42 protein-coding genes (1 of these 42 running past the window's edge) are annotated in these 57,671 nt (G+C 48.1%); 21 read left to right on the top strand and 21 right to left on the bottom strand.

Annotation, left to right across the window (positions count from 1 at the left end):
• Window positions 1-68: 68 nt before the first annotated feature.
• From F0P94_RS04905 to F0P94_RS04895, 3 genes are all read right to left on the bottom strand, one after another.
• A complete protein-coding gene (locus F0P94_RS04905; protein ID WP_150902697.1) occupies window positions 69-506 on the bottom strand; it encodes a response regulator in 438 nt (145 codons plus the stop codon).
• 25 nt (window positions 507-531) lie between these two features.
• The gene (locus F0P94_RS04900; RefSeq protein WP_150902696.1) at window positions 532-2,043 is read right to left on the bottom strand and encodes a sensor histidine kinase; all 1,512 of its coding nucleotides are present in this window, start codon (window positions 2,041-2,043) and stop codon (window positions 532-534) included.
• 111 nt (window positions 2,044-2,154) lie between these two features.
• On the bottom strand, window positions 2,155-2,748 hold the full coding sequence (locus F0P94_RS04895) for a TetR/AcrR family transcriptional regulator (RefSeq protein ID WP_191906921.1): 594 nt from the start codon (window positions 2,746-2,748) through the stop codon (window positions 2,155-2,157).
• A 490-nt stretch (window positions 2,749-3,238) separates the two neighbouring features.
• Here F0P94_RS04895 and gcvT point away from each other — a divergent pair, with 490 nt between their 5' ends.
• From gcvT to F0P94_RS19590, 4 genes are all read left to right on the top strand, one after another.
• Complete coding sequence (gcvT, locus tag F0P94_RS04890; RefSeq protein ID WP_150902694.1) at window positions 3,239-4,330, top strand: glycine cleavage system aminomethyltransferase GcvT; 1,092 nt, start codon at window positions 3,239-3,241, stop codon at window positions 4,328-4,330.
• 66 nt (window positions 4,331-4,396) lie between these two features.
• Window positions 4,397-5,119, top strand: a complete 723-nt coding sequence (locus tag F0P94_RS04885) for a 2-phosphosulfolactate phosphatase (RefSeq protein ID WP_150902693.1) — start codon at window positions 4,397-4,399, stop codon at window positions 5,117-5,119.
• 521 nt (window positions 5,120-5,640) lie between these two features.
• Window positions 5,641-8,910: a T9SS type B sorting domain-containing protein gene (locus F0P94_RS04880; RefSeq protein WP_150902692.1), complete on the top strand. Its 3,270-nt coding sequence runs from the start codon at window positions 5,641-5,643 to the stop codon at window positions 8,908-8,910.
• A 1,283-nt stretch (window positions 8,911-10,193) separates the two neighbouring features.
• Complete coding sequence (locus F0P94_RS19590) at window positions 10,194-11,585, top strand: T9SS type B sorting domain-containing protein (protein WP_191906920.1); 1,392 nt, start codon at window positions 10,194-10,196, stop codon at window positions 11,583-11,585.
• A 146-nt stretch (window positions 11,586-11,731) separates the two neighbouring features.
• Here the strand turns inward: F0P94_RS19590 and F0P94_RS04870 are convergent, their stop codons facing one another.
• Together F0P94_RS04870 and dtd are read right to left on the bottom strand one after the other, a co-directional pair.
• Complete coding sequence (locus tag F0P94_RS04870) at window positions 11,732-12,058, bottom strand: nucleotide pyrophosphohydrolase (protein WP_150902690.1); 327 nt, start codon at window positions 12,056-12,058, stop codon at window positions 11,732-11,734.
• Window positions 12,059-12,290: 232 nt separating this feature from the next.
• Window positions 12,291-12,743, bottom strand: coding sequence for a D-aminoacyl-tRNA deacylase (gene dtd / locus F0P94_RS04865; RefSeq protein WP_150902689.1), 453 nt, complete (start codon window positions 12,741-12,743; stop codon window positions 12,291-12,293).
• 54 nt (window positions 12,744-12,797) lie between these two features.
• Here dtd and F0P94_RS04860 point away from each other — a divergent pair, with 54 nt between their 5' ends.
• Window positions 12,798-14,273, top strand: coding sequence for a hypothetical protein (locus F0P94_RS04860; protein WP_150902688.1), 1,476 nt, complete (start codon window positions 12,798-12,800; stop codon window positions 14,271-14,273).
• A gap of 61 nt (window positions 14,274-14,334) precedes the next feature.
• Here F0P94_RS04860 and F0P94_RS04855 read toward each other — a convergent pair whose 3' ends face one another.
• The 4 genes from F0P94_RS04855 to F0P94_RS04840 form a co-directional block, all read right to left on the bottom strand.
• On the bottom strand, window positions 14,335-15,786 hold the full coding sequence (locus F0P94_RS04855) for a hypothetical protein (protein WP_150902687.1): 1,452 nt from the start codon (window positions 15,784-15,786) through the stop codon (window positions 14,335-14,337).
• Between the two features lie 9 nt (window positions 15,787-15,795).
• A complete protein-coding gene (locus tag F0P94_RS04850; RefSeq protein ID WP_150902686.1) occupies window positions 15,796-17,016 on the bottom strand; it encodes an OmpP1/FadL family transporter in 1,221 nt (406 codons plus the stop codon).
• A 337-nt stretch (window positions 17,017-17,353) separates the two neighbouring features.
• Window positions 17,354-17,836 carry a hypothetical protein gene (locus F0P94_RS04845; protein ID WP_191906919.1) on the bottom strand — a complete coding sequence of 161 codons (483 nt, stop codon included), beginning with the start codon at window positions 17,834-17,836 and terminating at the stop codon, window positions 17,354-17,356.
• A gap of 20 nt (window positions 17,837-17,856) precedes the next feature.
• A complete protein-coding gene (locus tag F0P94_RS04840; RefSeq protein ID WP_150902684.1) occupies window positions 17,857-18,423 on the bottom strand; it encodes a hypothetical protein in 567 nt (188 codons plus the stop codon).
• Between the two features lie 180 nt (window positions 18,424-18,603).
• Between F0P94_RS04840 and F0P94_RS04835 the strand changes: the two genes are divergently transcribed.
• Complete coding sequence (locus F0P94_RS04835) at window positions 18,604-21,330, top strand: PQQ-binding-like beta-propeller repeat protein (RefSeq protein ID WP_150902683.1); 2,727 nt, start codon at window positions 18,604-18,606, stop codon at window positions 21,328-21,330.
• A gap of 478 nt (window positions 21,331-21,808) precedes the next feature.
• Here F0P94_RS04835 and corA read toward each other — a convergent pair whose 3' ends face one another.
• Both corA and F0P94_RS04825 read right to left on the bottom strand, forming a co-directional pair.
• Window positions 21,809-22,975, bottom strand: coding sequence for a magnesium/cobalt transporter CorA (gene corA, locus F0P94_RS04830; RefSeq protein ID WP_150902682.1), 1,167 nt, complete (start codon window positions 22,973-22,975; stop codon window positions 21,809-21,811).
• Between the two features lie 46 nt (window positions 22,976-23,021).
• Complete coding sequence (locus tag F0P94_RS04825; RefSeq protein ID WP_394349663.1) at window positions 23,022-23,705, bottom strand: IMPACT family protein; 684 nt, start codon at window positions 23,703-23,705, stop codon at window positions 23,022-23,024.
• A gap of 79 nt (window positions 23,706-23,784) precedes the next feature.
• Here F0P94_RS04825 and F0P94_RS04820 point away from each other — a divergent pair, with 79 nt between their 5' ends.
• The 3 genes from F0P94_RS04820 to F0P94_RS04810 all read left to right on the top strand — a co-directional run bounded on the left by F0P94_RS04820 (window position 23,785) and on the right by F0P94_RS04810 (window position 27,187).
• Window positions 23,785-24,750 (top strand): GNAT family N-acetyltransferase, encoded by a 966-nt coding sequence (locus F0P94_RS04820; protein WP_191906918.1) that lies wholly within the window; start codon window positions 23,785-23,787, stop codon window positions 24,748-24,750.
• Window positions 24,751-24,983: 233 nt separating this feature from the next.
• The gene (locus tag F0P94_RS04815; protein ID WP_150902680.1) at window positions 24,984-26,237 is read left to right on the top strand and encodes an MATE family efflux transporter; all 1,254 of its coding nucleotides are present in this window, start codon (window positions 24,984-24,986) and stop codon (window positions 26,235-26,237) included.
• The gene (locus F0P94_RS04810; protein WP_150902679.1) at window positions 26,237-27,187 is read left to right on the top strand and encodes a glycosyltransferase; all 951 of its coding nucleotides are present in this window, start codon (window positions 26,237-26,239) and stop codon (window positions 27,185-27,187) included. Before F0P94_RS04815 ends, F0P94_RS04810 begins: the two co-directional genes overlap by 1 nt.
• Window positions 27,188-27,360: 173 nt before the next feature.
• Here the strand turns inward: F0P94_RS04810 and F0P94_RS04805 are convergent, their stop codons facing one another.
• Together F0P94_RS04805 and F0P94_RS04800 are read right to left on the bottom strand one after the other, a co-directional pair.
• The gene (locus F0P94_RS04805) at window positions 27,361-29,010 is read right to left on the bottom strand and encodes an ArnT family glycosyltransferase (RefSeq protein ID WP_150902678.1); all 1,650 of its coding nucleotides are present in this window, start codon (window positions 29,008-29,010) and stop codon (window positions 27,361-27,363) included.
• A 9-nt stretch (window positions 29,011-29,019) separates the two neighbouring features.
• Window positions 29,020-30,675 carry an ArnT family glycosyltransferase gene (locus tag F0P94_RS04800; RefSeq protein ID WP_150902677.1) on the bottom strand — a complete coding sequence of 552 codons (1,656 nt, stop codon included), beginning with the start codon at window positions 30,673-30,675 and terminating at the stop codon, window positions 29,020-29,022.
• 179 nt (window positions 30,676-30,854) lie between these two features.
• Between F0P94_RS04800 and F0P94_RS04795 the strand changes: the two genes are divergently transcribed.
• From F0P94_RS04795 to F0P94_RS04785, 3 genes are all read left to right on the top strand, one after another.
• The gene (locus F0P94_RS04795) at window positions 30,855-31,835 is read left to right on the top strand and encodes an acyl-ACP desaturase (RefSeq protein WP_150902676.1); all 981 of its coding nucleotides are present in this window, start codon (window positions 30,855-30,857) and stop codon (window positions 31,833-31,835) included.
• 670 nt (window positions 31,836-32,505) lie between these two features.
• Window positions 32,506-33,606, top strand: coding sequence for a vWA domain-containing protein (locus F0P94_RS04790; protein WP_150902675.1), 1,101 nt, complete (start codon window positions 32,506-32,508; stop codon window positions 33,604-33,606).
• A 251-nt stretch (window positions 33,607-33,857) separates the two neighbouring features.
• On the top strand, window positions 33,858-35,381 hold the full coding sequence (locus tag F0P94_RS04785) for a sigma 54-interacting transcriptional regulator (protein ID WP_150902674.1): 1,524 nt from the start codon (window positions 33,858-33,860) through the stop codon (window positions 35,379-35,381).
• A gap of 206 nt (window positions 35,382-35,587) precedes the next feature.
• Here the strand turns inward: F0P94_RS04785 and F0P94_RS04780 are convergent, their stop codons facing one another.
• On the bottom strand, window positions 35,588-35,944 hold the full coding sequence (locus F0P94_RS04780) for a SpoIIAA family protein (RefSeq protein ID WP_150902673.1): 357 nt from the start codon (window positions 35,942-35,944) through the stop codon (window positions 35,588-35,590).
• Between the two features lie 33 nt (window positions 35,945-35,977).
• Window positions 35,978-36,367 (bottom strand): DUF1622 domain-containing protein, encoded by a 390-nt coding sequence (locus tag F0P94_RS04775; protein ID WP_150902672.1) that lies wholly within the window; start codon window positions 36,365-36,367, stop codon window positions 35,978-35,980.
• A 300-nt stretch (window positions 36,368-36,667) separates the two neighbouring features.
• Between F0P94_RS04775 and F0P94_RS04770 the strand changes: the two genes are divergently transcribed.
• Both F0P94_RS04770 and ligD read left to right on the top strand, forming a co-directional pair.
• Entirely contained in the window at window positions 36,668-37,147 is a 480-nt protein-coding gene (locus tag F0P94_RS04770) for a hypothetical protein (RefSeq protein WP_150902671.1), read from the top strand.
• Window positions 37,148-37,203: 56 nt separating this feature from the next.
• Window positions 37,204-38,877, top strand: coding sequence for a non-homologous end-joining DNA ligase (gene ligD, locus F0P94_RS04765; protein ID WP_150902670.1), 1,674 nt, complete (start codon window positions 37,204-37,206; stop codon window positions 38,875-38,877).
• A gap of 21 nt (window positions 38,878-38,898) precedes the next feature.
• Here ligD and F0P94_RS04760 read toward each other — a convergent pair whose 3' ends face one another.
• A complete protein-coding gene (locus F0P94_RS04760; RefSeq protein ID WP_150902669.1) occupies window positions 38,899-39,705 on the bottom strand; it encodes an MOSC domain-containing protein in 807 nt (268 codons plus the stop codon).
• A 67-nt stretch (window positions 39,706-39,772) separates the two neighbouring features.
• The gene (locus F0P94_RS04755) at window positions 39,773-40,207 is read right to left on the bottom strand and encodes a hypothetical protein (RefSeq protein WP_150902668.1); all 435 of its coding nucleotides are present in this window, start codon (window positions 40,205-40,207) and stop codon (window positions 39,773-39,775) included.
• Window positions 40,208-40,489: 282 nt separating this feature from the next.
• Between F0P94_RS04755 and F0P94_RS04750 the strand changes: the two genes are divergently transcribed.
• The 4 genes from F0P94_RS04750 to F0P94_RS04735 all read left to right on the top strand — a co-directional run bounded on the left by F0P94_RS04750 (window position 40,490) and on the right by F0P94_RS04735 (window position 46,198).
• Window positions 40,490-41,896, top strand: coding sequence for an FAD binding domain-containing protein (locus tag F0P94_RS04750; RefSeq protein ID WP_150902667.1), 1,407 nt, complete (start codon window positions 40,490-40,492; stop codon window positions 41,894-41,896).
• Complete coding sequence (locus F0P94_RS04745) at window positions 41,893-44,193, top strand: xanthine dehydrogenase molybdopterin binding subunit (RefSeq protein WP_150902666.1); 2,301 nt, start codon at window positions 41,893-41,895, stop codon at window positions 44,191-44,193. The genes F0P94_RS04750 and F0P94_RS04745 overlap by 4 nt, the downstream gene beginning before the upstream one ends.
• 320 nt (window positions 44,194-44,513) lie before the next feature.
• Window positions 44,514-45,002, top strand: coding sequence for a hypothetical protein (locus F0P94_RS04740; protein WP_150902665.1), 489 nt, complete (start codon window positions 44,514-44,516; stop codon window positions 45,000-45,002).
• 215 nt (window positions 45,003-45,217) lie between these two features.
• Entirely contained in the window at window positions 45,218-46,198 is a 981-nt protein-coding gene (locus tag F0P94_RS04735; protein ID WP_150902664.1) for an XdhC family protein, read from the top strand.
• Between the two features lie 200 nt (window positions 46,199-46,398).
• On the opposite strand, the gene F0P94_RS04730 is transcribed toward F0P94_RS04735, so the two are convergent.
• The 4 genes from F0P94_RS04730 to F0P94_RS04715 form a co-directional block, all read right to left on the bottom strand.
• A complete protein-coding gene (locus tag F0P94_RS04730) occupies window positions 46,399-47,283 on the bottom strand; it encodes a DUF2911 domain-containing protein (protein ID WP_150902663.1) in 885 nt (294 codons plus the stop codon).
• A 161-nt stretch (window positions 47,284-47,444) separates the two neighbouring features.
• A complete protein-coding gene (locus F0P94_RS04725; RefSeq protein ID WP_150902662.1) occupies window positions 47,445-49,268 on the bottom strand; it encodes an ABC transporter ATP-binding protein in 1,824 nt (607 codons plus the stop codon).
• 426 nt (window positions 49,269-49,694) lie between these two features.
• Complete coding sequence (locus F0P94_RS04720) at window positions 49,695-51,260, bottom strand: hypothetical protein (RefSeq protein ID WP_150902661.1); 1,566 nt, start codon at window positions 51,258-51,260, stop codon at window positions 49,695-49,697.
• Window positions 51,248-51,922: a hypothetical protein gene (locus F0P94_RS04715; protein ID WP_150902660.1), complete on the bottom strand. Its 675-nt coding sequence runs from the start codon at window positions 51,920-51,922 to the stop codon at window positions 51,248-51,250. The genes F0P94_RS04720 and F0P94_RS04715 overlap by 13 nt, the downstream gene beginning before the upstream one ends.
• A gap of 236 nt (window positions 51,923-52,158) precedes the next feature.
• Here F0P94_RS04715 and F0P94_RS04710 point away from each other — a divergent pair, with 236 nt between their 5' ends.
• The 3 genes from F0P94_RS04710 to F0P94_RS04700 all read left to right on the top strand — a co-directional run.
• Window positions 52,159-55,347: a SusC/RagA family TonB-linked outer membrane protein gene (locus F0P94_RS04710; RefSeq protein ID WP_150902659.1), complete on the top strand. Its 3,189-nt coding sequence runs from the start codon at window positions 52,159-52,161 to the stop codon at window positions 55,345-55,347.
• A gap of 101 nt (window positions 55,348-55,448) precedes the next feature.
• A complete protein-coding gene (locus F0P94_RS04705) occupies window positions 55,449-56,888 on the top strand; it encodes a SusD/RagB family nutrient-binding outer membrane lipoprotein (RefSeq protein ID WP_150902658.1) in 1,440 nt (479 codons plus the stop codon).
• Window positions 56,889-57,196: 308 nt separating this feature from the next.
• Window positions 57,197-57,671 carry the beginning of a calcineurin-like phosphoesterase C-terminal domain-containing protein gene (locus F0P94_RS04700; RefSeq protein WP_150902657.1) on the top strand. Its footprint extends 1,058 nt past the window's final position, so the window shows 475 of its 1,533 coding nt (coding positions 1-475); its start codon is at window positions 57,197-57,199; its stop codon lies off the right edge, out of view.

Genomic DNA, 57,671 nt, shown 5'->3' with positions numbered 1-57,671 from the left:
CAGTTGCGAAGAGGGCAGGGGATAAAAAAATCCGGGCAGCAACCTGCCCGGATACCGCTAATAGCTTATTATTTGATCTTCAGCAGATCCAGCATCAGGTTGAAGCTGTCGAGCGTAGAGTCGGTGCCGCCGAATTTGTCGAAAGAAAGCGGTTTTACGATGTAGCCGGTTGCCCGGAGGTTTTGCGCGGCCAGGCGGTCGGTTTCTTCGTTGGAAGTGGTCATGATGAAAACGTTCAGGTGCATCAGCTCCGGGTCTTTCCGAACCGAATCCAGAAACTCGATCCCGTTCATTTTGGGCATGTTTATGTCGAGCAGCACCACGCTTGGCAGCGGTGTGATCTTAGGGGTGCCCGCTTCGCCACGCAACATATTTAAAGCCTCCCGGCCGTTACGGGCCACGTGGAGGGGTAAATTCACGTTAAGTTTTTTCAACTCGCGTTCCACGTTCATGATGTCTAAGTAGTCATCCTCCACGAGCAAAATATTAACTTGGTTGTTCGTCATATCGTTAAAAAACGGTTAATTTGAATTAATTACTCCCAATAAAAGAATTTGTTTCCTGAAGCGGAATTTTTGGCCAGTTAAAAGTAAACGTAGCGCCTTTTCCCGGTTCCGATTGTACGTTTATCGTGCCGCCCTGCCGCTCCAGAATTTTTTTCACAATGGCAAGCCCTACGCCGGTACTTTCCATGGCATCGCGTTCCTGTAAGGTCTGGAAAATCACGAAGATCCGGTCGTGGTACTCAGGGTCGATGCCCGGTCCGTTATCGCTGATGGAAAAGGTATAGTATTGCGTAGATTCAATGTAGCTGACCTTTATTAAGCCTTCCGGCTTGTCGTTGTATTTAATAGCATTGCTCAGCAGGTTCGAGAAAACCTGTTCCAGGTAAATGCGCACGGTGTAAATATGCGGCATTTCGGTTGGTATTTCGATCCGGAAATTAGAGGGAACGCTCAGCATATCAATGATTTCAACTACCAGTTGCCGTACGTCCACCAGCTCTTCCATTTTCTTTGTCCGGCCAATGCGCGCCAGATCCAGAATGCCGTTGATCAGGTTTTCCATCCGGTGTACGCGCACGCGCATCATCATCAGGTATTCCTGGATTCCGTGCGGCAGGTCGCGGCCCATGTCTTCCTCGATCCAGCGCGAAGCATTTTCGATGCCGCGGAGCGGGGCTTTTAAGTCGTGCGAAATAACGTAGGCATATTGGTCGAGCTCTTTGTTTTTACGTTCCAGTTCGGTAATGTTCCGGTCAATAGTGGAAGCCATTACGTTCAGGCTGGCCGAAAGCTTGCTGAGCTCATCGTGTTCGGGATCGGCGATCTGGGTTTTGTAATCGCCTTTGGAAATCTTATCGGCCAGTTTCACCATGGTGCTGATACGGCCGGAAATAAGCCGGGTAATGTACCACGCCCAGGCAAAGCCCAGCAGTACCGAAAAGATGGTTAAAGCCGTGGAAACGTTGCGGGTATAATTAATGGCCTGGTTCAGGCGTTCGGTGCGGGCATCCCGTACCCGGTATTCGTAATAATTGAATTCCTTGAACAGCACCCGTACCGAATCGGTAAGTTGCTTGCCAAATTTAGCCCGTAGTTTCCCGGCCGTTTTCAGGCCCGATAAGCCCGAATTCGGGTTTAGAGCCATGTCATTTCTTTTTTCCGCGATCAGCTGTTCGGCAAATTCATTCAGCCAGCGGTTATGCAACAGGTTTATTTTCTGAAGATAATCTACCTGCTCGGGAGAATTGGCCACCATTTTTTCCATAGACCGCATTAAAGGCGGAATCTGGTCTTTGGAGGCCGTGTAGGGCTCCAGAAATTCTTCCTGGCCGGTAAGCAGGTAGCCGCGCAAGCCATTCTCCATATCGGTAATGTTGCGTTGCAGGCTGCTGGAATTCCGCGTAATGATCTGGGACTGACCCACCCACGCGCTGCTTTCAAGTACATCCTGGGAGAGGTTGTAGTTGATAAAAGTTACCGCCATAAAGATAAAAGAGACGATGGTAAACCCGGCAAACAGCTTGGTTGATAACTTCATGGGGGTAAAACTAATCGAAACCGGTATACTTTACAAGCTAAAAACCGGTATCCGGTCCGGGCGTAAAATGTTTCCGGAAATAATACAGCAATAATTGAATTTTGAGTGGACTTAGACAAATTTTAAGGCAACATTCTCAGTGGTAGTTAATTCCTGAAGCAATTGCAGCCCTTTAGGGGTAAGCAGGCCGCTCAGGTAGAGTTCAAAAGCCATTTTAAAAACAGCATCGAAATTCTCATCAGGGTTTTGCAGCAAACCCGCTTCCACTACCGAATTGGTTTGGATCAGAAAGAGCTGGCTCAGCATTTTACCGTCGATGTCGGCTTTAAATAATTCCTGCTCTTTGCCCAGGTTAAAAAGTTCGGTTAAATAAGCCAGCATGTATTTGTCGGAGAACAGCTGCACTTTTGCCCAACTGGGTTGGTATTCGTTTTTCAGGTCGGGGAAAAAATCAGGATGATGGCCGGCCAGCGATTTTAAGTGTACTTTGGTTAATTCCATTACGGCTTCTACGGCATTGTCGGCTTCTTCTATAATGGCGGCAAGTTCTTCTTTGCGCCTTTCCAGCGTTTCTTCTATGCACAGGTCCAGTAATTCGGCTTTGGTGCGGGCAATTCCGGCCAGGGTTCCCTTCGAGATATCCAGGTGCGTCAGTATGGCTTCCATGCTCAGGTTACGGATGCCGTACTGCTGGAAAATATTCATGCCCTCCTGTAAAACTGTTTGCCTGAAGTTCATACGCAACCTGCCTTTTAAGCTTTCCTGTTACCCTGCCTGGCTGGTTTAGAGCCTGCCTGGTTAATTTTTGTTTGCCGGAAAAAGTATCTCCATTTAAAAATATATTTCGAATTATATATAACTAAAGTAATATTCGAAAGCGTTTTCTACGGGTGGTTTTACGGTATAATTTGCACCGGGGTTTAAAAGTTTCAGGAAATAAATTGTACTGTAAAAGGAAAGTTTAAAGTAAAAAGTTGTTTTTGGTTTTTGTTAGGCTGGTTTTTGAAAAATAAAAGTAGCACTTGTTTGGTCCGGCCGCGCTGCCGGTAATCACCCTGAATATACTTTTAAATTTGCAGGATAATTAGATAAAATACAGAATTCTGATTTCCTGTGAATTCGGGCGGAAGGAGGGTAGAAAACCAACGGAAAATCTGTAATTTTGCGGCACGAAAAAACGCTTAAATCCCTTACTATGGAATTAAAGAAAATTGCCCTGAACGATGTACACGAAGCCTTAGGCGCTAAAATGGTACCGTTTGCCGGTTACAACATGCCGGTACGCTACAGCTCCGACCTGGAAGAGCACCGCACGGTGCGCGAAGCGGTTGGTATTTTCGACGTATCGCACATGGGCGAATTCCTGGTGAAAGGGCCGGAAGCGCTTGACCTGATCCAGCGGGTTACTTCCAACGACGCCAGCAAACTGGTGCCGGGCAAAATTCAGTACTCCTGCCTGCCGAACGAAGAAGGCGGCATTGTAGACGACCTGCTGGTTTACTGCATGGCCGAAAACAAATACATGCTGGTAGTAAACGCTTCGAACATCGAAAAGGACTGGAACTGGATCTCTAAATTCAATACCAAAGGCGCTACCCTGGAAAATATCTCGGATGAGCTTTCTTTGTTTGCGGTTCAGGGCCCGAAAACGGCCGATGCGCTGCAAAGCCTGACCAGCCTCGACCTGCACAACATGACTTATTATACGTTTGATAAAGGCGAATTTGCCGGCGTGCCGGACGTAATTGTTTCCGCTACGGGCTATACCGGCGCCGGCGGTTTCGAAATTTATGTGCCTAATAAGAATGCCCGCGAAGTATGGGATAAAATAATGGAGGCAGGTAAACCGTTTGGTATTAAACCGATCGGTCTGGGCGCCCGCGATACGCTGCGTCTGGAAATGGGCTTCTGCTTATACGGCAACGATATTACCGATACTACTTCGCCGCTGGAAGCCGGTTTGGGCTGGGTAACCAAGTTTACCAAAGACTTTACGAATGCTGCCGGCCTGAAAGCTCAGAAAGAGCAGGGCGTGAGCCGCAAACTTATTGGTTTCGAAATGGCGGAGCAGGGCATTCCGCGCGCGCATTACGAAATTGCCAATGCCGAAGGCGAGACCATTGGCGAAGTTACTTCCGGAACGCAATCTCCAATGCTGGGCAAAGGTATTGGTCTGGGTTACGTGAAAACCGAATATGCTGCTCCGGGTTCTGAGATCTACATCAAGATCCGCAACAAAGCCGTGAAAGCCAGCGTGGTTAAACCGCCGTTTTACAAAGCAAACTAGTTTTTAGGGCCTTGCTTTGCGAGGCCTTTTTTTTAATAATTTTTTCAATTTTTTAAGCGTGATATTATGTTGACGGTTGATGTTTGTTACAGCCCCGAGTTGTTGCATTTATATAACCTGCAGGGTCGGGTAGTTGTAGTGGTAGATATACTGCGGGCAACTTCTTCCATGGTTACAGCCTTTGCCCACGGGGTAGAGAAAATGGTGCCGGTAAGCAAATTGCAGGAATGCATGGCCTACCGGAAAAAAGGATTTTTAACGGCCGCCGAACGCGACGGCCAGAAAGCAGAAGGTTTCGATCTGGGCAATTCTCCGTTCAGTTATATGGACGAAAGCATTCAGGGCAAAGCCATTGCTATTACTACTACCAACGGTACTCAGGCCATTCGCCTTTCCATTTCCGCCGATACGGTGGTGATCGGTTCTTTCCTGAATATTTCGGCGGTAGCGCGTTTTGTGCAGATGCAGCAGAAAAGCGTGATTATTGTGTGTGCGGCCTGGAAAGGAAAATTCAACCTGGAAGATACCTTGTTTGCCGGCGCCTTAATTGAAAAGCTGGGCAGCGAATATGAACCGGAAAACGATGCTACTTTAGGTGCAAATGTGATCTGGGAAGCCGCCAAAGCCGACCGCCGTGCCTTCCTTGAAAACTCTTCCCACGTGAAACGTTTGGCTCGCCTCGACATTGTGAAAGACGTGGATTTCTGCCTGCAGGATGATGTGTACGATGTAGTGCCGGTTTGGCAGGGCGCTTACCTGACCAAGGCCATGCCGGTGCTGGTAGATTAAGTTGAGTTTTTTATGCTGAATTGATACTGTTTTTTGTCAAAAGAAAAGCGCGGTTTGCTGATGGCAGGCCGCGTTTTTTTGTTTTGGAGTTTTTGTGATGAAAGAATAGCGTTTTATGGAAGGTGCCTTTATAAATTACGGAGTTTACGCAAGTGAGGAAGGAGTTCTTTCGTGCGGGCTGATTCTTTCTTCTGATCAAGAATTCATTGCCGTCTACTTTAGCTGACGGATTTCAGCAAAACAAACCTAGGGCTTTAGCCTACTTTCAGTACGTGAATCATTTGGTTAAACCCTTATTTGCTGTCCTTTTTAACCCTTAGCTAAGGCAAAAGGCAAGGAATTAAAGCAAATCGATCCTGCAGGGCTTTCTTAAAAATAGCTATTGAGGAATAGAAATGGTCTAAAAAGAAGAAAAAAGCATCTTGCGTAACCTCAGTAAATAATTAATGTAGATAGTTGAATTTGCCTTGTTATTTACTGCCGGTTATTTCTTATTTTTAACAAGTATTAAAATAAACTGCATGCGGGCAATCTATACCTTCTTTTTCTGCTTGCTTTCTATTGTAGCTGTTGCCCAGCAGAAACAGGGCGCAAACTGGTTTTTTGGTGTTGGCAATGTTTTAAATTTTGCTGGCCAGCAACCAAAACTGGACCAGTCCTTTAACAACTCGATATATGGCGCTTCCACGATTAGCGACGACAAAGGTGATTTGCTTTTTTTTACGCAGGAGCGTATTCCCTATACCCGGAGCTACGCTATGTACGGTACGCCACCGGTAAAAAGATATCACCATATGCCCTGCTATCAGAACAATACTTTTCCGGGAGTAATGATATATATGTATATGCTGGATATGATCGTGCAGAGCCCGGCAGATCCGCACATTTATTATGTTTTTTTTCTGGATGGTCATTGGAATACAGACTCGGCAAACTTTTACCAGGCGCAAATAGACATGCGCCGCAACAATGGCTTCGGGGATGCGGTGCCTAATTCGGTAAAATTAGTCAGGAGAAGCGTAGCCGTTAAAATGGCCGCGCTGCTGCACAGCAACAATCGAGACACCTGGATACTGACACAAGACAAAGCCGGAACCAATTTCTATGCTTATTTGCTTACTCCCTCCGGCCTGTCGGCCCCGGTAATTACCCCAACCGGGCGGCCACTCAGGGGGAAGGGGCGGCTGAAAAGCGCGCCGAACAGCGAAATGTTTGCCACCAACGGCGCTGCCGGCATGGATGTATTCGATTTCAATCGCTCTACGGGCGTGCCTTCGTTCCGGCAAACCCTCACTATTCCTGCCCTGAGGCCGGCTGATTATGCTTATTCTACTGCCTTTTCGCCTGACTGTAGCAAACTGTATGTTGGCACCGGAATAGATTCCTTCGTTCTGTACTCCAATCTAAACCGCTATAAAGGGTATCTTTACCAATTCAACCTGGCTGCCGGCAATGCCGCTGCCGTACAAAATTCCCGCACTCACATTGCTACTTTTGATACCACCAGCTATGTAAGCGATATACAGCTGGCTATAGATGGGAAGTTATACATTATAAATGGGTTATATACTGGCGGCGTTGGAGGAAGTAAATATTTAAGCCGGATCAACTGCCCGGACCAGCCCGGCACAGCCTGCCGCTTCCGTCATAATGAAGTAGACCTTCAGGGCAGGTACAGCGGCGCTAACCTTCCCTCCTTAAACCAGACTATTTTCCGGAATGCGGGCATCCTGCAGGCGCAGGCAGTCACGGATACCATCTGCCTGGGAGATTCAGTACAGCTTTCGGCCTACGGAGCAGGAGCCGAACGCTTCCGCTGGCAGGCTGCCAATGGCCTGGCTTCCCCTTCCGATACCTTGTCCAATCCTTTTGTCAAACCCACAGCCACTACTACCTACCTGGTTGTTGGTTCAAGCGTCTGCCGCCGGGATACTGCTTACGTCAGGGTAGTGGTTTTGCCTAAGCCCCCGGCAGTTTCGGTTAACGGCCCGGCCTCGGTTTGCCCGCAGGTGCAGGGCGTGTGGTACCGGGCAGCCAATGCGCAGCGGCAGCGGCTGGCCTGGGGCGTAAAAGGCGGCACGATCCTAACCAATGCAGGAGATAGTATTTCCGTGAACTGGGGCAATGCCAATGCTGCTGCCGGGGTATGGGTAGTACCTAAAAACTACCTGGGCTGCCACGGCGATACGGTTTACTTGCCCGTGCGGGTGAATGTGGTGCTGGCCACGCAAACGCCCGTTGGGCCGGATACCTTGTGCCAGGCCTCTGCTTCGGGCATCCGCTACGCTATAGCTCCTGCCACCGGTTCGTTTTATACCTGGGGCATACAGGGCGGAGTAATTACAGCCGGTCAGGGCACGGCAGCGGTAAGGGTGAACTGGACCCAAATGGGAAGCGGTAAGCTGTGGGTGCAGGAAGAAAGCCGGACCAGCACTTCGCATTGCTTCGGCGTTTCGGATACGCTGCAGGTGAAGGTACTGCTTTCGCCGGGCATGCTTTCCATTAGCGGCCCGCAGCAGGTATGCGCTTTCTCATCCGGGCATACTTATTCATTAACCGGTACGCAGGCCGGCTCGTCGGTGAACTGGAGCGTAACGGGCGGGCAGGTCAGCAGCGGGCAGGGTACTAGTACCATTACCGTAAACTGGCAGGCAGGCGGCAGCGGCCGGGTAGAAGCCCGGGAAGTAACCCCGCAGGGCTGCTCCGGTCCGGTAGCCGCGTATGCCGTTCAGGTAGAAGCCCTGCCGGTGCCGGCGGTCACGGCTGCTACCGACCTGGCGATCTGCCCTTCGGGGCTGGCACGGCCGCACGCGTACGCAGTGCAGGCAGTAGGGGGAGCGGCTTATAAGTGGCTTGTAAAAGGCGGCAGCATCCTGAGCGGGCAGCACAGCAATGCCGTGCAGGTGCAATGGCAGGCTGTTGGCCCGGAAACTAAAATAGGCATTGTCCAGACCTCGGCATTAGGCTGCGCATCCGATACCCTGTGGCTGCCTTTGCGGCAGGATGTTACCTTCCCCGAGCTTAAAGCCGTAAGCGTAGCAGAAGAAAACGAAAGCAGGCTCCGCCTATCCTACAGCGCAGGAAGTTCCGCTAATTACCCGCAGGCATCGTTTCAGGTGCAGCAGCAGGTTCGGGGCGGCTTTAAAGCTTCCGGCAGCGTTGCAGTAAATGCCGCAACGGGCACTGTGCCCGGCCTTGGGCAGGAAGGTGGCGCGCTGGTTCGCCTGGCAGGAGAGAACCTTTGCGGGGACAGCCTCTTTTCGCTGCCGCACCGGAGCCTGTTCCTGCGGGGCGAAAAATCCGGGGAGCATGTAAGCCTTCGCTGGAATGGCTACGAAGGCTGGGGTGAAGGGGTGAAGGGCTATGAGGCATGGCGGCAGGCCGACGGCAAAGCCAACGAGCTGGTTAGGATGCTTGGGCCGCAGCAGCGGAGCTTTGAAGGGCTGGTGGCTGCAGCCGGTTTCCGGCAATGCTTTAAGGTCCGGGCGGTTGCCGCAGATGGCCGGGAGAGCTGGTCGAACAGCGTTTGCGTGTCGTTTGAGAACCTGCCGGAATTCTGCAACATCATTACCCCGAATGGCGACGGGCGCAACGATGCCTTTGTGATCGGGAAGCTGAACCTGTACCCCGAACACGAGCTGGCGATATTCAACCGCTGGGGCAAACAGGTGTATGCCAGCCGGAGCTACCAGAACAACTGGAAGGCAGAAGGGCAGACAAGTGGCATCTATTACTATTACTTCAAAGCTGGCGGCAGGTCTTGGAAGGGGTGGGTGGAAGTGGTCAGGTAGGCCCTGAAGCAAATGGGATCTTCTGAAACAAATGGCTTATAGAATCAGGAAGCGCAGTTTGCTGATGGCAGGCCACGCTTTTTTGTTTTTTTGTTTTTTGTGGTGAAAGAATAGCGTTTGAGGAGGTAAAAAATACTTTTAGAAAAGTGAATAACAAAGCCGTACTTGTTTCGTAATTTGGCTGTTGGTTCTTGTTGTGGATTGTTCCTGTAATTTAAAGATAACAACTTCGTTGTATGACCATCCGCTACTTCATTTTAGTAAGTTTCCTGTTTCTTTTTCAGAATGCTTCCGGGCAGCAAAAAGAGGGGGCAAACTGGCTTTTCGGAGGTGTTGGACCAAGCTCACCTTCTGTTCCGGGGTGCTTTTTGAATTTTAATGGTTCGGTTCCTGTAGCAGCGCCCTTTGATTTTATTGGCAACAGAGGCCTCGGCGCTGCAACGGTAAGTGACAAGAACGGACAATTGCTATTTTTTAGTAGTTCAGGGCATGTGGCTACCCGAAACGTGGTTAATGGTAAATATCAGGAAATGCCTAATGGTAAGTTGTTCGGCCTCCCCAGTACGCCGACTTTTTCAGAGTTGACTGTGCAAAATCCGGGAAATTTGGATCAATATTATATTTTTATAATTACGAACGCCTTATTTTCAAGGAAACACGACTTATACAGGGCTCTGGTTGATATGCGGTTAAATAATGGATTTGGAGATGTTATTAATAATTCTGTTCAATTAATAAAGAAGAATGTAGCCCCCGGGATGGCAGCTATGTTGCACATAAATAATCAGGATACCTGGGTCCTTTCCCTAAATGCTGCGGGAGATAGTCTTAGCTCTTATCAAATTACTTCGAATGGTGTTGCTGCTCCGGTGTATTCTGTCATAAATGGACCATTATTAAGTGATGGGAGAATCAAAAGCTCTCCGAATAGTGAAATGCTTGTTTTCCCAAGCGTTTCGGGTTCAGAAGTTTATCAATTTAACCGAACTTCAGGAAGCATCTCATTTCGTTATTCCCTAACAATTCCGGATTCAACTCAAAGGTCATTTTCTTATGCTTTTTCGTCAGATAATTCCAAACTTTACGTAGGCACTTGGAACAAACCAAGGTTTCCAGCTGGTATTTATCAATATGATCTGGCATCCGGCAATTCCCAGCAAATACAACAATCTGTTAATTCAATTCACAGTTTTGGGCTTGCTTCGCAAGTTTATGATTTGCAATTAGCTATTAATGGTAAAATTTATTTTTTAAGTAATGATTCAAGCAAATATTTAGGTTTAGTGAATTACCCAAATCAATATGGAGCTAGTTGCGGATTTAATCTAAAGGCAATAAATTATTTATCGAAGGAATTTATTGTAACCCTTCCAGCCCTAAACCAAACTCTTTTCCGGAATGCGGCCATTTTGCAGGCGCAAGCTTTTAAGGATACGATCTGCCTGGGAGATTCGGTGCAGTTATCGGCTTATGGTGCGGGGGCAGAACGCTTCAGGTGGCAGATCGCCAATGGCTTGTCCGCGCCTTCCGATACTATGGCTAATCCATTTGTTAAACCTACGGTCACCATCACTTACATGGTTATTGGTTCCAGTGTCTTTGATCAGGACACAGCTTTTGTAAAAGTTACGGTGCTGCCCAAACCGGGAGGGGTGACTTTAAGCGGCCCGGCTTCTGTTTGCCCGAACGTGCAGGGCGTGTGGTACAGGGCAGCCAATGCGCAGCGGCAGAGGCTGGTCTGGGGCTTAAATGGCGGCACAATCTTAACCAATGCCGGGGACAGCATTTCCGTGAACTGGGGCAATGCCAATGCTGCTGCGGGGGTATGGGTGGTGCCTGAAAACTACCTGGGCTGCCCCGGCGATACAGTTTTCTTTCCCGTGCGAGTGAATGTGGTACTGGCCACGCAAACACCTTTAGGCCCGGATACTTTGTGCCAGGCCTCTGCTTCGGGCATTCGCTACAGCGTTGCGCCTGCCACTGGTTCGGTCTATACCTGGGGAATACAGGGCGGAAGCATTACAGCCGGACAGGGTACGGCAGCTGCTAGGGTAAACTGGACTAAATTGGGTACCGGCAAGTTGTGGGTACAGGAAGAAAGCCGGACCAGTACCTCCCATTGTTTTGGAGTTTCCGATACGTTGTTAGTACGTACCAATCCTTCTCCGGCGGGAACGGCAAGTATTTATGGGCCAAAACAGGTTTTTACTTTTGCCGAAGATCAGGTTTATCGGGTCTTGAATCCGGAACCAGGCTCGGTCTTTGATTGGCAGGTAACCGGCGGTCAGATCGTTGCCGGACATGGTACGGGAAGTATCGCTGTAAACTGGGATGCTGCCGGGGAAGGAATTATACTCCTGACGGAAACCAACCAACAGGGATGTTCCGGAAATCAGGCCAGGTTATCCGTGGAAATTTCCGGGGCGCCGGAACCGGTCTTTTACAACATTTTCACCCCTAATAACGACAACCAAAACGATGCTTTTGTAGTCAGGAACCTGAAATGGTACGCCGAAAATGAACTGATCATTTACAACCGCTGGGGTACGGAGGTTTTCCGGAAGCGAAACTACCGGAACGATTGGAAAGCAACAGAATTGAGTAGCGGCATCTACTACTATTACTTCAAAGCCGGCGGTAAGTCCTGGAAAGGATGGGTGGAAGTGCTGAAGTAAATGTAGTTAATCTGCTGCAATTGCTTTGGGCGCTCCTGCTTTATAGACAGGCTTTATTTTAGCAGGTTGAGCATTTCTTTTCTCTATGAGGTCAGAGTAAGCTTAATATTCGACTGGTACTTTTCCGGCTGAAATCCTATCGTTTTCTAGTGCAGCTTCTCGTTGTTCTTATGCCTGTCCTGGTCGCGGGTGGTTTTCTTCTGAAGGTTTTTCTCCAGCGCTTCGGTCAAATTTACCCCAGTCTGGTTTGCCAGGCAAATTACTACAAAAAGCACATCAGCCAGTTCATCTGCCAGGTTTTTATCTTTATCTGAAGGCTTAAACGATTGTTCCCCGTACTGCCGGGCAATGATGCGGGCCACTTCGCCTACTTCTTCCGTGAGCATGGCCAGGTTGGTGAGCTCGTTGAAATACCGGACACCCGTAGTCTTGATCCAGTTATCTACCGTTTGCTGCGCTTCTTCTATCGTCATTTTAAATTGTTGATTGCTGATTGTTAATTGTTGATTGATGATTGATATAAAAGGGTAGCTTTCAAGTGCTAAAAAGTCGTTGCTGTTTGTGCTTGGGAATTGTTTGGAATTAGGGTTTTCTGTATCTGCTATTGCGTTCGCATATGTTTTAAAAGCGGTTCAATTAATGCCGAAGATTGAAACTTTAACAATCAGCAATTAACAATCAGCAATCAACAATTTAACAATTCAACTAGTCCCGTTGCTGTGAATCGAGGATAATGGTAACCGGTCCGTCGTTGAGGAGGGAAACTTTCATGTCGGCGCCGAATTCTCCGGTCTGAATGCTTTTTCCGAATTCGGTTTCCAGTTGAGCGATGAATTTTTCGTACAGCGGAATGGCAATGGCCGGGGGCGCGGCGTTGATATAGGAGGGGCGGTTGCCCTTTTTGGTATTGGCGTAGAGCGTAAACTGACTGATGAGAAGGATGTTTCCGGCAACGTCCTGCAGGCTCAGGTTCATTTTACCGTCGGCATCGTTAAAGATCCGCATCTGCACGATCTTTTTCGAGATCCAGGCAAGGTCTTCTTCCGTGTCGGAACCCGTAAAACCGGCCAGCAGTAATAAGCCCGTACCGATCTGTCCTTTCACCTGGCCGTTTATGCGTACAGCCGCTTCGCTTACCCGTTGTATGATTACCCGCATCTGTTTCAGGATTAGTTTTATCTTTTTACCTTCGGCCGGCAATTTACGGCTTCCATGAATTATAACGTAAAAGTTTTTTTAAGCTATTACCTTCCGGTTACGGTATTGCTGCTGGCCTTGCGGTATTATCTGGTAGGGCAGGCTGCTTTTCCGGATTATGATTCGGTGCGAAACTGGGAAATAGTTCAGGAAGTGGCGCAGGGGAAATTTCAGAACGTTTTCCACCACCGGAGCCCGGCGTTTTTTTTGTTCTACAGTCTTTTCGTTCCCCTTATCACTGACTTTCACCAGTACATTTATATAAACGCATTATTTGGAATAGCGGCCTTACTGGTGCTGGTGAAGTTCACCAGAGAGGTACTGGGTTTAAAACCCTGGGAAGCTGCATTAATGTTGCTCCTGATTGGCAGTTGTGTGTTTCTGACGTATTCAGGAAGGTTCTTTACCATCGAATCGCCCAGCCTGCTGATCTTTATACTGGTTTTAAAAACGTATTATTACCGGTTTCTGGAGCACAGCCGAAAAAAGTTATACCAGACCTTGCTGCTGGTGGCTTTAGGCCTTGCTTTAAATTATAAATTTCTTTCTTTGTTGCCGGTGGCATTGGTCTTGGAGGTCATCTTCCGCGACGGTGTACTAAACTTAAGAACTGCAGCAGCCGGGTTTCTGATCCTGATAAGTCCTTACCTGTTCTTCGCCTTGTTTTCGGTTGCGGTGGGCTTGCCTTTTTACCAGTTTCCGGCAACTTATTCCGGTATGGTAAATTTTACGGCGAAGAATCCGGCGCAACGTTCCGGAAAATTCCAGGCCGACTTTTTTTACTATTTTAAATACCTTTTTTATTTCGAATCGCCCCTGGTATGGGCCGGCCTGCTTGGTGCTGTCCTGGCCTTAAATGATGCTTTTAAGAAAAGCTTCAATCTGTACGGTTTTCTGGGGTGGGTCTGTTGCGCAATTCTTCTGGGAATGTCTTTACTCCTGAAAGCGCCCCGGGGCCTGCTTTTCGTTTACCCGCTGCTTTATTTGTTTGCTTTCTTAACTCTCAGGCATTATATCTCCTCAAACCGGATCTTCATTCCTCTGATTTTGGGCAGTGTGGTTTATAATCTTTACAGGCTTGAGCAGGAAGTGTATTCCTATTCCAAAACCAGTTATGACGATGTAGCCCGCTACCTGCAGGTAAATCAGGTAAATAAAATAGCCGGAACCGTTAGCTTAGGATTAAAGCCTTATTTACCTGCGGGTTATGCTTATGAAGTTGTTTTAAAAGACCAGGACCTGAATACTTTAAAAGAAAAGGGTTTCCGGTATGTGCTGGCAGACGATTACCGGAAAGTAACCAACATAAAAGAATTCGATTACCTGGAAAAGCAGCCAGCAGTTATTGGTTTTAAAGAACCCTGGTGGCAAAGCAAACTTATTTACCTGGAGCACTCCGAATTTACCGGCCTGGGCTTTGAAGAAACCTTAGCCCTAAGAAAGGAAGCTTTAAGCGATACCTTTCAACTCAGATTAGTTAAAATCCCATAAATGTAAAAAGCCGGTTATAAAACCGGCTTTTTACATTTATGGGATCTTTCAGCGGTGCTGCTTATGGTAATTTGAAAGCAGGGTAAGCGTTTACATTTACTTCCGGAATCTTGGTGCCGAAGCCGGTTGCGTCCGGATTTGTAACTACGGGACTGTTAAGGGCCTGAATAATGCAGTTGGCAACCAAGGCCTGTCCTCTTGGAGTTAAGGAAAAATTATCTAGAGAATAAAAGCCACCGGTTATAGGATCCAGGCTGAACTTCGTGCCATTGTAATTGATGCCTCGTTGTAACTGATCGAATAACCCTTTTACATCTGCAATAATTACTTTTTTGCTGTAAGCGGTTGGGTTGGCGGCTGGTACAACCGTATTATAGAGTAACTCCTTAATATTGGTGTTTATTTTACTGGTTCTGGTATCAAGCTCACCTACCTCAGTAGCATCCAGGACCTCTTCATTCGTCAGCGGATTTAACTCGCTGAGGCCATGAGGAACAATAACATCAACGCCATTCACGTTTCGTGTATCTAAAGCCGGGTCCCGGCGGTTCAGGTTTTTCAGGCCTTTAGCCAGTAAAACATCATCGAAGCTGATCTTTACTACGTCGCGTACTCCTACAAAGGGCGTTCTTTTTTTATCAACCCAGATAAATATTTCGCTGTTATTATTTTCCTGCTGGATCTTCTTTTGTAATATGGTTGGGTCCGGCACAAGGCGCGCGAAAGCAAATTGTTTTACCGAGGGCAGATTAAGGATTACGCCAGGTCGGGTACTTGCAAATTTGTTGTTTTCCTGTTTTCTGATCCGGCTTAAGGAGTCTAATAAACCTGCTACTTCGTTCTTGTAAGTTGTTTCATGAAGCTGGTTGATGTTGCCACAGGTTCCACCGCTTGATGCGTAGCTGATAATGTCGCTGATCCCTACCCAAAGGGTGAAAAAAGTAGGATTCGACCTGGCAGCAATTGCCTGGTAAGTGCTATTATCGCTTGGTGCCAGTAAACGCTGGTAAAAAGGGTTGCCTGCGTTTAAGCTGGTTTGTTTAAACTGATTGATCTTTAAACCCGGAACTCCGAAGTTTTGCAAAGCATTCGTTTCTTCGTTGCTGTTGCTGTAGCGCTCATACGGGCCAAGCTGGGTGGAAGGGTTGCAGCCCGAGTAAATGAATTTCATCATTTCCTCGCCGCCCGTTATTACTGGCTGGCCATTTTCGAATCCTTTCAATTCCATTACCGATGGGGTAGGGGAATTAAAATAAGGCTGGTTGAACTGGGTTGGACCGCCAATAAGGGCAAATTGCTGGGCCAGGATATTCGGATAAGCGTATTGCTGGCTTTCCCGGCTTACGCCGCCGTTCATATAACCGGCCGTGTGGTAGTCGCCAAAAGCCGCGTATTTGCTGAAGTCCAGCTTTGCGTCGCCAGCCGAAGCGGCAGGAGCTTCCAGGTCCGGTTTGCAGGCATTAACCAGACCAGTTAATGCAATACCTGTAAGTAAGTATAAAATGCGTTTCATATACAGGAATTAAAATTTATAATTTAAACCCAGACCAATACCATTTACAAGCGTGCGGTACGTACCGGCAATGCTGGAAATATCTACCTTCGAAATATCTGTAGTAGCACGGCGCTCGCTTACTTTTTCGAATACGTAGGCAGCGTCCAGCTCAAAACGTTCCGAGATCCGGTAGCTGGCGCCGGCGGTTAAACCTAAGCGGCCGCCGTCCGGCAGGTCAGGGGAAATATATTCGTCACGCACCGGGGTTTCGTCATAAAAAGCACCGGCCCGGAAAGCAAATTTACCGTTCGGGGTGTATTCGGAGCCTACACGGAAAGACATGGCATCTTCGTAACGGCGGCCGGAACGGGAGTCCGGCGTAGCCTGGTTTTCGAAGTTGAAGTTCAGGGAATCGTAGCTCGACCAGCCGGTCAGGTTAAATTCGAAGGAGAGTACCGTTTTGCTGTTAATGCGGTTCGAGAAACCTACCGAAAGGGTAGAAGGCAGCTCCAGCTCCGATTTAAAGTTCTGGTTCGGGAACCGCTCGCTTAAAGAAGCAGGAACGTTGGTGAAAGTGGCCTGTCCTTTGTCGAGGTTGAATTTTACGCCGGAACGGTAGGTAATTCCGAAGAAAACCTCGTCTTTCACCTTTCCGAAAATACCGGCATTATAACCAAATCCTGATGCTTGTCCGGTAAGTTTTACATCGCTGTTAAATTCCCCGATGCGCCGGCGCACCAGAACGTCGCCATAGGCGTAAACCAAACCGGCTCCAAAGCTGAAATTTTGGGTAAAGCGGTAGGAAACCGTAGGCTGCACATAAAAGGTTTTCAGGTTTGCTTCCTGCGTAACCGCGTTGCCTTCCCAGTTGTCGTCCCATTTGGTGCCTAAGCCGAACGGGCTGTTTACGCTCAGTCCCACGCTTATTTTCTCGTTTAAGGGCACAGCCACATACAGGTAAGAAGGGAAGAAATTCTGGCCTTCCATTTCGGTAACCGCATTGGTTCTGTTGCTTAAGAATTTGGTTCTCGGCATCAGTAAAGTAGATCCCACGCTTAAGTACCGACCCGAATCCAGCATGGCCATGGCGCCCGGGTTAAAGTAAGCCGCAGAAGCATCTTTGTTATAAGCTGTGAAAGCCCCGCCCATACCAAGCGCTTTTTGCCCTTGGGTGTTTACCTGAAAGCCGCCGGCCTGAACCAGAAAGGCTGCCGAAGCCAGGTAAACTGCTAATAGAATTTTTTTCATGTGTTTTTAATAAACGCAATTTGGTGCAAAGTTACAAAACGGCGGCCGAAGTCCCGGTACAAATCAGGATATAAATTATTATTTTTCCTTTAAATTTTCAGGTTTATAAACTCGGACTAAAAGTTTCCCGGAGTACAATTTGAAATGGGTAAACGTTTCATTTTGAGAAACTAAAGTTTATCGGGGGAATTGCCTTTTTATTGGGTGGCTCACTTTATTTCAGGATGCTATTTTCCTGAAAGGAAAATGCTGATACCAAGGGTAACGCGTTTCTAAGAAAAAATTTTACAGGTGACTTTACAGGTCAGCAAAACGATATGTTTCAGGTATGAAAATGTCAGAAATCGCTTTTGTCGTACCAGGAACGCATTTTCCAGGGATCGCCTTTTCGTTTGCGCACCAATACCAGCCGGGCCGAGCCTACTCCCTGGTAAACGGTGGCATCGTCCTGGTTAATGCTTAGGTTAAAAGCCCGCTCTACCACGGCCATGGTGTCGGATAAGGCGGTGTCGGCCACAATGTACTGGTTCCATTGCAGGGTGGTGGAGCGCACGTTGCGGAAAAGCTTATGGGTGGCAGCCATTTCTACGTCGCGGGTCCATTTTACTTCGGTGTTGTTGCTGAAATCGAAATACGTGAAGGTAAAACCCGGGGCTACGATCTGGCCATACAAGGTGGAATCGCGCAACTGGTAAGCACTCCGGAACCAATCGAAAAAGCCGTCTATTTGGGTGCGGTCACCGAGTAGTTTGTTCGGGTCGCTTACCGCATCGTCGAGGCCGGGCGCGAAGGGGTTGCAACCCCAGCAGGTTGCGGCCAATACCAGCAGAACGGCTGATATTAACGGGCGATGCAATATTTTTTTAAGTCGCTCCAGCATGTTTGGTTTTCCCGGCTGTCTTCCCAGCGGGCAATTTTCCATTCGGTATTCCGGCGGGTGAGGATCAGGCGCATCTGGCCGGTAAAGTTGTGGCTCTGCAGGGCTGTATCGGTCTGGGAAGTTTGCAATTTGTATTTATAGAACTGCTCCAACGAATCGGGGGTGAAGAAGTTTTCCCGGGTTTTGGTAAGTTCCAGTACATTCCTTGCATTGCCGGCACTTTTGTTTTTCAGCCCATTAAAATAATCGCGCTCTTCCGGCACCGACCAGTTCTGAAACAAAAAGGTACTGGCTCCCTGGGTGGCCGGGTCCGGTAAAAAACGGAAACTTGAGGTAAAGCAGCGATCGTAAACCGAAACGTTCAGGCTGCGCACCGCATTGCTGAAATTGCCAATCAGAATTTCAGGCTGGGTGGGGGAGGTCCACTCGCTTACGGTTTCGGGTTTGGGGGTTTCCGGATCGCGCAGGTTAAAGCAACTGCTGGTAAGCAGCAATAAGATTGCCCAAATTGGTCGTTGCTTTTTCATTCATTCTGAAATTAACTTTTAAAGTTAAGGAGAAAACCCTGCTTTGGCAATATTTTTAAGCTAAGAAATTATAGCATTTCCAGGTTAAGCCCTTGTTGGTAAAGTGTTTAAAAGCTTCTGGAACGTTAAAGCCTTTGCAAGGCGGAAATTTTAGCTATTTTTGCTGCTTACCTTTTGCGAATGCCGAAGAGATTTATATTTTATTTTGGGGTATTGCTGCTTCTGGCCGGGCTGGGTTATTATGGCTACAGCAAATGGGAAGAAGCCCGCGAAAAAGTAGATCTGTGGACGCTGGTGCCCGATGACGCCGTTTTCGTGATCGAATCGGGGAACCATACCCAGTTCATAGACCGCCTGAAGCGCACCCAGGTCTGGGAGTCGCTTTCGGAGGTAACGTATTTGCGGCGCCTGGAAGACAACCTGGCGCTGGTAGATAGCATTGGTGGCCGGAAAGGCGACCTCTTCCGGTTTTTAGGCCCCAAAACCATGCTTACTTCGGCGCACGTGGTAAGCAAAACCGATTACGACCTGGTTTTTTACCTGCCGATCAGTACTGTTAAAGAGCACCGCTACGTCCGCACGCTGGTCGAGAACCTGGAAAAGAATAAGGTTTTCCAGCACAGTTCCCACACCTATCAGGGTATTCAGGTTACCGAATTAAAGAACCTGAACAACGCCGGGGTTATTTCTTATTTTTCCTACCGGAATAACCTGGTCATCAGTCAATCGCCGGTGTTGCTGGAAAGCATTATCCGGCGCATAAAAAGGCAGCAGTTAGCGTCGGTAAAGGCAGGTTTTAAGAATATCAATTACCTGAACCAGGAAAAAGTATACGCCAACGTTTTTATAAACTACCGCAACCTGCCGCCTTTTCTCCGCCTGTTCTTTAAGCCGGAACTGCAGCCGGCCATCGAGTACCTTTCGGGGCTTTGCCGCAACAGCATGCTGGAATTCAAGCTCGAAAACAACAAGCTCTTCCTCAACGGATTTTCGAACCCGGAAGACCTGCATGGAACCTTTCACGAGCACATAGCCGGCCAGAAGCCAAAGCAGTTTTTAATGCAGCAGTTTATTCCTAACCGGATGGCCGTATTGCTGCACTTCGGCCTCGACCAGACCAGCCGGATGCGCCAGTTCAATAATCCGGGGCCGGAATTGAACACCCCGATGTCAGCCCTGACCGATAGCCTGGCTAATTTCTTCGGCGGCGAACTGGCGCTGGGTTACCTGCAAACGTACAACCCGGCTGCTTCGCCGGAAAAAGTGGCGGTTGCCCAATTAGCTGCCCCGCTAAAAGCCCTGGCGCTGTTAAACCACATGGTATCGGTACAGAACCAGGAGGCCGGAACCATTCCCTACAAAGAACAGAAAGGCCGCTACACCATCCGGATGATACCTGAGCCGGAGCTGCCGAGGAAACTGTTCGGGAAATTGTTCTCCGGTTTTGAGCAGACCTACTTTGTGCAGGTAGAAAATTACGTGTTCTTTGCCGACGATGTGGTTACGCTCCGGAGTTTAATTGCCGACATTGATGCAGAAAACGTTTGGTCAAAATCGGTGGCGCAAAAAGCTTTTCTGGAAGAAACCCAGCACGAAACCAACTTCAGCCTTTACGTGAATTCGGAGAACGCCTGGAATATGCTGAACCGGTACGTAGCTCCCGATAAAAGGACCAGCCTGCTCCGCAACGAAGACCTGATAACCGATTTCAACCAGTTTTCCCTGCAATTCAGCGCCGTAGATAAGCAATATTATACCAGTATTTTACTCCGGCAGCAGGATGCCCTGGCCATTGAAGATCAGAAAGCCGATACTTTTGAAATTGAGAAAAGCGTAGCTTTCCGGAGCAAAGTGATCCGGGGGCCATTTCCGGTGCGCAACCCGCTAAACCGGAGCCTGGAAATGGTGGTGCAGGACTCCAGCCTGGTTTTGCACAACGTAAATGCAGACGGGAAAATAACCTGGTCCGATTCGTTGCAGCAAGCCTTGGCCGGGGAAGTAATTCAGGCTACGTTCGGTTCCGACGGAAAAACCAAATACCTGTTTGCTACCGAAAATAAGATCCATTGCCTCGACCGTTCGGGCAAGGAAGTAGCAAACTTTCCCTATTACCTTCCGGACAGCGTGCAGATCCAGCGGTTAACGGTAGTGGACTGGGATAACCACGGCGACCACCGGCTGCTGGTAGACGATGACCTGGGAAATCTTTATCTGTTTGACGAAGCCGGCGATCTGCAGCCTGGATGGCAGCCGGTTAAACTGGAAGCAAGGCTGGCAGCCGAGCCGCAACTGGTTCGGGTGGGCGCTAAAAACGTAGTGCTGGCGGTGCTGGAGAATGGTTACGTATATGCGTTGAACGAAGAAGGGGAGCCTTACCCGGGTTTCCCGTTCAGCGTGGGCGGGCCGATCAATTCGGGTGCTTTCGGGAAAGCGGGCGTTAATTTACGGAAGTCGGAATTTACGCTGGTTACCGTGCGCGGCGAAGTTATTACGTTTAACCTGTCCGGGGAAATTACCAAAAGGCACCAGCTGGTGCGGCCGGACCGATACGCCCGGTTTACGTTAATTCCGGAAAGCCATAAAAAATCGTTCCTGATCGCGCGGCAAAGCCAGGGCCGGGTAACGTTACTTAACCCGGAATACCGCCTATTGCTGGAACGGAATTTCTTTACCTCCTCGCCTAAAATTGTGCAGTACTTCCTTTTCGGCGGCGAGCGCATTGTGTACGTTATTACCGAAACCGGTCCCGCAAAAACCTACCTCTTCGATGGCAAAGCCAAACCGATCGGCAACCTGGTAATTGAAAACCGGATGCCGGTAAGCCTGTTCTACAACGAGCCTACGGATCAATACCAGCTTTACAAGGTATATGGCCGCGAGCTGAAAAAGATCTCCATTAAGCGGTAGGTTTGGTAATGGCTGCAGTCTTCGGCTTGCGGTTAGTATTCTAAATAGGAAGGAAATGACTTAGGCAATCAATTCCTCTCCTCGGAGGGTTAGGGGGGGGTTAAACCTTACCGGGAAATGGACGAAACTGTTTTCAGCTGCATACCAACTCATTCTTTTCTTTTTCTTTTAGGCAGCCCCAACTTTTTACCCACCCTAACCCCTCCGAGGAGGGGAATTATCGAATAACGTTAGGATTAGCATTTAGCAAGAAGCTGGCTAATAAACATCTGTCATCCTGAGCGATAGCGAAGGACCTCGTCGGCTCCTTGTAGTGAGGTTGTCTATAGAAAGCCAACGAGGTCCTTTGCTATCGCTCAGGATGACACTTAGCAGACGGCACCACCACTGGTAACCAACTTTTGTTGTCATATTCCTTTGAAGAATTTCATACAAAATTTTCCCTAATCAGGATGACAGCAGTATTTATGAAATATGCCTAGAACTTACTCAGCCAGCCCTTCCGGTAAAAGAAGATAAGCTGCAGCGTAACCAGCGTAACCATGACTACAACCAGCGTAATATAGCCGTAGGGGTTGTAAAGTTCGGGCATGTTGTATTGGTTTACGCCGCCGGTTTCCGGGTTTTCGCGGGAGAAGTTCATGCCGTATAGGCCTACAATAAAGCTGAGCGGAATGAAGATGCTGGAAATAACGGTTAGCACTTTCATGATCTCGTTCATGCGGTTGCTTACGTTGGAAAGGTAGAGTTCAATTAAGCTGCCGGAGGTTTCCTTGTAGTTTTCGATCAGGTCTATAATATGAACCGTGTGGTCGTAGGTATCTTTAAAGTAGATTTTCAGGTCTTCGGGAATAATTTCGGCCGGCGACCGCAGGATCTCGTTTATTTTATCGCGCTCGGGCCACATGATGCGGCGCATCTTTACAATTTCCCGCTTTATGGATAAAATGCTGCTCAGTACTTCTTTGCCCGGCGTCTGAAAAAGGCAGTCTTCCAGGCTGTCCAGATAATCGCTGAGCTGGGAAAGTACCGGGAAATAATGATCGAGCACCACATCCATAATGGCGTAGGCCATGTACATGGGCGGTTTTTTGCGGATAATGCCTTTGCCGGCGCGGATGCGTTCGCGGAGCGGATCGAGGCAATCGTTGTGGTCGCTCTGGAAGGTTATTACGTAGTTGGGGCCGGTAAAAATGCTGAGCTGGTCGTCGTCTATCAGGTGGTCGGCGGTGAAAGTTACCATGCGCGAAACAATAAACAACGAGCCGTTTTCTTCTTCCACCTTGGGCCGCTGGTAATCGTTAATCACGTCTTCGAGCTGCAGCGGGTGGATGTTGAAATCGCGGGAAATAGCCTCCAGTACTTCCAGGTTCTGGTAGCCGCGCACGTCTATCCAGTGGCGCTGGTGCGGCCGCATTTGTACGTAAACCGCCAGTTCTTCGTAATGCTGAAATTCGATCTCGTGTAATTCGGTTTCGTCGAAGGAAAGCAGGAACAGGCGGGTGGGCAGGGCATTTTCCGCCACGTACAGGTAGCCGGGCTTGCGGCCGACTTTTGTTTCGAGCTTGTTCTGTTGCAGAATGCGGGGCTTTTTCCAGCCTACCGGCGCGTGTTTATGCGAATTACCTCTATGCGTTTTAAACATTTTTCCGTTTTTTCCTTCAGAAGATAGCGTTTTTCCGGCGGTTTCGTTACAAAAGCGTTTCGGTTGTGGCCGTAACGCCGTCAATTTTACGGAACCGAGTTAGGGCCTGCTCCAGCATTTGGTTCCGGATCTCGAGTTCCATTTCACAGGCAAGTTCAAATTTCTGGTTCAGTACGGCCAGGTTCAGTTCTTTTACCAGACTCATTACGTCATTCATCTGGGCATATTCAAATTCCAATTTTATTACGGAAGTTTCGTGCTTTTCTATTACCGGCGCGCTGGCCAGGGCATCGGCCGTAGCGGTTTTATACGCGTGAATCAAACCTCCCACGCCCAGTTTGGTGCCGCCGAAATACCGCACTACAATAACCAGCACGTTGCTTAAACCGGAAGAACGGATCTGCCCCAGAATCGGGTCGCCAGCCGAGTGGTTGGGCTCGCCGTCGTCGTTGGCCCGGTACACTTTTTTAGCCGCGCCCAGCAAATACGCATAGCAATGGTGGCGGGCATCGAAATACGTTTTCCGGACCTGGGCTAAGGTTTCCTTTATTTCTTCTTCGTTCCGGACCGGGTAGGCTAAGGCAATGAACTTGCTGCCTTTTTCTTTGTAGAGGCCTTCGGCGGGAGCCACCAGGGTCTGGTACGTATCGGAAATGGGGTTTTCGGGAGTTTGCACGGCAGTTTGTTTGCATTCGCGCGTTGCCTTTGGTGCCGAAAGTGCGGCAGGCAAGCGGTTTCTGCAAATTTATAATTATTTTCGCTGCCGCCGGCCGACCGTTCCGGAAAGGACTTTTACTTTTTCAGCCCGTATGCCTAGCCTTTTGCGGAACTCCCGTTACGAATGCAGCGAAACCGTTGCCGGCCTGCCGCAACCTTTTGCCTTCGATCCCTACCTTTTTTTAAGCCCCGATCACCTGCTTACCCAAAGCGAAGATACCTTACGGGTTTTTCAGTTACTCGACCAAAAGACAAATATCATTGCAGCCCATTTTCCGGTTTTTCAGGCTTCGGATAACCGGATTTACAGTCCCGGCCGGGCGCCTTTCGGAGGTTTGCAGATTGCCCCTGATCTTCCGCCGGAGGTGCTTTTTGATTTCCTGAAGCAAGTCCAAAACACGCTGAAAGCATCCGGAAATGGTACGGAAATCCGGTTAAAAACCGCTCCGGTTGGATATGCGCCGGCCGAAGCTGCTTTGATAACGAATACGTTTTTAAATTTAGGCTTTCAGGTTTCAGCTTCGGAAGTAAATCATCATATACCCGTTTCGGAATTTCCATTTGCGGAGCAGGCTTTTGATGCCGCCCGGCGGCGACTGGAGAAATGCCGGCAGGCCGGGTTTGAATTTCAGGAAGAAAATGCCGGGTTTTTACCGGATGCTTACGCTTTTATTAAAAGTTGCCGCGAGGAAAAAGGCCACGATTTATCGCTATCGTTCGAGGCATTGGAGGCTCTTTTCAGGCAGTTTTCGGCAGCGTTCAGCCTGTTTTCGGTGCGAACGCCGGAAGGGGAACTGGCTGCCTGTACCGTTGTCGTGCGGATAAACAAAGACGTGCTGTATAATTTTTACCCGGCCAGTCCCTTGCGTTTCAATCACTTCAGCCCGGCCGTAATGCTGGTGGAAGGTTTGTATGGCGTTTGCCAAAAAGGAGGTTTCGGGATTTTAGACCTGGGTACTTCGGCCTTGCCGGAAGGCCCGAACTTTCCGCTGATGAATTTTAAAAAGCACCTTGGCGGGCAACCTTCTTTAAAGCTCTCCTTTATTTATCGAAGTTAGTACATAGTCAAGTTGATTTTCAGAAAGTGGGATTACAAATCCCACGGCTCGGTTAAGACGGAATTACAAATTCCGTCAAGCAAATGCTATAAATTAAATTGACAGTGTACTAGCTGTTCATTTCTATCTCTTAACCGGTTGGTTTTTTTCGTTAAAAAAGTAGCGTTTTTAAACCGGAATCTTGCCGATGCGGCGGTAATCCGTATTTTGCAGGCTCATCTGAAAGGCAGCGCATGTGGAAGTTTGTAAAGTTGACGGGCTGGTCGGCGGTTTCGGTGGTTTTCCGGACCGGCAGCACGCTCGTGCTTAATAAACTGGTTGCGCTTTCCTATGGCCCTGCGGGCATTACGCTGCTGGCGCATTTTCAGAACCTGATCGCGCTTTTTACCACCCTGCCCAACGATGGCGTGAACGTAGGCGTGATCCGATTCCTTGCGCCGGAAAAGCCGGATACTGCCAATTTCCGGAGTTACCTGGTAAGCGGGTTGGTGCTGAATCTGCTCATCTTTATTCTGGTGAGCAGTTTTCTGTTGCTTTGGCCCGAAACGTACTTCGAACCTTTTATTCCGGGACTAGGCGAACCGGAAAAAACGGGATGGTTCCTGGCATTTTTTGCCGGTATTTTGCTGCTTCAGGCGCTGTTTTTTGTAATGACCGTCTGGCAGGCAAAGCAGCAATTGCATTGGTATTTACTCATGCAAATCGGTTCGGCAGCAGGAGGGCTGGCTTTGGCGGCTAGCGTTGCTTTTTCGTATTCGCTACCCATTACGCTGCTGGCTTACCTGGTCGGGATGGGCTTACCGGTTTTAATTTTAGGTTTATGGCGCTGGCGAAAGACCTCCGCTGCCATCTTAAAGTTAGCCGGCCAACGAAAGCATTTCCGGCAGTTGCTCGTTTTTTTAGGCATGGGCGCCAGTGTTTTGATCAGCTCCAAACTAGTAGATTTCTGGGTGCGCGATTACATGATGAACAGCTTCGGCGTAAAGGAATCCGGTTTCTGGCAGGCGGCTGCCAAGCTTTCCGATAATTACACCATGGCCTTTTTGTCGGTGCTCGGGCTGGCTTATTACCCGCAACTGGCCGCCCGGCTTGGACAGCCTGCCAGCCTGAAGGAATTTATCCGGCCGGTTTTCTGGGGCCTGGGGGCGGCGGCTTCGGCAGGGCTATTGCTCTTTTATTTCCTCCGGGAATGGGTGCTGCTGCTGCTTTTTCAACCGGAGTTTTTGCCGGCTGCCAAACTACTCCCTTATCAGCTTACCGGCGATTTTTTTAAACTCACTTCGTGGTTGCTCGCTTACCTGACCATGGCCCAGGAAAAGGTGAAATTATACATCGGCGTGAACCTGGTTTCGGCGGCCTTGTATGGCTTGCTGGTTTGGTGGTTTACCCAGACCTTCGGGCTAAGTGGCGTGGTGCAGGCGCATTTCTGGCGTTACCTGCTTTTCTGGTTATTTTTGTTCGTGTGGTTCCGTAAATACTTGTTTTAATGCAGCCGCTCGTAACCATAATCTGCCTTTGCTACAACCACGCCCGCTTCTTACGCGAAGCGTTGGATTCGGTGTTGAACCAAACCTATCCGAACCTGGAAATAATAGTGGTGGATGATTTCAGTACCGATAACAGCCGCACCATAATTGAAGAATACGTTCGGAGGCATCCGCAAATAAAATACCTGCCCAGCGAAAAGAACCTCGGAAATTGCGCTGCTTTTAACCGGGCCTTCGAAATATCCAAAGGCGAATTCATCATCGATTTTGCTACCGACGATGTCTTAATGCCAAACCGGGTAGTCGAACAGGTTGCTGCCTTCGAAAAACTTGATGCCAGCTACGGCGTAATTTATACCGATACAGAATTAATTGATGACAGCGGCAAGCATTTGGGGTATTTTTACAAACGCGATAAAGCCGGAAAACCCCTGAAACCCACGCCGACCGGCGAAGTTTTTTCCGACGTACTGGCCCGCCATTTTATCAGTACCCCCACCATGATGATGCGCCGTTCGGTATTCGAGAAACTGGGCGGTTACGACGCTTCGCTGGCCTATGAAGATTTCGATTTCTGGGTACGGTCGGCGCGTACATTCAAGTATTATTTCCTCGATAAACCGCTTACCAGAAGAAGAATTCACGCGGCGCAAATGTCGCAACAGCAATACAAACCCCACGATAAACAGATCTTCTCTACCATTGCCGTTTGCCGGAAAGCCAAAGCATTAGTACAGAACGAAACGGAAAAACAGGCCTTGGTTACGCGGGTAAAATACGAATGGAAGCAGGCAATTTTATGGCAGAACCGGCAGGCAGCACAGGAGCTTTTTGCGTTGTTGCAGGAGCTTGGATCGGTGCCTTTAAAATATAAAATGTTGCAGGCGTTGGTAGCTTTACCTTTGCCGCTTGCCACTTTCCGGAAAATGTATTTTCGCCTTCGTGGTTGAAAAACGAATCATACCAAGGCGTAAATTCAGGATTAAATTAGATTAATTTTTTTTTGCAGATTATAGCGCAAGCGTCCGCTTGTGCTTTCTATTAGCAGACCAGGTAATTACGCAAGCACAAGCGGACGCTTGCGCTATATCAATTATTGAGAGGCGCTATGCACGAACTGGTTCTATTTTACTTGATAAAGCAGCACCTTGCCTTTGTGTGCTATTAACTTTTTCTCCGGATAAAGCCGGTTTATTTCCGGTTCCTGAATGGTTTGCCATTTAGCCATATCAGGGTTCGATAAGTTGCTTCGGTTTACCAATAAATATACTTTATCATATTGGCTGAAATCCGTTCCGGCTTCCTTGTATTGCCTGTACTCGTAATGCGGGTTTCGCTCAAATCCGTAATGAAAATCGTACATAAAATTCTGCCAGCGGTCACCGATCACTAAGTTCCGGCCCGATTCCTGGTTTAGGTATTCCTTTACGATCTTGTTTTCCTCCTGAAAAGACATCAGCGAAGGTTTGTACATAAAATACAAAGGCCGCAAACCTAAAACTGCCGCCAGCATAAGCACGGTAAACAGATAAGCGTTTTGTTGTTTGCCAGGTTTCCGCATTTTCCACCACAGGAAGGTGAAGAAAACCGCCAGCGGCGCGTACATCAGAACCGTATTGCTCCGGTCCAGAAAAGTGCTGACCAGAAATAAAAAGGCAAAAAGGGCGCAAACGCTACGGTTTCCGGTTAAAAACTGCTGCAAACCAAACGCGCCGGCCAGGCATAGAGGTGGCAGAAGATGCGTGATCATGCGCGGCAGCAAACTTATCGGGTTGTAGAACTGCAGAGAGGTGCTCCCGAACCAGAACTGAATAAGTACCAGAAAAGTCAGTAAAAACCAGAAATAAGCAGGCTCCAGGATTGGGCTGAATTTTCTGAATTTCAGGCCCGGTAAAAGCCCGAGGGCAAAGATTAGTGGCAGCATGATCCCGCTACCGATAAAGAAAAACAGCGGCGCGGAAGTAAGCCGGGAAAACAGTTTGGCAGCATCGGTTGGTGCAGGTGCATCGCCGTGGTAAGCGGTATTGGTTTGCTCGATCACATGGAACCGGTACAGAAAATCGCCGGTCCGGAAATGGTAGTACCCAAAGTAAAAAGCCAGTACCAGAATTCCCAACCCGGCCGACCAGAGCCAGAACGCTAAACGCTTCTTTTGAAAAAGGTCCTGGAGAAACAGGAAGAGGTAAAAAGGCAGGTAGTAGATAATGGTTTCTTTGGTAAGGAAAGCCAGGAAGTTGAACAACACAAACCAGGCGACATAAAGGAGTTGTTTTTGCCCGGCTGTCTGGTAGCGGAACCTGTACAATACTGCTACCGCCGCGAAGGCAAAGAACATCAGAATGTTGTCTGAAAACAGGTAAGTGGCCAGGAAAAGCGTATGGAAATACAAGCCCAGCAGAATCATTCCGAAAACGGCTACCTTCGGATTTTCTTTCCGGTATAAAAAATAAATGAGCCCGGAACAACCCAGTGTACATAAAAGCGGCCAGAGGGTGGTAGTGTAGATATTAATGCCGAAAAACTTGTAAAACAACGCCACCGGCGCAAAGGTCATGAGGCGGTGCGTGAGCGGGTTGGAGGCGTGAATGGTAGGGGTAACGGAAAACGTTCCTTCTGCAACCTGCCAGGCATATTTGGCATACCCATAATCGTCGATCCAGTAAAATCCTTCGTGCGCAAAAATGAAATAAGCCAGACTGAAAACCACCACCAACAGCAGCACCCAACCAGGAGAAGCAAATAAACGGTTCAGGAAATGCAAAGCTCTGGTCATGGTAAAACGTTATCTGTTGGTCGGAAAAACCTGATACAACTTTACCGGGCCGTTTTCGGTTACCAGTTTCCGGTTCGGGAATCGCTTATAAATTGCTGCTTCCGGTAAATTGAACCGCGGCTGTGGCGGATTGAACTGCCAGTCCGGATTGGTGATGGTTTTCGCATTCACCAGCAAAAATACCGGCTGTTCAGAAGATGAATTTACCCCATTGAAATCTTCGTAATTCAATACCCGCACTTTTTGCTGAGGCTCAAAATTGAAGTAATAGGCCGCACTTTTTTCAAACCAGCCGTCGGTGAATAAGATGGAATTTGCCGGAGCCGTTTTCAGAAAGTTCTTCACAATTTTTTCTTGTTCAAAAAAGCCGGAAACCGAAGGCTTCAGTATAAAATGCAACGGCCGTAATACCAATGCCGCGAGGAGTAAAACCAGAAAAGCCACAGCGGAATTGTTAGATCTTCCTGCTTTTCTTCTCCACCAGGCAAATGTGAAATACAATGCCGGCACCACGTAAACCACCGACAAGGAAGAACGCAAAAGTACTGCGGCAGTCATTAAGGGAATTATAAACCAGAGTTCACCTTTGGGTTCCTGAAAATACCGGTGTAACTGGTAAGCTGCTGCAATGGCCAACGGAGCAAAAAGCGGCGTGGCCATGCGTGGCACCAGCGTGATCGGGTTGTAGTAGTTCATAGAAGTACTGCCAAACCAAAAAAGCAACAGCACCAATAAGGTCAGCAGCAGCCAGAAACTTTCACCGCTAAGCTTTTGCATTTCCGAAAAGGCATTTTTGCGGAAAAACCGGAAACAAAAAGTCAGGGGTAAAAAGAAGCCCGCACCCATTAGAAACAAGACCGGTGCGTAGGTAAGGCGCGGTAGCAGACTGGCATTAGCATCTTTAATAAAATTGTTTTCCATTACCAGATTCGTGTTTTCTACCATGGTAAACCGGTACAGAAAGCTCCCGAAATGAATCTTGTATGTAAGCAAATACAGAAACAAAACTGCCGCGCCCAAGCCTGTCGAAACCGACCAGAAAATGCTATGTTTTTTCCGGGAAAAGTCGGAAAAGGCTACCAGTAAATAAAAAGGCAGATACCAGACAATGGTTTCCTTGCAAAGCAGCGCCGCGAAATTGGTGAGTACAAACAAAGCCGCATACCATACCGGATTGCGTTCCTCGCGTCGGGCTACGTACAGCGTTCCGGCGGCCGCCAATGCAAAGAACATCAGGATATTATCCGGGAAAAGATAAGTGCTCAGAAACAGCGTATGGAATTGCAGCCCGAACAAAACTAATGCCCAGCAGGTGAGTTGCTTATCTTCCTTCCGGAAAATAAAATAAATCAAAAACGAACAACCCAAGGTGCAGAGTAGGGTCCACAAGGTAGTGGTAAAAATACTGATACCGAATAATTTATAAAAGAAAGCCGTCGGGACAAAGATCAGTAAACGGTGATAAGAAGGCAGGTCCTGAAACTGGAAATTGCCGTGCAGCACTTCTCCGGCCATGCGGGCATATCCGTAATCGTCGTTAAAGTAAAAGCCTTCGTGTGCCAGGAAAAAATACGCCAGCGTAAAAGCTACCGTAAAAAACAGTAACCCTTCCGGCTTAAAAAGTACATCCGTAGAAAATTTCCGGTTTACAGGCTTCAGAAACATGCCTCAAATAACTTAAATTTTCCGGAAGCAAAACCTATCATTTGTAGTTTTCTTTAGAATTGATTTTTGTTAAATTAAAGAAGCATGAAACATTTGGGAGTAAAGGCAGTTTAGGTGAAACATACCCCCGGAATATGGAGTAAATTGCTTATCTTTGGCCTTTATACATTGAATTTAATATGATTGCATCGGCTATTTCGCGCGGAGAAGTACTTACTTACCTTGAAAACTTTCTTGATTATAATTTCGATTCACTTCTGAAATCGGTAGAGGACAGCTGGCAACCAGCCGACCTGCTGCCCGATTCCCGGTTCGATAATTTCCTGGAAGAGATAAAGCAGCTACGCGAACGGGCTAAAGAACTTTCTTACGATCTGGTTGCGGTTTTAATCGGCGATACCATTACGGAAGAGGCGCTGCCTACGTACGAAAGCTGGTTGATGAGCACCGACGGCCTGACCCGCGACCCGAATAGCGGCTGGATGAAATGGATCCGCGCCTGGACTGCCGAAGAAAACCGCCACGGCGACCTGCTGAACCGTTATTTATACCTTTCCGGCCGCGTGAACATGCGCGAAATGGAAGCTTCTACCCAGTATTTAATTGCCGATGGATTCGACCTGCAAACCGGCAACGATCCTTACCGCGCTTTTGTTTATACCTCTTTCCAGGAAACAGCCACCAATATTTCGCACCGCCGCGTAGCCGCTCTGGCTAAAAAATCTGGCGACCTGATGCTGGCCAAACTTTGCGGCAACATTGCCGCCGACGAAGCCCGTCACGCGAAAGCCTACAAAGGTTTCGTTGAGAAAATTTTTGAAGTGGACCCGAACGGCATGATGATGGCTTTTGAAGACATGATGCGCAAGAAGATCGTAATGCCGGCCCACTACCTCCGTGAGCTGGGTGTAAATATCGGCCAGACCTTCGGCCACTTTACCGATGCTGCCCAGCGCATTGGCGTTTACACTTCCGCCGATTATACCGACATTCTGGAAGACCTGATCAAAGACTGGAAAATTGAAAACATGACCGGCCTGAACGACGCCAGCGAAAAAGCCCGCGATTACGTAATGGCGCTACCAGCCCGTTTACGCCGCGTAGCCGAGCGCATGCGCATACCGGAACTGCAATATAAATTCCGCTGGATCGAAGGTTAATTCCTTGAAAATTATGAGAGAAGCTCCGGATGAAAGTCCGGAGCTTTTTTGTTTTGTCGCTGTTTGAAAGGCCTCTGCTAAAGTAATTCAAAGCCAATTTGGCTGAGGAAAATAGAGTTGCTTGCTAAGCATTTAATGTTGTGAATTCTTAGCAGTTTAATCAATTATTCGTCATTTCGACGATAGGAGAGATCACCGGAATAAGGTAGAAGGATAGAATACAAAGCAGGGCTGTCTCATTCTCAAAATCGCTGGTCTAAGTTTATAACTTTGACCTATTTATAATCTGAAGTTTTTAAATCAGTGAAGCTACAGCCTCAAAAGGAGTAGTTTTTTAAGAACAGAAATTAAGAATAAACGCTGTTTCAGACATCTGTGTCTGAAACTTATTCTGGTGCGGACATCCGTGTCCGCATTTAGGCATTCGGGGACAAAGATGTCCCCGGCAGGTTGCTTCCAGACATTGATGTCTGGAAGAGCGCTTTTGCTTTAAGTTGATGGCGTTGGAAGGAGGTTCACCTTACCTGAATACAATACCCAACTCCGCCAAACATATCATTTCACTGTTCCCACACGTTATTATCTGGTGCAAATGCGTAAACGTTTTGTACATTTAATCAGGCTGCCGGCAGATTTGAAGATTTCCGGCTAGCCATATATTTAGTTTTTTATGCCTGCAAACTACCGTTTTTCCGATTATATACCGCCCGAAGACAATGCTCCGGGTTTTGAAAGCCTGCTCAAAATTTTCCTGCAGCTCCTAACCATTACCTCCGGCGATGTGCGCGAGGCCCTGGAATGGCTGAACGAACTCGACAGACAATACGGCCTCACGTCCGACGAATACGGCATGGGCGATTTTCTGGCAGACCTGAAACGCAATGGTTATTTAAGCGAAGATCCGGGTTCGGGCGAAATAAAAATATCTGCCAAAAGCGAGCAAAAGATCCGCAAGAGTGCACTGGAAGAAATATTCGGCAAGCTGAAAAAAGGCGGCAAAGGCAGCCACGCCACCCCGCATTCCGGTCTCGGCGACGAAGCCGGCACCGACCGCCGCGAATTCCAGTTCGGCGATGCGCTGGAGCAGATCCAGATGACTGATTCTATAAGAAACGCTCAGCTAAATCATGGCCTGGGAACCGATTTCTTTCTTACTGAAAAAGACCTGGAAGTAACCGAAACCGAGCATAAAACCAATGCTTCCACGGTGCTGATGATCGATATTTCGCACTCCATGATCCTCTACGGCGAAGACCGCATTACGCCCGCCAAAAAAGTAGCCATGGCCTTAGCCGAACTCATCAAGCAGAAGTACCCGAAAGACACGCTCGATATAATTGTGTTCGGCAACGATGCCTGGCAGATCACGGTGAAAGACCTGCCTTACCTGAACGTAGGTCCGTACCACACCAATACGGTTGCCGGACTGGAATTGGCCATGGACCTGCTTCGCAAACGCAAAACCCCGAACAAGCAGATCTTCATGATTACCGACGGCAAACCAACCTGCTTAAAAGAAGGCCTCAAATACTACAAAAACAGCTTCGGCCTGGACCGCAAAGTAGTAAACAAAACCCTGACCCTAGCTGCCCAGGCCCGCCGCCTCAAAATCCCGATCACCACGTTCATGATCGCCTCCGATCCGTATTTGCAGGAATTTGTAGAGGAATTTACCAAAGTAAATAACGGGCAGGCGTATTACAGCAGTTTGCAGGGGTTGGGGAATATGGTTTTCGAGGATTACAAGCGGAACCGGAGGAAGCGGGTTTAATTTGAAGATTTGAAAATTTGAAGATTTGAAAATTTCAAATTTCTATATATCGGGTCATTCCGAGCGAAGCCGAGGAAACTTATACATACTCCTATGGCATTTCAGCGAAGCGAGAAATGGCTTGGATTTTTTTTTTGGTTAAAGTCCAAATAATGGTTTTATAAGTTTCCTCGGCTTCGCTCGGAATGACGCAAAGGTTTGAGAAGAGTAAAACAATTAACAATCAACAATTAACAATCAGCAATTCAAAAATGAACTATAAAGACATTCCTGCAAAGGAGCTACATCACATAAAAACGCTTGGTCAGTTGAAAGCTGCCGGGTATGAGCCGCGATCGGTAAAGCAGGAATTGCGCGATAATTTAATTGCCAAACTGCAGGCGAAGGAAGAAGTTTTTCCGGGTATTTACGGCTACGAAGAAACCGTGGTGCCCGATCTGCAGCGCGCCATTCTGAGCATGCACCACATCAACCTGCTGGGCTTGCGCGGACAGGCTAAAACCCGGCTGGCTCGCATGATGGTGGATCTGCTGGATGAGTACATTCCGATAGTAGAAGGTTCGGAACTGAACGACGATCCGCTGCAGCCCTTATCGGTTTATGCGTTGGAGCAGATCAAGCGGCACGGCGATGAAACGCCCATTAACTGGCTGCACCGATCGGAACGCTACACGGAAAAACTGGCTACGCCGGACGTTTCTGTAGCCGATTTAATTGGTGATGCAGACCCGATAAAAGCGGCTACGTTGAAATTGCCTTATTCCGATGAGCGGGTAATTCATTTCGGTCTGATCCCACGTTCGCACCGCGGCATTTTTGTGATAAACGAATTGCCCGATCTTCAGGCGCGAATTCAGGTTTCCTTGTTCAACATTCTGCAGGAAGGCGATATTCAGATCCGGGGTTTTAAAGTGCGTTTGCCGCTCGATATTCAGTTCGTTTTTACGGCCAACCCGGAAGATTATACGAACCGCGGCAGCATCGTTACACCCCTGAAAGACCGCATCGACAGTCAGATCATTACGCACTATCCGAAAAATATCGAGATCGGGAAGAAGATCACCAAGCAGGAAGCTAAAATCAAAGAGCCGCAAAAGCAACTGGTTAAAACGCACGAACTGGTAAACGACCTCATCGAACAGGTGGCCATTGAAGCGCGCACGAGCGAGTATGTAGATGCCAAATCCGGCGTTTCGGCGCGGTTAACTATTTCGGCTTTTGAGAATCTGATGAGTGCCGCGGAGCGCCGGGCCTTGATAAACGGCGAAAATCAAACCCACGTGCGCATTGCTGATTTCCTGGCGGCAGTGCCGGCCATAACCGGCAAAGTGGAGCTGGTTTATGAAGGCGAGCAGGAGGGAGCCGGCATGGTGGCGAACAACCTCATGGGCAAAGCTATCCGTTCGCAATTCCTTCATTACTTCCCGGATCCGGATAAAGAGAAAAAGAAGAAAGACAAAAGCAAGAATGTGTACAAGGCTATTACTGACTGGTTCAGCGAAGGCAATACACTCGATCTGCTCCACGACGTGCCGGATAAAGAATACAAAAAACTACTGAATTCGGTACCTGGCTTGCACGACCTGATCGATTTTTACCAGAAAGACCAGCCGACAGAAGCAAAGTTGTTTTTAATGGAATTTTGTCTGCACGGCCTGGCGGAACATTCCCAACTTAGCCGGAATCCATTAACGGCCGGAACGCAATTCAAAGATCTGTTCAGCAGCATGTTCTCGATGCCGAGCTTTGGCAAAGAGGATTTTGAGGAGGATTGACCCCACCTAAATCCTCCCCTAAATCAGGGGAGGACTTTTTTTTACCTGTCAACTTTTTTTTTCTGTCATTTTTTTCCTGTCATCCTGAGCGCCAGCGAAGGACCTCGTTGGCTTTTAGTAGATAGCATACTACTAACTTCCAACGAGGTCCTTCGCTGGCGCTCAGGATGACTGCATTATAGAATATGTAGGTTTGCCAACGTTTTTTACCCTACCAGCCAGTTCAGCGCATCGGCTCTTTCTTCTTTTTTGAACACCCGAATCTCGGCCGGAACCAGCGGCGAAACCAGTTTGGTCATGGCGGCCAGCCATTCGGGTTCGCCTACCACGGCAATATGGCTGAAATCGTTGTAATGTTTCACGTCGAACTTAATATCCTGCCATAAAGCTTGCAGAGAAGGGATTTCAAGATTTTCGATCTCGGCGTGCAATTTTAGTTTCCCGAACTGCTTTATTTTGGTTTCCAGAATGGGAACTACCTGGTCGTAATGGGCTTTGGTGAGTTTGCCGCTAACTTTCAGCACTACAATGTTTTCTTTTGGCGAAGGCAGTAATTCCAGCATAGGGTTTGGTTTTTAGGTGAAAAGAATAGCGTTTCAGGGGGCTTCGGGAGCGACATCGGGTGGTAAACGCTGCCGCTCTTCGGTTTCCCGTTTTTTATCGGCGTCCCTTAATTCCCGTTCCAGGAAATAGTTCAGGCCGGTTCGCAGAATGGCAATGGCGGCCAGTTGGCCAATGTCGTTCCAGGTCGGCGCCACGGCGGTTTTCAGAATGTCGGCGCCCAGCAAAAATTCCAGGGCTAAAGCCAGCGTACGGCCCAATGATAAGCGGATCTCACTTTTCGGGAAAACGTTACCGTCGGGCCGGAAGATGCCGATTGCGTAATAGTAGAGCGCTTTAAGCGAAGCAAAGCCGATTATAGCCGCCGCGCCGATCTCCACCAGCCTTGCCAGGTACATGGTTAACAGCTTTACGAATTCTTCCATAGGATTAACCTACGGCCTTCAGCCTGGTTTGTTTATTGGGAAAAACAGGCGTTTTTGAAGGGAAATTCTTGCCGTTTGAAACGGAATAATAAGGCCTTGTGGTTTAACTTCTTTTCTTCGGTGAACGTAAAGACGAACCGATCCTGATCATTTTTACTTCAGAATTTAGTTTTTTACCCGAATACATACCGTTTAACTAATTCCGGCGTTTCTGGTTTATAATTTTGCACCGGCTTATACTTTTCCCCAATGAAGATCTCTTTTTTTAAGGCACTGTTTTCTTTTTTTCTGTTATTCACTATGTTCCGGGTTCAGGCGCAAACCCGGAACCAGAACCTGAAACTCGACCAGATAATTTCCTGCTTTAATGCGCCCGAGTACCCGACTTGCCTGTTCGATATGCTGGAAAATAACGGCTATGTACGGGTAGATAAGCAGTATACCGAATATTGCGAACGGCCGGTTTATTATTTCAGCAACAATGGCAAGCCCAGCGTTTTCTTTTGCCCCATGTTGTGCCGCCGGCAGGTTCGGAGCGAGCATTTTCCCCTCAAAGTAAAAAGTGAACTGGAACTGCAATTTCAGCGCGCCGGCCGGCCTTATTTCGAAAGCCTGAACGCCCGGATCCGCAAAACCTGCCAGGCTTTGCCCGATGAAAACGGTAAGATTCCCACCGCAAAAAGTAAAACCACTACCCGCGCGTACCGGCACGAAGCAAGTGGTATTACCTTCGTGGTAAAAAGTACCGCGCCCGTGGCCTACATTTATTTGCTGAAATAAGCTGCTACCGTTCTTCCGGTTTTACGTATGGCAAAAAGAACATTTTTTTTGTCAGCATGAGCCTCGAAGCCTACAACCATAAACGCGATTTTAAGCAAACGCCCGAACCAAAAACCAACGGAAAAAGTACCAAAGGCGCCTTGCGCTTTGTAGTGCAGCGCCACGATGCCTCGAGTTTGCACTACGATTTCCGGCTCGAAATGGAGGGCGTGCTCAAAAGCTGGGCGGTGCCGAAAGGCCCGAGTATGAACCCGGCCGATAAGCGGCTGGCCGTGGAAGTGGAAGACCATCCGTTCAGCTACCGCACTTTTGAGGGCGACATTCCGGCGGGAAATTACGGCGCCGGCCACGTAGATATCTGGGACGAAGGGACCTACCACCATACCGAAACTCCGGATGAACCCGAAGGCGAAAAAACGCTGCTGGAAGAGCTTCAAAAAGGCCGCATACATTTCGTGCTGGAAGGGGAAAAACTGCAAGGCACGTTCACGTTAATGAAGATGCATGGCCGCGGCGAAAACAACTGGCTGCTGCTGAAAAAGGACGATGAATTCGCCGTGCATGAATCCTACGATCCGGAAGAACACCTTGGCAAAACCGTAGGCGGAAATAAAAAAAAAGCATCGGCCAAAACCGTAAAAGCCGCTGAAGCTCCGAAATCAGAAAAAGCTACAAAAGCCTCTAAGCCGGAGAAAACCGAAATGCCGCACCGCATCGTGCCCATGATGGCGCGCCTCACCGACAAACCCTTCGACCACCCCGACTGGATCTTTGAAAATAAATGGGACGGTTTCCGGGCGATTGCCGAAGTTGAAAAGGGAAAAACGGAGCTTTATTCCCGGAGCGGCAATTCTTTTAAAACGCAATATCCGCAACTGGTAAAAGGCCTGGAAAAGCTGCAAGTAGAACAGGTAATTCTGGACGGCGAAATTGTGGTGCAGGACGAAAACGGCCGCGTCATTTTCCAGGACCTGCAGAATTTCCAGAACACGCCTACCGAACATTTATACTACTACGTTTTCGATATCCTGTACCTGAACGGCGAAGACCTGCGGGATTTACCTTTGCTCGAACGGAAAAAGAAACTGGAAAATCTGCTGCAACATACCGACCCGATCCGCTACAGCGAGCACCGGGTAGAAAAAGGCATCGTGTTTTTTAAAGAAGCCGAAAAGCTTCAGACCGAAGGCATTATGGCCAAAAAAGCCGACAGCAAATACCTCAACGGCAAACGCTCCGACGATTGGCTCAAAGTAAAAACGCACCTCCGGCAGGAAGTCGTGATTGGCGGCTACACCGAACCCAAAGGCAGCCGTATTCATATCGGGGCGTTATTATTGGGCGTTTACGAAGACGGGAAACTGCAATACATTGGCCAGAGTGGCAGCGGCTTCAATCGCGAAAGCCTGGAGATGCTCATTAAAAAACTGAAGCCATTGGAGCAGGAAGCATCGCCGTTTGCCGGAAAAGTGAAAGTAAGCCGTGCGGCTACCTGGGTAAAACCGGAACTGGTTTGCGAAATTTCCTTCGCCGAATGGACCTCCGCCGGCCTCGTGCGCCAGGCCATTTTCGAAGGTTTGCGCGAAGACAAAAAAGCCACCGAAGTAAACCGGGAAAGGGAAGTTTCGGCGAAGGAAGTGGTGCAGGAGAAAGAAGCGGAAAGTGGTAGTGAAAAGGCTTCTAAAAGTAAGAAGACTGCCGTTAAATCTGAAAAGGAGCGTAGGGTTTAAGCCCTACGCTCCTTTTCAGATTTAATCAACCACCTCAATTTCCTGCCCAACCTTAATTACATTCCCTGCCCCGTTATGAATTAAATTCATCCCGAACATTACTTTATTATTACGGGTGCGGTAAGTAGCCAACGTCTTTAACGGTTCATCGGATTTTTCCCCGGTTTCCTGGTTTATGGTGGTGAGTATGCAATGAGCGCAGGGTTTTACCGGGTAAAAAGTGGTTTCCCCTATCTTAAATTCCGTCCAGGTATCTTCGTCGAAAGCTTTGCCGCCGGTAAATACGAAGTTCGGGCGGAAACGGTCCATGGGAACCGGGTTTGCGAGGCGGCTGTTCAGGTCGTTCAGGCTTTCCTGACCGATAATTAAGAACGGGTAGGCATCGGCAAAGCTTACGATATCCTCTTTGCGGCCGTATTCTGGATCTACATTCCGGATCGCATTGTCCGGCATGTACACCAGCTTGCAATTCATGCCAAGCACTTCCAAAAACCACGCATTGGCCTCCGGCGTTACCTGAAAGGCAAAGCAAACATCCTCCCAGATCGTTACCAGCAAACTCTTTTCATCGTTGGCTTCAAAGGGAATAAGCAGTGGTTCAATGGCTTTGGTTTTATGCGTTACCTGAATACCATCTTCCAGAAGCGAAACCTGCAGCAAAGCCATTTGCGCGTATTTCCGTTGGCTCATAAAACAACCGGTTTCGTCTACGAGCATCCAGCGGCGGTCGTATTGCAGGCCCCGTTTTTCTATTGTGGATTCTGTTACCCGAATGCCGCCCAACGATTTTATGGGGTAAATGTAAATTTCGGAAAGGGTGTAATTCATAAGAGCAAAAGTAGCCGGCAAAGATCAATTTTCCTGCTCCGGCAAATTATTCGGGTAAAAGGTGAAATTAGGAATTCGTATTGGCTTCATTTTTTTGCTGACAGTCGCGCAACCAGGCTTTGGCTTTTTCAATGTCGCCGAATAAGTGCATCTGGAAGGTATTATTAACTCGGCGGTGAAGGTCCTGGGCCGATAAAGCGCCAGCAATATTGGGCGCTAAAACATGCGCCATGTAACGCAAACCATATTCAATGAATTTCGGGAATACCTCTTTTTCAAGCTTTTCGTTGGCTTTATCCCAGGGGCCAAGCAATTCCCGGTTATCATTTAATAAATAAGGGCAGCTTTTTTCCTTTATCAGGTTGCCTAATTCGGTTATACTCAGGGAGATGGAGTCAGGGGAAATATAGCCGATCCAGTTACAGTAGATCCAGTTATTTTCCGGATCATATTCCATCTTCAGAAAGATGCGGCCCTGAGAAGTTTTAAATTCCTGTTGCATAAAGACGGGTGAGAACGCCTGCTGGTAAAAATTAAATAAATTCCGGACTATCCCCGATGAAGTAATTTAAAATTAGCTTTCAGTTTATCTCAATATTTTTTACAGTATTAATACTGATTTCAGGGAAAAAGTTAGCTAATATGGCCTTTTAATTTGAAATTTTATGTAAAAATTTTTCAGTTGCCCTTGTTATATAAAGAAATAATTTTCTGATGTTAGTAACAGGGTTATTGTTTATAAAAAGTTAACTTTACGGGTTTTCGCTCCAAAATTTTGTAACCTATGATCCGGTTCATTCTTAACCAGCAAACCATCAGCACCGATCTGCCTCCCGGCCTGCCGCTGCTCGACTTTGTGCGCTACCATCAGCATTTAAAAGGTACCAAAATTGGCTGCCGCGAAGGCGATTGCGGCGCCTGTACCGTTTTGCTCGGCAAGCCCGAAAACGGCGAAATGAAGTACCAGTCGGTTACTTCCTGCCTGGTGCCGCTGGGCAATGCGGCCGGAAAACATGTGGTAACTGTGGAAGGCCTGAACGTGGCGGAACTCAGCCCCGTGCAGCAGGCCATTGTGGAAGAGAACGGCACGCAATGCGGTTTCTGTACGGTAGGTTTTGTAGTATCCTTAACGGGGTATTGCCTGCAAACCGAAAAACCCGAATATCAGAAAGCCATTGCGGCTATGGACGGGAACATTTGCCGCTGTACCGGCTACAAATCGTTGGAGCGGGCGGCAGCTAAATTGGTAGAAGGCTTATCGGAACGACCGGCCAAAGAGCATTTTCAGTGGCTGGCCGATAATAATTACCTTCCTGCTTATTTCCCGGCTATTAAAGAAAAACTGCTGGCACTAAACCTGCCGGAAGACGGTCATATAGATGCATCTGCTACTTTTACCGTAGCCGGCGGTACCGATCTGCTGGTGCAGAAAATGGAAACCATCCGGAGCGCCAACGTGAATTTACTCTGGAACCAGGATCATTTAAAAGGCATCAGTAAGGAAGGAAATAAAATCGTGATCGGCGGTGGCTCCACGGTTTCCGAGCTTCGCGATTCGCCGGTTATGAAGGGGCATTTTCCGCATTTGTACAAGCACCTGAAGCTGGTTTCTTCCACCCAGATCCGGAACATGGGCACGCTGGCCGGGAACTTTGCCAACGCTTCGCCCATCGGGGATCTTACCATCTACTTTCTGGCCCTAAACGCTACCCTTTTACTCTGGAAAGGCGAAACCCGCCGCGAAGTACCATTAAAAGAATTCTACCTCGGTTATAAAACGCTGGCTAAACAACCCGATGAACTGATCGAGAAAGTGATGTTCGAAATTCCGGGCCCGGACAGCTATTTTAATTTCGAGAAAGTATCCAAACGCATGCACCTGGATATCGCCAGCGTAAATGCTGCTATGCAATTGAAAGTTGAAAATAACGTCATTACTGAAGCCTTTACATCCGCCGGTGGCGTGGGACCTGTTCCCATGTTCCTGGCAAGAACTTCCGAATTCCTGAAAGGAAAAGAAGTTACGGAGGAAGTGTTGCAGGCCGCCGCCGAAGTAGCCCAAACGGAAATTTCCCCGATCAGTGATGCCCGGGGCACGGCGCAATACAAACGACTTTTGCTCCGTCAGCTTTTATTCGCCCATTTTCTAGCGTTTTACCCGGAAACCCTTAAACCTGAAGTACTGCTATGAGAAATATAGATGCTTTCAACCACGTTCGCGGCGAATCGGTGTACCTTGACGATATAGCCGAACGTCAGGGCACGCTGCACGCCTGGGTTTTCGGCTCCCAGGTAGCACACGGAAAAATCCTGAGCCTCGATACCAGCGCCGCGGAAAATATGCCCGGCGTGTACCGCATTCTTACCGCGGCCGATATTCCCGGCGAAAACCAGATCGGGGGCATTATTGCCGACGAACCGCTTCTGGCCGAAGGCGAAGTGCATTTCTGGGGGCAACCGGTTGCTATTGTTTTAGCGGAAACGGAAGCCCAGGCCCAGGAAGCCGCTCATAAAATTGTGCTGGAAGTTGAAAAGCTGCCGGTCATCATCGATCCGCGGGAAGCCCAGAAGGTTGGCAGCCTCATCATGCAGCCGCGCACTTTCCATTTAGGCGATCCGGAAACCGGTTTTGCCGAGTGCGAATACATTTTTGAAGGCGTTGCTGAAAACGGCGGCCAGGAACACTTGTACATCGAGACGCAAGGCGCTTATGCTTGGCCAAAAGAAACCGGTAGTATTTACGTAGCTTCCTCTACCCAGGGGCCAACGGCAGTACAACGCCACACAGCGCATGTTTTAGGCATTGGCATGTCTCGCATTGAAGTAGATGTAACGCGTTTAGGTGGTGGTTTCGGAGGAAAAGAAGATCAGGCTACACCTTGGGCCGTAATGGCTTGTCTGGGTGCTTTTCTGACCAAACGACCGGTAAAACTGGTGCTGCACCGCATGGAAGACATGCGCATGACCGGCAAGCGCCATCCGTATTCCTCCGATTTTAAGATTGGCCTGGACAAAGACTTTAAAATCAAGGCTTACGAAGTTACATTTTATCAAAACGCCGGCGCCGCCGCCGATCTTTCGCCGGCAGTAATGGAGCGGACGCTTTTCCACGCCACCAATTCCTATTTTATTCCGAACGTGCGGGCTACGGCTTACAGCTGCAAAACCAACCTGCCGCCGAACACCGCTTTTAGAGGCTTTGGCGGTCCACAAGGCATGTTCGTAATCGAATCGGCCATTGCCTTTGCGGCAGAAAAACTGGGCGTAGCGGCTTCGGTCATTCAGAAAGCGAACTTATTGAAAGAAGGAGATGAGTTTCCGTACGGGCAGCACACCGAAGGTTGCGAAGCAGAAAACTGCTGGCAAACTGCTGAATCGCGCTACAACCTGGAGCAGCTTCGGGAAGAAGTAAATGCCTTTAACCGGGAGAATACGTTGCTGAAAAAGGGGATGGCGCTGATGCCGATCTGTTTCGGTATTTCCTTTACCAAAACGGCCATGAACCAGGCGCGCGCCCTCGTGCATATTTACACCGACGGCAGCGTGGGCGTAAGCACCGGCGCCGTGGAAATGGGACAGGCCGTGAACACCAAAATGCTGCAGGTGGCGGCCCAGGTATTAGGCATCAATCCGAACCGCATCCGCATCGAAACCACCAATACCACCCGCGTAGCCAACACGTCGCCTTCCGCCGCTTCCGCCACCGCCGACCTGAACGGAAAAGCGGTGCAAATGGCTTGCGAAAACCTGCTTGAAAGGCTAAAAGCGCACATTGCTATTCAACTGAACCTGGAAGGAAATGCGGCAATAGAAATTCAGGAGGAACAGGTACTGGTGAACGGAAAAACGGTAGATCTGCCTTGGGAAAAACTGGTTTTCTCGGCTTACTGGAGCCGGTTGAGTTTGTCGGAAAATGCGCATTACGCCACCCCGGACATTCACTTCAACCCGGAAAAAGAAAAAGGTTATCCTTTTGCCTATCACGTGTATGGCACCGCTATTTTCACGGTAACGGTAGATTGTTTGCGCGGCACGTATGATTTCGATTCGGTGAAAATCGCCCACGATTTTGGCTCGAGCATGAACACGAACGTAGACTTGGGGCAGATAGAAGGCGGACTGGTGCAGGGAATCGGCTGGATGACACTGGAAGAACTGATCTTTAATCAGGAAGGCCGTTTGCTTTCGAATGCCTTATCCACGTACAAAGTGCCTGATATTTATTCGGTACCAAAGGAAGTTGAGGTGCATTTTATGGATACTCCGGGCAGTCCGCGGGCTATTTTCGGTTCTAAAGCCGTAGGCGAACCGCCGCTGATGTACGGCATCGGCGCTTTCTTTGCCTTGCGGAACGCCATTAAAGCTTTCCGTCCGGAAGCCGAACCAGCTTTTGTAGCGCCCATGACGCCGGAAAAGGTATTGCTGAATTTATATCCGGAGTTTGAAGCTGCTGCACAAACGGCTTCGGTAAAGGAAAATGCCTTGTAACGAAAGTGAAATTTTTTATCCTTCTTTGGAGGGTGAACTTTACATTAACAGACTAATTTGCTCTTTCGGATTTGTAATCCGAAAGCTGTGAGCTGCGGATTTATAATCCGCTTATGTAGCAGAAACGTTTTCTTGCAGGTAAGCGGATTGCAAATCCGCAGCTCATAAGTACCGGATTAAAAAATCCGGTACAGCATTCCGGTACAGCATATTTGAAGGGAACATTACCCTACCTATTTATCTGCTACTGCTTTTTTTGCTCCTTCTTAGTTTTACCGGGAAGCAGCATTTTGTATTTCATTTTTAATTTCGGAGTACCCTTGTCCTTTATTTATACCCGCGCCAATATTGTAAGAGGCCTGCTTATTTATACTATTGGCGATACTGTTGCCGCCCTGCTTCAGGGTAGTTTTTCCCTGACCCGGATGCTGGGCATGATGCTGATCGGGGCTACGGTTTATGCCTTTGAGGTGCCGAATTATTTCCAGTACATTGCCCACAAAATAACCGGGCCAAATTCGTTTCTGAATTCCCTGAAGCGAACGGGCATGTCGATGCTGTATTTCAGTCCGTTGTGGGTAGCGCGGCATTTGCTGTTTATTAAGCTTTTTTCCGGCCATTGGAACGAGATTTCCTGGGATCTTTTGCGGGTGGCGAGCCTTTCGTTCATGTATAATATTCCGGTTTCCGCATCGGCGAATTATTTTATTCAGAACAAACTACCCTTGCATTACCGGTTTATGGGAAGCGCCATTTTTTCGGCCCTAATGGCGGTTTATTATGCGCTGGCAGCAACCTGGTTTAAATAAATTGCTAAATTGTTTAATGGTTAAATTGTTAAATGGCTTAATTGTTAAATTGTTAGAAAGCCTGTCATCCTGAGCGTTAGCGAAGGACCTCGTTGGCTCTCAGCACCAAAGCCAGATTTAATGTTTTTACCAATAGCCGACAAGTTGTTTCGCTAGCGCTCAACATGACGGCCCTTTATGAGATGACTACTAATCACTAATCATTAATCACTACCTTGAAGGATTTTGCCATTTGGGAGTTTATTCGGGAGCAACTGGAAAAAGGGAAGCCGGTGGCTTTGCTGGCTGTACTTCATAGCGAAGGAAGCAGTCCGGGAAGGCAGGGTTTTAAAATGGCTTTGGCTGGTTCCGGTGAAATGTGCGGCTCCATTGGCGGGGGAATCATGGAGCATAAACTGGTGGAACTGGCCCGGAAACTACTAACCGAAAACAAACCATTTACGCCAATCTTTAAAAAGCAGATCCACTCCAAGGAAGCGCCGCAAAACCAGTCCGGCATGATCTGTTCGGGAGAGCAAACGGTGGCAATTTATTATCTCCAGCAACAGGATTTGGCGGCTATTGCATGCATGCTTCAGGTTTTTTCGACAAACGAGACCGAAGGCCAGAGAGAAGTTGGCAGGTTAAACCTGAATGAAAAAGGTTTAAGCTTTCAACCGGAAACTGATCAGACTTCCCGTTTTACTTTTTCCGCCGAAAACAATACCATTTGGCAGTTTTCGGAGCGGATTCCGGCCCGGGAAACGGTTTACATTATCGGCGGCGGACACGTGGCATTGGCTTTATCGAAAGTGTTGGCTTTGCTGAACTTTGAGCTGCATTTGTTCGATGACCGGCCTGGTTTAAATACTTTCGAAGCCAACGATTATGTGCATTCAAAAACGGTAGCGCCTTATTCGGAAATATCGGATTACATACCGGAAGGCGAACAAACCTACGTGGTAATCATGACCTTCGGGTACCGCCCAGATAAAGAAGCGCTGAAACAGGTGTTGGGCAAAGAATTCAAATACCTGGGGCTCATGGGCAGTCAGTCGAAAATTGACCAGCTTTTTGCAGAACTGAAAGAAGAAGGTTTTTCAGAAACAGATTTGAAGAAAGTGCATGCCCCAATCGGAATTCAGATAAAAAGCAAAACGCCGGAAGAAATTGCCATCAGCGTAGCCGCCCAGCTTGTTCAGGTGAAAAATTTTTGATTGCTAATTGTTGATTGCTAAATGGCTGAATAGCTAAATAGTTAAGTAGCCTGTCATCCTGAGCGCCAGCGAAGGAACTTGTCGGCTTCCAGTAGAGACTGCACTACAAATCGCCAACAAGATGTTTCGCTGTCGCTCAACAGGACAGACTTATATTTAGCATTCCGACAATCAACAATCAACAATTAACAATTCCAAAATTAAACCGCCTTGTCTTTGGTGATCTTTTTCCATTGGGCAATGTAGCGCTGGTTTAGTTTTACGTAGTCTTCGTTGCGGGCTTTTTTGGCATGGAAGATCGATTCGTTGGCGGCGGCAATGGCCTGGTCGTATTTCTTTTGCTTGGCTAGGATCTTTGCCTTTAAGTGGACGGTCCAGTATTTGGGATCTATGGAGATGGACTTGTTGATCCATTGCAGGGCCTGGTTTAGGTCTTTGTCGTTGTTGTAAAGGTAGCCGGCGGCCAAGTAGTATAAGCTGTAATCCGGTTCCTTCTGATCTTTCATGCGTTGCTCAATTTCGGCCATCACGCGTTCATCTACTTCGGTTTCGAGGCGGAATTTTACGGCTGTTTTCGCCCAAAGCAGTTCCAGATCGGCTGAGTTCTGGGTGTAGTTCGTCAGGTCGATGGTGAAGGCTTCTACGTTATTCGGGTTTTTCTGGGCCGGAACGTTAAAACGGAGCAGGTCTTTGGATTGGTCGTATTTATCGATTCCCCACAGCGTAATATCTTTGTGCAGGATAATGGTCCACTGGTTTTCGCCCGGAATGGTGTAAAGCGCGTAAGTGCCGGCCGGCACGCGGTTGCCTTCCAGGGTTACGTTATCGACAAAGGTGATCTTGGTAGATTCATTCGCCCCGGTGCGCCACAGGCTGCCATAAGGCACCAGGTCGCCGAAAATTTTACGGCCCTGGAGGCTTGGCCGGGAATAGTCGATGGTTACTTCTGTAAGGCCTACTTTCTGAGTGAGTTTGGCGCGCGGGCTAACGGGCGGCAGCGTAACCTGGGCAAACGAAAAATGGGAAAGCAGGAAGCTTAAACTGAATAAAAAGGCAAAAACGGAGGGTGATAGACGCTTGTACATAAGTGTAGGTTTAGTTTAGCAGATCCTAATTTCCCCAAACTGAAAAATTACTTTAAAGGTTTTCACTCTTTTACCAAAAGCTTGCCAAACCTGAAATTAAAAGTAAAAAGGCTGCCCGTTTCGGAGCAGCCTTGTACTTTTTTCAGCCGGAAACCTACCGTTTAATGCTGGTGTAATTGCAGTTTTAACAGGTTGGAATAGATGCCGTTATCTTCGGAAAGTACTTCGTGTGAGCCTTCTTCCACGATCTGCCCGTTGTCGATCACCAGAATTTTATCGGCCTTCCGGATGGTGCTTAAACGGTGCGCAATAATGATGCTGGTACGGCCTTTCATCAGTTCATCCATGGCGGCCTGTACCAGGCGTTCAGATTCGGAATCGAGGGAGCTGGTGGCTTCATCGAGAATTAAAATGGCCGGGTTTTTCAGGATGGCGCGGGCAATGGCAATGCGCTGACGCTGTCCGCCGGAAAGTTTGATGCCGCGTTCACCCACCACTGTTTCGAACTGCTCCGGGAAGTTCTGGATAAACTGGTACGCATTCGCTTTTCTTGCCGCCTCCATAATTTCTTCGGTGGTTGCGTCCGGACGGCCATAGGCAATGTTTTCCTTAATAGTGCCGCCAAACAGGATGGTTTCTTGGGGAACGATGCCGATATTATGGCGCAAGTGGGTTAAATTAAAATCGTCGATGTTCCGGCCGTCGATGCTGATGCTGCCGCCCTGCAAATCGTAGAATTTCATGAGCAGCTGCACAATGGTCGATTTGCCGGCGCCGCTCGGGCCTACCAAAGCAATTTTTTCGCCGCTCCGGATCTCGAAGGTCATATCCTTTAAAACCTGCACATCGGTACGGGTAGGGTAGGAGAAAGCTACGTTCCGGTACAGAATATTGCCGTTTACCCGCGAAGCTTCGTTGCTGAACGGTTCACTTTCCTGCACTTCTTCGTGTTGTTCATCCAGAATTTCCAGAACGCGTTCCGAAGCGCCCAGCGACACCTGCAGTTTGCTGTACAGATCGCCTAAACCACCCACCGAAGCCCCGATAAAGGTCGTGTACATTACAAAAGAAAGCAGCTCGCCAATGGTCAGATCGCCGTTCTGCACGAGCGTAGCGCCGTACCAGATAATGGCAATAATGCCGCCGAAGATCCCGATGATGATGAAGGAAACGAAGGCACCCCGGTAATAGGAAGCCTGCAAAGCCGTGCGTACCGTTTTGTTCAGGGCCGCGTTGTAGCGTTTTATTTCGAAGAATTCGTTCGTAAAAGCTTTAACCGCATTAATGGCCTGCAGCGTTTCTTCCACAATTACGTTCGTTTTGGCCAGTTCGTCCTGGGTGCTCCGGCTCAGTTTCTTAATCCGTTTTCCGAAAACCATGGCCAGCACAATAATGAAGGGGAAGGTAGCCAGCATAAACAACGACAGCTTCACCGACATCACCATAATGAAAACCACGCCGCCCACCAAAGTAATAACCTGCCGGAAAAGCTCTGCCAGGGTAATGGAAAGCGTGTCCTGTAATTGACCTACGTCGGAAGTGATGCGGCTGGTAATTTCGCCTACGCGCCGTTTTTCGTAAAAATGAACCGGCAGGGTCATGAATTTCTGGTACAGGCCCCGGCGGATATCGGCCACAGCATTTTCTGAAACCTGGGCAAAGAAGTAGATCCGGAAGAAGGAAAAGATGCCCTGCAGCAGGATCACCCCGAACAGGCCAAGCGCGATCAGGTTAATGTCGTTCACGATCCAGTCGGTTTTGCCCATAGCCGAATCGACGAGCTTGCCGGTTACGAGCGGGAAAACCATGAAGGTGGAGCTGGAAAGTAGTAAGAAGAAAAGCCCGATAATAAATTTGGCTTTGTAAGGCAGCACATAATTAAAAATGCGCATCCCTTTTTTGAGGTTCTCTTTGGTAAGAGGTTTTTTATTTTCTTTATCGTCGGCGCTTCCGTTGCGGGAAGGACCGAATCCGCGTTTTGCCATTCTCTGCTCTTGAATTAGTGTTTTTCCCTAAAACATAGCGTTTCCTGCCTTGGTTCTTTTCAGGGAAAAATCGTGCAAAGATACGGATTTTAAAGCAGTATTGCAGGGTTTCGGTTTTTCGGGGAGGTAGGGTAGCGTTTGGCCGGGGGAATGGGGAAAAGGCTGAATGGTTAGTAGGGCCATCGATATTTCATGAATACGATTCTTGCCGATGAAATCTGCGAAGGGTGCTTTGCACTGACCGCCCGATTCTTATACTGAGCATAAATCAATGCAATCAGCTTTAGCTTAAGGGCGGTAAAATATTTAATGATTGTACTTTCCCAAAGAAAAATGCCTTAAGCTGTATTTGCAGTTCTTGTAGATAGAATGCGGCAGTGGTAACAGGTTCTTGAATCTATGAATATTTAGGGCAGGTATAAAAGATTAAATTATTCTTTTTGCTTTTAATAAATCTATTCCTTCTAATAATAATGAGAATCTTTTGTGATCTATGCCAATGCTACGATTATTGGTGTTGTCCGGATAGAAATATCGGAACTTCTCATTCTGGAGGAGCTTAAACATATACAAACCTTTCTTTGTTGGCTGATCAACTTCAGAATAGATTTTAAACTTATGGCTACTGTAGCTCACAATTATTAGTATAAAACCGTCAATATTACCTTTGTAGCTGTATAAAGATTGGTTAGGAATAGAATGTAAGTTTTCAATAGCATCTTCGAAATTCTTAAGGCTTCCAAAGATTGTAGCTAAATACTCGATTATTGATATTCCTATAATTTCTTCACTTCTAGCTTGAATAGGAGAAGGAGAATTATTTTTTTCGAATGTAACTTCTCTGCTTGAAAGATTTATCTTTTTAAATTTTAGTAAGTCCCTTAATGTAATTAAATGGGTCTGTAAAAAAGGAAGCAATAATTCTGTTAATTCCGTCCTTAAATCTGAATGATAATTAAAAAATTCTGTTGATCCTCTTGTATCACTTTCGATTGATATTGAATAAATTATTTCATTAAGTATTTTTAGCAAATATTTTTCAATGTTAAAATTAAAAATATTCCTAGCGTAGAATTTATTAATATAACCTCTGAAATCTACACCACTCCCATAAATATGGTCATAAATACTTTTGATGTTGTTAATGTCACAAACAAAAATTATCTTATCAAAGCCGAATTTATTTGGATATTTCTCCCAAGTATAGTTTTCTAAATGTGCTGCAAAAACATTAAATATCCTGAAAATATGATGCGGATCTATTCGATCTAAGTCATCTATAATCAAAATGTTCTCTTTAATTTTTTCGTCTCTTTTTTCAGCCTTAAGTTCAACTAAAAACTGACGAATAAGGTTAGTATAAAAGTTTTCCTCGTAAATACTTCCTTCTTGCTCAGTTAAGGTATTGATGAAGGTCTGAATTTGGGTCTGGTTTGTTTTCTTCCCCTTTCTTTCCGCTTTTACATGCTCATAAAGCTTCTTGGCTAACTCCATTAAACCAATTGTTAATTTTGCACCAGGGCCTTCGGCTTCGAACTTAGATACCTTAGATGCCAGAATAAAAAGTGGAGAAAGCAGTTGCGTAAGATTCTCTACACTAAAACCTTTCAGAAGCGGAATAATACTCCCTACAACCTTCTCATTATCAATTATGATCTCTTTATAATTAAGAACTAGCTTGCATAAAATATCAAATTTGATGTATTTGAAGATGTCTTCGTTAGTTGCAACAGAGTAATTAACTGGTGATAGATGAATGACATTGTATCTTTTAAAAGTAGAGCAGTGTCGATCTTGATCTTTAAAAAAGCTATTTAAAAAGGTAGTTTTACCGGTACCATATCTAGCCGAGAAAATTATACGGTCATTACCTTCCTGAACTAGATGTGTTGCAAAATCTTTTGCTGGTCCATCAATTAGCTCTTGTATTATTTCTTTCTCAGCATTAGAGATTTCTTGTTCTGTTCTTTCCTGTTGCATTATTTTATCCAAGCTTCAATTTTATTAATTAATCCATAGCGAAGTTGCGCAGGTGTTTCATAGATCAAGTGGGGGAAGTGATTTATATCGAAGTGGCATTGTGAAAACCAATCACGCCGGCAGGTATAAATTACTTTTAGGCCCCTGCCTAGTGCATAACCGGCTTCAAAGTAAACTCCATCTTTCTGCTTGGTAAAATCGGCAATAATAAACTTGCTTTTCTTTATGCCGGCAATTATTCCATCATTAATGGTTTGCTCAGGCTCCAGATGTTCTTTATTCACAATGAAAGGCCTAAAGCCAGTTGCAGTTAATGCCGGCACAATCCCATCTTCAAAAATTGGTTTATCGTCCTCATCAAAAGACATAGCTACAAAGCAGTTTGTTGAATTTAGTCCTTCTTCTGTGAGCTGGAGTGCATAGTTTAGTCCATCGAAAGTAATTTTAAATTCCCATTCTGGAATTCTTTGTATCAATCCTTTAGTAATTAATGTATTTAAGTAAAATAGAGCTTCCCGATTACTTAAATATTCTAATTCCTTCCAATTTCCATCATTGCCAGTTAAATCACGCTGGTCAAAGAACTCTCCAGCATAGGTTTGGCGGTTATAGAAATACAGTAGAAGCGTATTAAGTTTTTCCTGTGGTGTTTTGGGTAAGATGGCAGTTTCCATTTTCTTAGAATTTGGTCTCAAATTAAAGTAAATCCTCATAACAGAAAAGCCTATTCTGTTTTGAATCTAATTCTTTTACTGCCCCAATCTTATCCACCACCCTCACCCCAACTTTACCAAACCATTACCAATTCCCTCCACCCACCCGAAACCCTTAACAAACTGATGCCCTTCGCTTAATATTGGCTTAAAGCCCCCGGAATAGCTTTGCAGGAAAATAAAACTAACCCAAAGCTATGTGTTTTACTTATGTACGCGGCATCCGGAGGCACCTTGTTCTCACGCTCTGCATGCTGCTGCTGTGTTGCAGTGCAATCGCCCAATCTTTAACCATTAAAGGCAGAATTACCGACGAAACCGGGGAGGGGCTGCCCGGCGCCAGCGTGTCCGTAAAAGGTACCACGAACGGCACCATTACCGATGCCAATGGCAATTACAGCCTCTCCGTTGCCAACCCGAACGAATTGCTGACGATTAGCTTTATGGGCTACCGTCCGCAGGAAATTACCGCCGGCAACCGCGAGCAGGTAAACGTGCAGCTGCAGCCCGATACCAAACAACTGAACGAAGTGGTGGTAACGGCCCTCGGCATTGAGCGCGAAAAGAAAGCCCTTGGTTACGCCGTTACCGAAGTCAACAGCGAGCAGCTTACCAACGCCCGTTCCAACAACTTTGTAAGCGCCTTATCGGGGAAAGTGGCCGGCTTGAACCTGACCTCGCCGGGTTCCGGACCGGTAAATTCCACCCGCGTAACCCTGCGCGGCGATAACTCCCTCGACCCGAATAAAAACAGTGCCCTGATCGTGCTGGACGGCGTTCCGATGAGCAGCGCCCTGAGCAGCTCCGGCGTTAGCAATGCCTACGGCGCGGGTTCCGGCAACGATGTTCCGGTAGATTTCGGCAACGGCATCGCAGACATTAACCCCGACGATATCGAAAGCATCACCGTACTGAAAGGCCCGGCCGCTGCCGCACTTTACGGCAGCCGCGCGGCCAACGGCGCCATGATCATTACTACCAAAAGCGGAGCCCGCAGGAAAAACGGGATCGGCGTAACGGTAAATACCAACGTCAGTTTTCAGGATGTGTTGAAATGGCCGGCTTACCAGTACGAATATGGCCAGGGAACCGCCTCCGTGAATAAAGACGGCGAACAATATTACTCCTATGGCTTAACCGACGACGGCGCTGCCACCAGCGGAACCAGCAGCGCTTTCGGCCCGAAGTTCAACGGCCAGTATTATTACCAGTACGATCCGGAACTGGAAGGCCGCTCGGCCGAACGCCAGCTCTGGCGGCCTTATAAAGACAACATCAAAGGTTTCTGGCGCACCGGGTCTACCGTTACCAACAGCCTTGCCCTGGAAGGCGGGAACGATTTCGGTTCGGTTCGGGCGTCGGTTACGCATTCCAAAAACGAATGGATCATGCCGAACACCGGCTTCGAACGGATGACGGCAGCGCTTAGCGTGAATTACAAGGTTTCGGATAAGCTGAAGCTAAGCTCCAAAATAAATTTTACCCACAAGCAAAGCGATAACCTGCCGGCCACCGGCTACAACAACCAGTCCATTGCTTACTTCATGATCTTCCAGAACCCGAACGTGGACCTGGCCTGGTACGAACCCCGCTGGAAAAACGGCAAAGAACAGATCGACCAGATCCACCCCTTCAGTTCTTTCATCGATAACCCGTATCTGATCGCCTACGAAATGACCAACGGTCTGAACAATTACAGCACCGTGGGCAACCTGGCCGCCACTTACCAGATTCTGCCGAAACTCGATCTGATGGTGCGTTCCGGCATCGACATGACCGATGAAGACCGCCGGCAGCGCCGCCCGTACAGCACCGCTAACTTTTTACGGGGCTATTACCGGGAACAGAAGATCTTCGATTTCGAGATAAACACCGATGCCTTGCTTTCTTACCGGGAAAATATAAACGAACGGATCTCGGTGCGCGCTTCGGTGGGGGCAAACAAAATGGCCCGGAAATACAGCGATGTGGCAGGTTATGTAGATGGTCTGGGCATTCCGGGCGTGTACAAACTTTCCAACGGCATTAACAACCCGATGATGTCTACTTATTACAGCAACAAATACGTGAACAGCTTGTACGGTTTTGCTTCCTTCTCTTACGACGACAAGATCTTTGTAGACCTCACCGGCCGTAACGACTGGTCGAGCACCTTGCCGGTTCAGAACAATTCCTTCTTTTACCCATCCATCAGCTCCAGCTTTATTCTGAACGAACTGATGCCTTTGCCCCGGGTAATTTCCTACGCCAAACTACGGTTATCTGCCGCGCAGGTTGGTAACGATACCGACCCGTACAAGACCAGCAAATACTACGACCGCAGCGAATTTCCGAGTTCCGCTGCCGCGCCGGGCACCCTCTTTAACGCCGGTTTTAAACCCGAAATTACTACGAGTTACGAAGCCGGTCTGGAATACCTGCTTTTTAATGGCCGCATCGGTATGGACGTAGCCGTGTACCGCAACTTTACCCGCAACCAGATCCTGGATGTGCCTTTGGATTGGTCTACCGGCGTGAACCAGGCCGTGCTGAATGCCGGCGAAGTGCGTAACCAGGGAATTGAACTGGCCCTGAATTTCAAGCCGGTCGATAACGGAATCATTACCTGGAAAACCACTGCTAACTGGGCGAAGAACGAAAACGAAGTGCTGGAACTGGCCGAAGGTTTATCGGATCAGCAGGTAATTGGCGTGGGCGGCAACGCAACCTTAATTGCCAAAGTAGGCGGCTCTACCGGTGATATCTACGGCTTCGGTTTCAAGCGCGCTCCGGACGGACAGATCATTTACACCAAAGAAGGTTTACCGGCCCGTCCGGCAGAGATCCAGTACATCGGCAATGCTTACGCCGACTGGAAAGGCGGTTTCCTGAACGAAGTATCTTATAAAAATTTCAAATTCAGCGTGCTGTTAGACGGGCAGTACGGCGGTATTATTTACTCGCAGACGCACCACAAAATGAGCGAGCAGGGCAAGCTGGAACACACGCTTAAAGGCCGCGAGGAAGGTTTTATTGTAGGCGAAGGCGTGGTGGAGAACGGCGACGGAACGTATTCCCCGAACACCAAGGAAGTAAAGCTGCCCACCTATTATGCGGATTATTACCGCCGCGCCAACGTGGAATCCAACTCTTTCGATGCCTCTTTCCTGAAGCTCCGCGAAGTGCGCCTGGAGTACAATTTGCCGAAGCAATTCCTGGCCCGCACCAAAGTGGTAAACGGCGCCAGCATTGCCCTCTACGGCCGCGACCTGGCCATGATCACCAACTTCCCGATGTTCGATCCGGAAACGGCGGCTCTGAATGGCTCTACCATTCTGCCGGGCATCGAAATGGGCCAGTTGCCTTCTTCCCGCACCTACGGCATGAACGTGACCTTGAAATTCTAAGCCCGGAAATTCCTAAACAATTCCTGAAACGCTAGCTAATTACTGAGAAAAACCCGGAAGCCTGCACCGTTTCCGGAAACTTCTTAAACCGATAAAAAAACATGAAACCAATAAAGAAATTTTTAGTGCTGATCGCCGCCATGAGCACGTTAAGTACCGCCTGCACGAACGATTTTGAAAAGCACAACATCGACCCGAACCGCATCGAAACCATTAACCCCGGCACCTTGCTGAACCCGGTTATTTACGAAGTGGCCAGCTTTAATACCGGCCGCAGCAACGGCTTTACTTTCGACCTGATGCAGGTAACCTTGCCGTTCGGGGTAGGAGAGGCCCTGGGCGTGCACCATTACAACATTTCGGAAAATGCCGGCAGTTCTACCTGGAATACCTATTACCGCTGGCTGGCCAACCTGAAAGAAATGCGCGAAGCCGCCGAAAAAGTAAACGACCCGAACTACAAAGCTGTAGCCTTAACCCTGAATGCCTGGGTGTATTCCCTGCTCACCGATACGTTTGGCGACGTGCCCATGGACGAAGCTTCCCGCGCCGGCGAAGGAATTTATTACCCGGCTTACAATACCCAACAGGAAATTTACACCCGCATTCTGGCCGATCTGGAAACTGCCAACAGCTTATTCGATGCCGCCAAACCCATGGTGTACGGTACCGATATTTTGTATGGAAACGATATTGCCAAGTGGAAGAAATTCACCAATTCCCTGCGGCTACGCTTGCTCCTTCGCATAGCCAAACGCACCGAAATGAATGCCAATGCGAAGATGGCAGAGATCATCATCGACCCGGTAAAATTCCCGGTGTTCACTAAAAACGACGATGCGGCCATCCTGAAAATTACCGGCGTTACGCCGCTGGTTTCGCCCTGGGGCCGGGCCATCGATTTTACGAACGGCCGTGCCGCCGGCGAATTCTTTATCGATAACCTGAACGAAGTTTCTGATCCGCGTTTGCCGAAATTCTTTACCCAGGCCAAAGCCAAAGATGGTACGGTTTTAGGCTATAAAGGTATTCCGGGCGGTTATTCGGGCAACAATGCGCAGTTCAATTTTACGCCTTCCAACTTAAACATTTCGTTTGCCACCGCGCCCATGGTTTCGGTAATCATGACCTATGCCGAAGTGGAATTTATTAAAGCGGAACTCGCCCTGAAAGGCATTGCCGCCGGCTCCGCCCAGGCACATTATGAGAACGGCGTAAAAGCAGCCATCGAGCAATGGGGCGCAGCCCTGCCGGCTACTTATTTTGCCAACCCGAAAGCAGCTTTCGACGGTACCCTGGAGCGCATCATGCTGCAGAAATATTACGCCTTGTTCTTCAACGACAACCAGCAATGGTTCGAGCACCGTCGCACGGGCTTGCCGGTACTTCCGAAAGGCAACGGCATGGTAAACAACAAAACAATGCCATCGCGCCTCCGCTACCCAACCACCCAGATGACCAACAACGCCACCAACTACCAGAAAGCTGCTGCCGCCATGGGAGGGGACGATATTAATACCAGGGTATGGTGGGAAAAGTAGGATTAAGTAAACGCTAACGTTTTGCGCTGAAAAAGTCAAGCTGAAAAAGTCAACCACCCCCGGCCCCTCCTTGAAAAAAGGAGGGGAGCTGTACTCTGCTTCTAAATGAGCTTTTGGGCCTAAAAACATAGCATTTTACAGTTTGCTACAAAGCGTTGCTATTAGGATCTAGCAGCGAAAAAGCTCCCCTCCTTTTTTCAAGGAGGGGTTAGGGGGTGGTTGAGTTACAAGGGTGGATGAACGCTATGCTTTTAAGCTCCAAAACCCAAATAAAACAAGCAATCAATAATCATTTCAAATCAAAATAAATGGCAGTACAAAGAAGGGATTTTCTGAAGAAACTCGGGCTGGCCGGTGTCGGGCTATCGCTGATGCCGGGCCTGATCCAAGCCGCTCCCAAGTATAAAATGCCGGCAAAAGGCAAAGATCTTTCCGTAGTTCGTTTGTCGGGTAAGGTGCATACCAACGGTTCGGGCATTGCCAACGTGGCCGTTACCGATGGCTACAACGTAGTGCTCACCGATGCCAAAGGCCGCTACGAATTCGACAGCAATGCCACCGTTGAATTTGTGTACATTTCCATTCCGCGGGGCTACGAGTTTCCGAGCGAAAAAAGCATAACCCGTTTCTATAAAAGAATAACGGCGGAGCGCGGTAAATTCAAAGCCGATTTCGAACTGAAAAAACTTACTCAGGACGATACCAACCATAATTACGTAGTCTGGGCCGATCCACAGATCATTTCCAAAAGCGATGCCGAACAACTGAAAACCGAATCGGCGC

It is taken from the genome of Adhaeribacter soli, assembly GCF_008727925.1.
GTDB classification, from domain to species: Bacteria; Bacteroidota; Bacteroidia; order Cytophagales; family Hymenobacteraceae; genus Adhaeribacter_A; species Adhaeribacter_A soli.
This window is presented reverse-complemented; position numbering and strand designations above follow the sequence as displayed.

Coding starts and splice junctions, on each gene's coding strand:
- F0P94_RS04710 (WP_150902659.1), top strand. CDS start 52,159: ATGTGTTTTACTTATGTACGCGGCATCCGGAGGCACCTTGTTCTCACG.
- F0P94_RS04900 (WP_150902696.1), bottom strand. CDS start 2,043: ATGAAGTTATCAACCAAGCTGTTTGCCGGGTTTACCATCGTCTCTTTT.
- F0P94_RS04785 (WP_150902674.1), top strand. CDS start 33,858: ATGAACTATAAAGACATTCCTGCAAAGGAGCTACATCACATAAAAACG.
- gcvT (WP_150902694.1), top strand. CDS start 3,239: ATGGAATTAAAGAAAATTGCCCTGAACGATGTACACGAAGCCTTAGGC.
- F0P94_RS04790 (WP_150902675.1), top strand. CDS start 32,506: ATGCCTGCAAACTACCGTTTTTCCGATTATATACCGCCCGAAGACAAT.
- F0P94_RS04815 (WP_150902680.1), top strand. CDS start 24,984: ATGTGGAAGTTTGTAAAGTTGACGGGCTGGTCGGCGGTTTCGGTGGTT.
- F0P94_RS04795 (WP_150902676.1), top strand. CDS start 30,855: ATGATTGCATCGGCTATTTCGCGCGGAGAAGTACTTACTTACCTTGAA.
- dtd (WP_150902689.1), bottom strand. CDS start 12,743: ATGCGGGTAATCATACAACGGGTAAGCGAAGCGGCTGTACGCATAAAC.
- F0P94_RS04860 (WP_150902688.1), top strand. CDS start 12,798: ATGAATTATAACGTAAAAGTTTTTTTAAGCTATTACCTTCCGGTTACG.
- F0P94_RS04715 (WP_150902660.1), bottom strand. CDS start 51,922: ATGGAAACTGCCATCTTACCCAAAACACCACAGGAAAAACTTAATACG.
- ligD (WP_150902670.1), top strand. CDS start 37,204: ATGAGCCTCGAAGCCTACAACCATAAACGCGATTTTAAGCAAACGCCC.
- F0P94_RS04730 (WP_150902663.1), bottom strand. CDS start 47,283: ATGTACAAGCGTCTATCACCCTCCGTTTTTGCCTTTTTATTCAGTTTA.
- F0P94_RS04750 (WP_150902667.1), top strand. CDS start 40,490: ATGATCCGGTTCATTCTTAACCAGCAAACCATCAGCACCGATCTGCCT.
- F0P94_RS04705 (WP_150902658.1), top strand. CDS start 55,449: ATGAAACCAATAAAGAAATTTTTAGTGCTGATCGCCGCCATGAGCACG.
- F0P94_RS04850 (WP_150902686.1), bottom strand. CDS start 17,016: ATGAAAAAAATTCTATTAGCAGTTTACCTGGCTTCGGCAGCCTTTCTG.
- F0P94_RS04800 (WP_150902677.1), bottom strand. CDS start 30,675: ATGTTTCTGAAGCCTGTAAACCGGAAATTTTCTACGGATGTACTTTTT.
- F0P94_RS04820 (WP_191906918.1), top strand. CDS start 23,785: ATGCCTAGCCTTTTGCGGAACTCCCGTTACGAATGCAGCGAAACCGTT.
- F0P94_RS04760 (WP_150902669.1), bottom strand. CDS start 39,705: ATGAATTACACCCTTTCCGAAATTTACATTTACCCCATAAAATCGTTG.
- F0P94_RS04775 (WP_150902672.1), bottom strand. CDS start 36,367: ATGGAAGAATTCGTAAAGCTGTTAACCATGTACCTGGCAAGGCTGGTG.
- corA (WP_150902682.1), bottom strand. CDS start 22,975: ATGTTTAAAACGCATAGAGGTAATTCGCATAAACACGCGCCGGTAGGC.
- F0P94_RS04810 (WP_150902679.1), top strand. CDS start 26,237: ATGCAGCCGCTCGTAACCATAATCTGCCTTTGCTACAACCACGCCCGC.
- F0P94_RS04835 (WP_150902683.1), top strand. CDS start 18,604: ATGCCGAAGAGATTTATATTTTATTTTGGGGTATTGCTGCTTCTGGCC.
- F0P94_RS04745 (WP_150902666.1), top strand. CDS start 41,893: ATGAGAAATATAGATGCTTTCAACCACGTTCGCGGCGAATCGGTGTAC.
- F0P94_RS04905 (WP_150902697.1), bottom strand. CDS start 506: ATGACGAACAACCAAGTTAATATTTTGCTCGTGGAGGATGACTACTTA.
- F0P94_RS04770 (WP_150902671.1), top strand. CDS start 36,668: ATGTTCCGGGTTCAGGCGCAAACCCGGAACCAGAACCTGAAACTCGAC.
- F0P94_RS04840 (WP_150902684.1), bottom strand. CDS start 18,423: ATGAAAAAGCAACGACCAATTTGGGCAATCTTATTGCTGCTTACCAGC.
- F0P94_RS04885 (WP_150902693.1), top strand. CDS start 4,397: ATGTTGACGGTTGATGTTTGTTACAGCCCCGAGTTGTTGCATTTATAT.
- F0P94_RS04805 (WP_150902678.1), bottom strand. CDS start 29,010: ATGACCAGAGCTTTGCATTTCCTGAACCGTTTATTTGCTTCTCCTGGT.
- F0P94_RS04725 (WP_150902662.1), bottom strand. CDS start 49,268: ATGGCAAAACGCGGATTCGGTCCTTCCCGCAACGGAAGCGCCGACGAT.
- F0P94_RS04870 (WP_150902690.1), bottom strand. CDS start 12,058: ATGACGATAGAAGAAGCGCAGCAAACGGTAGATAACTGGATCAAGACT.
- F0P94_RS04780 (WP_150902673.1), bottom strand. CDS start 35,944: ATGCTGGAATTACTGCCTTCGCCAAAAGAAAACATTGTAGTGCTGAAA.
- F0P94_RS04880 (WP_150902692.1), top strand. CDS start 5,641: ATGCGGGCAATCTATACCTTCTTTTTCTGCTTGCTTTCTATTGTAGCT.
- F0P94_RS04755 (WP_150902668.1), bottom strand. CDS start 40,207: ATGCAACAGGAATTTAAAACTTCTCAGGGCCGCATCTTTCTGAAGATG.
- F0P94_RS04895 (WP_191906921.1), bottom strand. CDS start 2,748: ATGAATATTTTCCAGCAGTACGGCATCCGTAACCTGAGCATGGAAGCC.
- F0P94_RS04855 (WP_150902687.1), bottom strand. CDS start 15,786: ATGAAACGCATTTTATACTTACTTACAGGTATTGCATTAACTGGTCTG.